This is a genomic window from Ruegeria sp. YKSF131 (genome assembly GCF_059612645.1).
In genome coordinates, this window is the sequence record NZ_JBXWQZ010000006.1 from 55812 (window position 1) to 103976 (window position 48165).

Genomic DNA, 48165 nt, shown 5'->3' on the forward strand with positions numbered 1-48165 from the left:
AGCCAGTTCGCGCGTGGGTGCGATGACCACGGCCAAAGGCGCTGCTGGTCGGTCAAAACGGCCGTGCTTGTCGAGAAGTTCTTCCGCCATCGCCAGCCCGAAGCCCACGGTCTTGCCGGAACCGGTTTGCGCAGAGACAAGCAGATCTTTTCCTGCCAGCGCTTCATCTGACACAGCCTCTTGTACAGGCGTCAAGTTGCTATAGCCTTTTTGGGACAGAGCTGCGGACAGGGTTTTCGGGAGGGCAGAGAAATCATTCATAGGTCACCAATTGCCGGGAAAGATCTGGCGATAGTGGTTTTTGGTTCAGATGTATAGCCCGTAACGCGCGCCCGAATGCGTCAAGGATATGTCGCAAGCTTTTGTGTCTGGATTGACGATCATGCAGATTCCGGCTTGGACCTGTTACCGTCGTTAAGCGATTGACACCCGTGCCGCCACCTATCACAGATTTGGGTCGACACCATTAGTGCCGCGGCCTTGTTGACCGCCGAATGATAGTGGTTGAGCGATGACGCGAGGCGAGAATAGGTACTTAACACGATTTCACGCACCTTTTTTGCCCGGGCGACAGACGGGTAGTAGGCCTGATTATCTTTGCTTTGCGGGAAATAGCCTGTGCTTTGCCACCTGTTTTTTCAGTGGCTTGTGTTTCCACGGGCCAATCTAGGTTCTGGACCCTTTAAATCGGTTGCCATGACTTAGACTGCTTGGTTCAAGTGATCAGCCCCACTTGTGCTGCCAGTGGTTGATGGGCTCAAGTTTCAGTCTCAAGCAAAACCCGATGGCCTGGCGTCGCTCGGGTGGAACTGGCGGTTCGAGAAACCCGTCTTCGCAGGTGACACGATCCGGGCTGATCTGATCGTCGTCTCAAAACGCATTACGACATCGGGAAAACGCGGGATCATTGAATTTCAGTTTGATGTTTTCTATCAAGATGATCTGAGAGTTCAGCAGGGAACCAATGAGTTGATCTTTGATCTGCACCTTCATCAAGATTGATGTGCGGACATGTCGACATCTCGGATGTGTCAAACTTTTTGAGCGGCCAGAAGCAGCGACTTACCGGGCACACCTATCCCGCAATCTCGGCAAATAGCCGATAGCCAGACCTCGTGGTATAAAAAAAGCCGCTTCGCGATTATTTTGGCGACCGCGATCCCGTTGGTTTTGCAGATCTCGATCAGTGGCGCGATGACTGCCGCAGGTATTTCTTCCATGAAGAGCTTGGTTGAGCGCTTCAGTTGGGCCATTACTCTGAGAGGACGGTGATCAGGAACGCGGTACACCATCTCAATGACCGAGAGCCGAACAGAGCGGTCATGTATTCATTGTCCAGGCCCTGTCCCATGTGTGAAGCGACGTTGGATTTCACCAAATATTCTACGGCCGGGAAATCAGGGTCTGCCAGGGTCAATCCGTTCGCAAGATATGTATCCAAGCCACAACAGAAATGGCTAACCAGACACCCGCGCGAAGGGTCATCGCACCAACCGTGCGCATCTCGTAGGCGTTGCCTTGCAACACATGAACGCCGAAGGCCAGGAAAACCAGAACGGTGGCTACCAGAATGCCTGTTGATATCCAGGCCGCTGACCGGTGCCGAAGAAACAGCCCAATACCGGCCACGACATAGGCGAACCCCGCCAGAAAGTTGAACCACAGCACGAAGGGCACCGCATCGCCAACGGCGGTGCGTGCTTCCTCGCCACCAAACAAGGCCCACCCGCCTGAGAATACGGTCAACGCGCCGAAGACTAATGCTACGCTTGCCGCTACTTTCAGGGCGCGGTTGCCAAGGGTCGCATTTCTCATGTCACGCCCCCTTCCGTTCCATCAAGTAGGCCGTCGCGCAGGTGGAACAGCTTGTCGAACCGGTCATAAATCTTTTCATCATGCGTCACAGCAATGATGCAGGCGTCTTGCTCAGCCGCGAGCTTGCGCATCAAGTCCATCACGATCCCGGCCCGCTGGCTGTCAAGCGCCGCAGTTGGTTCATCTGCCAGAATGATGCGCGGGCTGTTGGCAAGGGCGCGTGCGATGGCCACACGCTGCGCCTCACCTCCGGACAGAAGCGCGGGCATCGCATCCCTGCGGTGACCGACCTCCAGATAGTCCAGCAGTTCGATAGCGCGCCTTTGCGCTTCGACCGTCGATTTTCCAGCCAATTTCAGCACCAGGGCAACGTTATCTTTGGCATCGAGAAATGGCAGAAGATTATGGAACTGAAAGATAAACCCGATCTTGTCGAGCCGTAGCTTGCGCAGATCGTTTCGCAGCCATTGCTTGTCGTAAACCACCTCATTGTCCAGCGTAACCTTCCCCGTACTCGGAGCAATGATGCAGCCAATGACATTCAGAAGCGTCGTTTTACCCGATCCAGACGGGCCGAGTAGTGCCACGACTTCACCTGCCTGGACTGACAGATCAACACCCTTCAATGCGTCGACGCGAGCATCACCTTCGCCAAAGTGCTTGGAGACATTGGTAACATCTACAATCACGCGGCGCGGATCATTGAGCATGACGTCACCCTCCGATTGCCGTGGCCGGATCGACCTTGAGTGCGGCACGAACGCCAAGGCCGCTGGCGACGATGCAGACAACGAGGATGATCCCTGCCAAAGCGACGGCGTTGATCGGCTCCAACACAACCCGGCGGGGGAAGTAGTCCTTGACTAGCAGGATAAGGATCAGGCCGAAACTCCAGCCAACCGCACCAAGTGCAATGGATTGCTGCACGATCAGCCCGATGATCGTGCGGTCGGGGGCGCCGATCAGTTTGAGTGTGGCGATCTGCTTTAGCTTTTCCATGGTCATCGTGTAGATAATTAGCGCGATTACAACGGCTGAAACGGACAATAGAATGCCCAGAAACAAACCTATCTGCCGCTTTGCTCGATCCACCACAGACATTAGCAAGATAGACTCCTGATCGGCTTGTGTCAGGGCCCCAAGATGTTTCCATTGGCGCACCGACTGCGCCACTTCTTGCGGGTCTGCAAGCGGTTCAAGCCGCGCGATCACGGCCGCAACGCTGTCCTGACTTTCGAGCAACCCCGCGCCTCGTGCCTGCTGAATGCGTTGCGCCGACGGGGCCAGTTGCGTCTGTAGCACCTGCGCATCGCGTAAAGTGATGAACGCAGCCGGATCACCGGCGGAATTCATCGTATCCTCGACCAACCCGACCACAGTGAAAGCATCGCGGCCCAGTCGGATCACATCACCGACGGACAGTCCGGATTTGGCGTCTGCCACGATTTCGAAATGCGACTGGTTGATCCCACGCCCTACCGTGATTGCTTCGGGTCCACCGGGGTGACCTGGCTCGTATCCGATCACGTACAGGCGTAACGTTTCGCCGCGAAAGGGCGCCTCGACGGTTTGGTATGTGATGCTGCCCGCTTCGGCCACACCATGCAATCGCCCCACGGCATCACGGGTGCCGTCGGGAATTTTTGAGGCTTCTGCAAACGGCCCGCGTGTACCAGATTCAACAATCCAAAGATCTGCTCGCGGTGCTTTGACAATATTCAGCGCGTCTGCGACCAGCCCATTGTAAATACCAATCATTGCCAGCACGACCGCCATCAGAAGGCTGAGGCCGAGGCAAGTCAGAATGAAGCGGAACAGATTGTGACGCACATCGCGGTAGGCGAGGTTCATGGCGCATCCCTCTCGACGACCCGAACCATGCGCCCTTCAGACAGCCCTTTAACGGGTGCCAAGATGACCTGCGAGCCATCGGGAATACCACTAACCAGCTCGACCCGCGCATCCTCGGTCCGGTGCCCGAAAAATGCCGACACCTGATGCGCACGCCCATCCTGCACGACCCAGATACGACCTTTATGCCCATCAAAACCGGTTATTGCGATCTCTGGAACCAACATCGCTTCGACCAGCTCTGTCACTGTGATCCAAACTTCGGCCTGTTCGCCGAGAAAAACCTGTTCCGGGCACCGATTGCATGCAATCCAGACCCGGCGTTCTTCGTTCACCCGGTCGCTTTCTATACCGATCCGCGCGATCTTGCCGGTGAAGACCTTGTGCGGCAAAGACCGCAACCTCACTTCGGCAACTTGTCCGAGTTGCAGGCCCCCGGCCCGCTCCTCATCAATGTAGGCCAATGCCCAGACAGTGTTCGGGTCCACAAGAGTAAAGATAGGTTCACCAGCGACAACAACAGTACCTGCTTCGACATGACGCTCAACAACGACCGCGTCAAACGGTGCCCGCAACACATGATGATCAAGCAGTACACGCTCGTATTGCAGAACTGCCTTGGCGTCATTGTGCATGGATTGGGCAACCTCAACATCACTTTCTGCGACGGCCAGATCAGCGGCTGCAACATCGACATCCCGCTGCGCTTCTTCCGCAGTCTGAGTCGAGACGGCGTTGCGCCCGGCAAGTTCCTGCTGGCGCGCATTTGTCGACTGCCGCTGCGCAAGAATGGCACGCGCGCGGATCACATTTGCCTCAGCCTTGCCCAAGGTGGCCTCTGCGGCGGCAACCCCCGCTTTGGCGCGCGCGACTTTTGCTTGTTGTTCCGTCGGATGAAGCCGGGCAAGGACCTGCTCCGCTTTGATCGTATCTCCACTGTCGACCGAAAGTTCTGTCAGCGTGGCACCAACTTCAAATCCGACATCTGAGACGATCCGGGCCTCGACCGTACCCAGCCCATAAACACGTACAGGGACATTCTTTTCAATTGCGGCCGCGGAAACACTGATCGGGCACTCTGTAAGGACAAACCTGCCAAAGACGGCGAGGACGACAACAAGGCTGACACCCAGGATGATACGGCGGTTCATGGCGAAACCTCTGTACTTGCTATTCGGAATAGCCGCATCTGAGCATCGAGCAATCGGCGTCCTTCGGATTCCAATGCGAAGCCGCGTTTCCCCAAAGTCCAGCGGATCGCCAACCCTTGCACCAGCGAGACCAACAGTAGCGCTCCGTCTTCAGGCGGCAGGTCTGTGTCGAACAGGCCCGCTTTCTGCCCGTTGGTCAGCTCGATGGACAGCAATCCGACCAATTCAGTCATCAGCGTAAGAACAGATTGCCGGAGATCGTCGTTTTCGACCTGTAGCTCGCGCGAGAACAGAATGGACGGGATGGCCGGCATAGTCTCGATCTGGTGCAATTGTGCCAAGATCAGCGCTTTGATCCGATCTGCCGGATCGGCGGATGTCCTAAGCGCGTCACCCCATGCGGTTCGGAGGCGTTCAGAAATCTCTGCTGCCACCGCCAACCATAAATCCTGTTTGGTCGCGAAATGCCGGAAGATTGCGGGCTGCGTCAGCCCGACTGTATCAGCAACCGACTGCGTGGTCAGGCGATCTGGGCCCAACTCGTCCGCGAGACGCAGCATTGCCTGTACGATCTCGGTCTTGCGTTCATCTGCGGGCTTGCGTGCAGGCATTGGACATCATTTTGTTAGTGAGTAATAACTAACTAACTAAGACGAGATACACTTGCCGTCAAGCGCACCTGCATTTGATTTCTGCATCGGGGGCGGAAAGGGTCGCTTGGCACCTTTTAGGAGCGATATGATCGACAGGAAAATAGCGGAAAGCACTCAATAACCGCGGGGCGGATCTGTTGCAAACTTTTAGCCATTGACGCTCAAGAACGCAGAGAGTGAATAGCGGCCGGTGCAATTCAGCCGAAAGCCAGCTCATGATCTCCTTTTAAGGCGCACAATATCCCAAGGATGTGATCCTCTTTGCTGTGTTCTTCTACCTTCGATACGGTGTTTCATACCGGGATCTGGAAGAAATCATGGGTGAGCGCGGTGTTGCGGTAGATCACACGACGCTAAACCGTTGGGTGACAAAATACGCTAGTGCAATTGCCGATGTTGCGCGCAGACGAAAGGGACTGTGCTACCGTTCTTGGAGAATGGACGAGACTTACATTAAGGTGAAAGGCAACTGGGTCTATCTCTATCGAGCCGTCGACAAGCACGGCAAGACGCTTGATTTCATGCTTTCCCCGCGACGAAACAAACCGGCTGCGACAAAGTTCTTCGCCAGGATGCTGGAGATCAACGGGTTGCCGAGAAAGATCGTGATCGACAAGAGCGGTGCCAACACCGCCGGCATCAAGACCCTCAACAAAATGCTCAAAGGCTTTGGTTGCCCGATCCCACTTGAGATGGTGAGACAGAAACGCTTGAACAATTTCGTGGAACAGGACCACCGTTTCATCAAACGGCGAACCCAACCAATGCTGGGTTTCAAATCGCTTGAATCAGCATCAGCTACCTTGAGTGGAATCGAAGTGTCTCACATGATCCGCAAAGGTCAACTCACGCCCGGACCCTGTCTATTTCAACAGTTCGCTAAGCTCGCCACCTGACTCACAAGCGATTACTGAAATAACTCAACAGGCTCGAACTTTGCAACGGAACCGGATCAAAGCCCACGAGAATCCTAGGAAGGTTTCGACAGAAGCTCTGCGCTAAAGCGGCCCATTGCTGCGCTGAAATCTTTGTCCAGATACTCGTTCCCCATAATCACACTCAGTAGGATTTCCTGAACCTGGGATTCCAGCATTTCAATCGAATTGAGCGAGAAGTTTCCAACATTTTCAACTTGTCCGGCCGACAGTTTGTCAGGCGCATAGAAGACGTAGAAATACTGTGACACGATCATCTCATAACCGTGCGCACGCCCGATGTTCTCAAGCCCTTTCACCGAATAGAAGAAGACGTGCTGGCCGCAATCCGGCAGATAATAGAGCCAGTCTTCCGGCTGATCATCAACAGGCCAGGTTGTAAAAATGAAAATTGGGGCACCCCGGGACAGCAAGTCGTCCAGTGTGACCTTCGGATCAGGAAGATGTTCGAACACTTCAAACGCCGTGATAACATCCGCTGAAACGTCATCGATATTCTCAAGCGCGGAGTAGCTGGAAAAGAGCGGCTGAGCAAACGCATCGAAGGTTTGAAAATCCCGCCCGACGCTCCTCATCAGGCTGGCAAACAGCCCCGGGCCTGCTCCGAAATCCATACCCTTTGCGGTCAAAGGGATTTCAAGCACGTCCAGAAAGACCTTCGCGGCCAACCAGTTCTTGATGCAACGGGGCGCTGCGCCAACATCTATGGTCAGGCCCGGAATTGCGTAAGCTTCGTCCAGCCAGAAGGGATAGTCCGTCTGCTGACTGCCGCACTCCTGGCAGGCATAATAACGAACGTCATAACGCCGCAGAATTGTCTTTGAGAAAATGTAATCGGTCGCCCCACCACACAGACGGCACGATGTATCTGCTTTATCATTCATAGGTGCGTGCTTTCATCAGAAGGTTGGTTGCAACATCGTAGCGCCGGAATTCTGCGCCGACTTCATATCCTAGATCGGCAAGCAGGGCATGGAACCTGTACAGATTTTCGTTCCATACTTCCACGAACAGCATTGGCTTGCATCTGGCAATGGTTTGGGAAAGGCCTTCGATGACTTCGCACTCCATACCTTCGACATCGATCTTGATGAAGTCGAAATCCTCTTTCGCAACAACGTCATCGCCTTTTCGAATTTCAAACCCGCCCACCGGGTCCGGATCGAAATGCGCCCCTGCTACGTTGAAAGCCTGCGAGATCTGGATGCGCGCAGAATGCGACGATGCACCAAATCCAATACCCAGGTTTGACAAATCAACGGTCTTCAGTTCGTTCAGCGCAACATTCAGACGCAAAACCGAGATAACGCGTTGCTGCAGTTCAATCGCCGTGACTTTCTGCGCCTTCAGGATTTTCTCGAAATAGACCGCATGGTTCCCGATATTCGCACCGATATCGAGTATTCGGGCATTTGCCGGAACATGTGCGCCAATCAGTTCCAGTTCTTCGATCTCGTAGAATTCCCCGGCACAGTGATGCGCCTGTATGCTGTCATGCGGATCGTCCACGAAGAACCGAAAGGTCTGCCCGGCATGCTCAAACGTTCGCACACTGCCCTGATGTTGCGACAGCGTTACAGGGGGCGGGGTTTCGCCACACTCCGTGATCGCCACTGACAACAGTTCGATATTGGGAAAACTCATATCCGGAAGATCAATCTCCGGCTCGCTCAGCTCCGATCCAACGACAAGTCCGCTGTGCTCAAAGACAATTGGCAGAACGTCATCATCCGGCAATGCCGCGCTTATCGTCTGACGGACAGGCGCTGCCGCACTTAGATCAACCGAAACGGGGTCCGCATCGGCCACTCGCAGAACAAGGCCCGCCTCTGGCCTGCTTACAGGATCCAACGCGCGCAGCTCAATGCTCACCTCCACCTGCCTGGTGGAAGGTGCTTCAAGAGAGAAGGCCATCTGTGACCTATAACCGTGCGAAACAACCCGGCCGGACCGGGTCATGAATCCCGTTTGAAACTCTGGACCGCACTGGCTCAGATACCCGTCATATGCAAAGCGAACCGGCAGTTTCGGGCGGATCGAATAGGCAAGATAATCAAAGGCCGGAAAATGTCCGACATTGTAGGCTTCGGACCACCATCCGGTTTCCCCCGATGACGGCACGCGATGGAATCCGAAGAATGCCGTGTTTTCCATCGTGAAGTGCAAATGGAACTGCGGATGGTCTTTCAAGAACTGAAAACACAGATAATTCGCCGGAACATTCAAGCAGGGCAACACCAGAACCCCGGTGTCGGATAAACACTCAAGCGCCTGTTTGATCGCGCGCGTCGTGTCCAGAAATCGATACGGTCCGCCTATGTAGAGGATATTGATACCTTTCGACCTGAGAACGCGGTTCGGAGAGTCGTGAACGCGTTCCCAGTCAAATGCATAATACTTGGATGAGGCTTGCATGCTCTGTGCAAACGGATTGTCCCCGAAGGCCGCAGATTTCACCGCTCGGCCCGCAGGAAAATGCCTCTGCAAATAATATTCCAGACAGCTCTGAACGCTTTCCGAAAAGGCGCCACTTGCGTTCATCGTCGGGCCAGTCTCGCCACTCATCAAGCCATCCTTGTTCCAGACATGATGTTTGCCATCATGACGTCTTCTCGTCTTACCCGCTAATCTACACGCGGAAAACCGCAGAGCTACGGCTGCCTCAGCGGGTCAAAGCCGAAAAACACGCACTATATCTCTTGCCGATCACTGACCAATCAGCGGTTCTGGTGACACTGTGACGGGCGGCAACACCTATGTCCGCAAGTCTTGCGCGATCCTTGATCGTCAAGGCACCGAGCGTCTGTCGCATCTCGTCCAACGCGCAAACGATAAACTCGCTTTCTTCCTTCAGACCCAGGCCGCGGGCACCAAACGGAGAAGAGACCACAGCCAGCTCAGCGGCTGCATACTCGAACATCTTGATGTTGGAACCTGACCCGAGATTCATTGGGTTGAGGCCGATATCCGCAACACGGAATGCCATCCATTTGGTGGTTTCATCAACCTCTCCCAACCGAATGACGTTTTCCAGGGTCGTTTCTTTCAACGGGCCGTAGTCGCACACCCCACCCAGCACAATGAACTGCATGTCCGGGATCTGCTTTGCAAAATCGAGGATACGGTCGGCAGCCGAGAAATTCGGATGGTGGAAAGAGCCGCCGAAGACCGCTGTCAGCTGATCTTTCAAACCCAAACGCGTGCGTATCCGGGTCAACGCATCTTCCGGCACGTGAGGCACCCCAAGCGCGTCCACACCGTTTTCGATGATCGTTATCTGATCGGCGTCTACACCGTATTCCTTTGCGAACGTGGTCGCATCGTTGGGTGTACAGGCAATCACATGTTGCGACTTCAACAGCGCCGTTTCCTCCACATTCCGAACAGCTTCCAACAGATGTGGAAAGCGTTCAAGGACAGAGGATTTCTGCTGAAGCTCAACATTCTGAGAGTCAAAGACAATCGGGATGTCCGTGTCGCCCCGCGCCTGCAGAAGCGCATAAATCGAATAAGGGTGTGCTGTTACACATGCGTCCGATACAGCCAGCCGCTTGGCAAGAACTTCATTGTACAGGGCGCACTCATCCCAATGCAGAGCATACGCGACATCAGCTGCCATTTGAACTTCGGCATCCAGCTTGATCTCGAGCTCACGGAACCGTCCTTCGACAGCAACCCGTATCTCACGCAGGTTCGGGCCAAAAACAACCGTCTCATTGCGCCCATTCCTGTCCGGAACAATGAGTTCGACGTCGAACTGTTTGGAAAGCTCGCGTGCAAGGTAAAATATACGTCTTTGCCCACCACCGACAGCCGGCCACGTGGAATAGAAATTTGCGATAACAACGCGTTTCATAAAGTTTTGACCCGTCCGGCATCCATATCCATTCTGTCAAGGACAGCATGGACATACTGGATCGTTGAAATCTGCGAGATTTGTTGATGGTGTATACGTCGTGCTTCCTTGCGCACCCAGCTCGCAAACAGCTTTTTGAGGGGCTTGATATTGTTGCGTGTACACAGGCGCTCCAACTGCCAAAGGTTGCGCAATTTTCTTATCCCCATCACACGAGCGGGATTTCCTGATTTGCGGTTTGCATTGTCAAGCTCAAGGATCATTCGAAGGCGAACAGGGGCGCTATTGTCGCGATCCAACGCGTGGCTCTCTGCCTCGGTGGCCTCCCGCCCCTGCAAGGCATAGGCAATCGCATCGGCGAATTCCGCGCCATCAAATGCAAGAAGCTCGGCGACTGACCAATAAAGCTTGCGCTGTAAAAGCCGCTGAACGCGTGTGACAGCTTCACCCAAAGCCCCTACCGGTCGTGGTATGATCTCGGCCTTGTCGGCAACTTGATAGGGATAGTCTTTGCCGGTTTCGACCAAAGCGGCTTTGAAATCTTTTGAGTGGGAAGTCTCTTGCACCACTGCGCTTTGTGTATCCGGCATCGGTGTGGCAACAGGCTGCGCGCCCTTCTTTGACCCCGTGACCTTAAACGCCCGAACAAATGACCCCAAGCGCCGGAACTCATAGCGTGTTGCTATCGGGTCCCGGTCATGTTCTGGAATGGCATGTGGATGAAGGATCGTCGCAATCAAACGGCCACCTTCGGGACGCGGAACAACCGTTTTGATCTTTGACCACCGCTTGCTGTAGGGCAGTGGCTCACGATGGCTGCCAATCATCAAAAGCGCATCTTTGGCGGCGTCAGCATAAATGGACTTGTATTCCAGTTCGATCGTCAGTGATGTACCGACGCTTTCGGGCACAAACACTTCCAGAGATGCGCCGATATCAATCGTTTGCGCGGCCTTTTCGGTAGCGGCACTTTCGATGGACTTGATCACGTACTGAGACAGATGCGCGCCATTCGTCAGATCGATACGCCCATCCGGCGTCAGCGTCCGGTCAATATTGTATTTTTCCATCCCAAGCGGGAAGCGGGCGTAGTTATAGCTCTGTTCAAACCAATGATCACCGTCCGCCGGGACACCTTCCACTTCGGTCCGCTTCAGAAGCCCTGTTGTGGCAAAAACACCAATTTCCTCATACATGCGATCTTCACGCAGAAGATCATACATGTTGCCGATCGACGGAATGTGGACGTCATCGATAATGAGAATTCCGCCAGGCTTGAGGCGTTCATAAAGAATGGCGTATTCAAGATCCGGGAAGGGGTAACCATGCGGCCCGTCAATAAGGATGACGTCAAACATATCGTCATCCGCAAACTGGTGGACAAGCAATGTCTGCTGCGTTGGGCCATAAACAAACTCAGTGCGATCCGCTTTGAATTCCGGGTCCTTCTGCACCAAACCAACCGAACTGTCCGGCATATCCCTGTCATCATACGCAAACACAACGTGCTTGGCAGCCAGGTTTGAGAACATAATGGTTGATTTTCCACAACCGGTCTCAACCGTTTTGATGTCGCCACTTGGCAGGACTTCGGAAATTGCAATCAATACGTCTGAATTAAATGCCCCGCCCCGATGGGCCCGACCAGCCAAACGCTGCAAAATGTCTTTTGTAGAAGTAGCCACGGAATGTCCCATACTCGGTTTTGGAATTTTTGCTTTCGTACAGATGCCCAGATTGCGAAGCAACCTAAATCATCAACTATAAGTTAAGTGCTCGTCTTTCCCTAACATTGCGAAAAAACATTTTATTTCAAGTACTTACTATAACATCCATTCAAGTGTTTCTTGTAGACTGTAATTCGGCTCGGCCTGAGTGAGGCTGCGGTACAATTTGACATCCCCCATCAATTCCTTTACCTCATTGGCGCGCACAAACTGGGGGTTCACGGTCACGTTCAGGCTGTGCCCTGTAATGTCGCTGCACATGTCCACAATGTGCTGCAAAGGGGTTGCCACTCCGGAGCAGATATTAACCTGCCGTCCGCGCAAATCCGGACGCAGCAATGCCCGATAAGCATGCGCCACATCGCGAACGTCGGAAAAGTCCCGGGCAACATCAAGGTTACCCAGTTCGATCTGCGGGGCGCGCTGCCGGAAATGGGCCACGATTTTAGGGACAAGGAATTGGGCATTCTGCCCGCGCCCGGTGTAGTTAAAGGGCCGCGCAATCACGATCGGCAAACGATCCGTAAACAGCTGAGCCATGTATTCCATGGCCAGTTTCGAAACCGCGTAATCGTTCACGGGCGCCGGAGAGGTTGTTTCCGCAATCGGCGCATGTTTCGAGTTGCCATAAATATTGGCGCTGCTTGCCAAAATGACCCCAGACTGGCCCACGCCGGCCCGAGCCAACGCCTCCAGCAAAACCCGGGTTCCAATCACATTTACCTTGTAGAAGTCCTCAGCTGCTCCATGCGCGACAAACGCAATCGCAGCCAGATGGATCACCGCATCGGGTTTTACCGTATCTACAACCTGTTCAATTGCCGCGCTGTCCGAAAGATCCGCCTGCAGATAGGTCGGGTCCGGCGCAGGAGGCACCGTCATGCCGGTGCCCCAGACCTCCCATCCCGCTGCCTCCAGTTCAGCAGCCACATACCGCCCGGTGAACCCGTAACGGCCAGTGATCAAGACGCGACCTCCTGACATCAGAACGAAACGCCCCGTTCGTTGCGCGCCAGATCAGCTGCGACCATCATCTGACAGAGATCTTCAAGAGAGGTCGTGGCCTCCCAGCCCAGAACGTCCTTGGCCTTGCTTGCGTCACCAATCAGTAGTTCGACCTCGGCGGGGCGATAGTATTTTGGATTGATGCGCACCAGAACACGGTTTGACTCGGCATCAATTGCCACTTCATCTTCCCCCTGTCCTTCAAACCGCAGACCAATGCCTGCGCCCTTGAACGCCATCGTGACAAAATCGCGTACAGTTTCGGTTCGCCCGGTTGCCAGAACAAACGTATCCGGTGTGTCTGCCTGCAGCATACGCCACATCCCGTCCACGTAATCCTTCGCAAACCCCCAATCACGCTTGGCGTCTAGGTTCCCAAGTTCCAGGCAATCAAGTTGCCCCAGTTTGATCTTGGCCACACCATCGGTGATTTTCCGCGTCACGAACTCCAACCCTCTGAGCGGGCTTTCGTGATTGAACAGGATCCCGGATGTGCCAAAAATATCGTAGCTTTCGCTATAGTTTATGGTCATCCAATGGGCATAAAGCTTGGCTACCCCATAAGGGCTGCGTGGCCAGAAAGGTGTTTCTTCCCGTTGAGGGATCTCCTGAACCTTGCCGAACATCTCTGATGTGGACGCCTGATAGAAACGAATTTTAGGATTCACAATTCGGATTGCTTCAAGCCAATGCAGCGCCCCAATGCCAGTGATCTGGGATGTCGTAGCGGGCTGATCGAACGAAATCCCTACAAAACTCTGTGCTGCAAGGTTGTAAACCTCATGGGGCTCCGTCTTCTGAATCAGACGGATCATTGCGCCCATATCGGTCAGGTCAAGTTCTTCCAGTGACAGGTTGGGATGTGAACGGATGCCCAGATCATCGATACGCCAGAAATTGGTGGAAACCACCCGGCGGAACGTGCCGACAACTTTATATCCCTTTTCAAGAAGAAGCTCTGCCAGATAGGCTCCATCTTGCCCGGTAATACCTGTAACAATTGCGGTTTTGGTCATTCTAAGCCCTCTTTTTTTATACCGGGCTTTAACTGATCAAACCTAATGCGTCTACCGCTTGTCGGCGTAAGTTTGCCGATAAACCAATGTGTTCTTGCAAGCCCACACAGCCTTTTGGGACCGCAAGATAGCGTATCGATAAGGCTGGTGTCTCTAACGGGTCCGGGGTTCGCCTTGACACTAATGGCCCTTTCAGGCATCGCTCCTTCATTGACCGGGTAGAACAACCCCAATCAGACTGAACCTTGATGGCCGTAGAACAACAGAAGCTCGATAGAATTTCGATTGTTACGATGATCGGCATGATCTCCACAGCAGCGGGTATCATCATTGCGTTTTTTGCGGTTCAGGGAATGTACAGATACATTCAGATCTGCTTTCTGCCCAAGGCAAACAATCGGAATGTCACCGCATATCAACAAACGCCTTATCGAAAGCTGCCGCGCCATAGAGTGATCCCTTACCAAACCAGGAAATCTTCGGATATTGGCCTGCGCTTTCGTCAAGGGGCGCTGATGGTAAGATCGGCGACTGTTTCAACACCAATGCACCAAAGATGAAGCCGCGGAGTAACGCCAGTCAGATGTCTGAAATTGTCTTTGATCTCACCGAGGTTTTCAGCGCCTCCACCGGCAAGCTGCGGTTTTACGGGATTATGCGTGTTGTGCATGAACTCGGCCTACAGCTTGTGCAGCGCAAGGCCCCGGTGCGTTATGGTATTTTCTCCTATGCCCATGATGGGTATTTGGAAGTGTTTCCCGAACTTCGCGAGGATGGGACCGTCGATCTGAACGTTCCCTTGGGCATTCAGGAAATACGCATTCGCCCGGCCTACAGACGCAAAACGTTTCTGACCAAGCTGGCAACGCGTGCGGTGAATCCGCTTCTCCAACGGCGCAACAAGAAGATGTGGGCGAAGTCTGGATTGACACTGCCGCGTTTGGACATGTCCGGCAAAACCCTGGTCTCTGCCGCCAGACCCAAGTTGGTGACGGATGCAATTGATTCACTGGAGCGGCACGGTGTGCGCCCGCGTTTGGTACCGCTGCTATATGACATGATCCCGCTTCACTCTCAGTTCGGACATAAATCAGCTTATTTCCCGGGCAAATTCCTGGATGACAACCGGATCGTGATTTCAAACTCCACCGAGATCATGACCATATCAGAATTCACCAAATCCGAATTGCTCTCCTTCTCTGAACAGGGTGTTCTGCCTCCTGTTCCGCCGGTGGTCACATCGATCCCGCTTGTTCATGAATGTGCAGAAGGGGATCGCGAAGCGACCCTGACACTGCCGCCCGCACCCTACATCCTGACGGTCGGCGCCACGATGGGTCGGAAAAACCTCGAAGCCTCGTTTGGAGCGCTTCAGATTCTGCAAGCTCAGGGCGCAACTGTGCCGACCCTGGTCATTGCCGGAGCCCTGCGCAAAACCACTCAGAAACACCTGGCGTCAGATGATATGGCGGCCATCCGCGACAAGATCGTCCTTATCGACAGCCCGGCACAAGAGGATCTGGTGGCGCTGTATCGCAATGCGCTTGCAGTCGTGATGGCCACCCGGATGGAAGGCTGGGGATTGCCCGCAGGCGAGGCGCTCTGGTTTGGAACACCTGCAATCTGCTCCACGGCTCCTGTACTGCGCGAAGTGTGCGGTGATTTGGGGCTCTACTTCGACCCCGACAGCCCCGAAGAGCTGGCCGCGCATATACGCCGCCTTCAGGAAGATACTGCCTTTGCCTCCGACCTGCGCAACCGTATCACCGCGGCACATCCGACCCTGCGTACATGGAGCAGCGTCGCGGATGATCTGCAACGCGTGCTGGAACGGCTCTGACCCAGCTTGCGCATTGAAGGCTGCTGGCTGAACCAGGACAGGCTCAGCCGGTTTTTTCCTGTTGCTCGATCTGGACAACGGTGGTGACGGCAGTGTGCAGATCGCGGGCCACATCGGCCCAGTCGCGCAGATTGGCCGCGGCGATTTTAGCCTCAAGCGCAGCACGATGATCGGCATCCAGCAGACGCTTGGCCGCTTCTACGATGCTGGAAACCTGGGTCGCATCGCAATATTCCACCAGGTCCTCTCCAACTTCGGGCAGCGAAGAATTGTTCGCGACCACAGCCGTCTTGCCATAAGCCAGCGCCTCCCCCACCGGCAATCCCCAGCCTTCATACAGGCTGGCCATGATGGAGAACTGGCAATGGCTGTAAAGCATGTCGAGCTCTTCGTCAGAGGGACCATCAATAACCCGGACATAACCGTAGATATTCCCGGTGGCTGCTAACAGGTCTTCAAAGTCCTGCCGCAACCAGCCACGACGCCCGGCAAAGACAAGCTTGGGCAGATCCACATATCCTTGATCCAGCAAGGCTTTCCAGGCCAAGGCAATGCGCCAGACATTCTTGCGCGCCTCTATGGTTCCAACACACAGGACAAAGGGGCTGGCAACAACATGGCGCAAGCTGTCGTCCAACGTGATCAATTCCCGTAATCCCGGATAGGCTGCGGTGGCAATATTTGCCGACAGAGGCCCAACCACCTGCTCCTGCGGGCCCATATCTGCCCCCGATGGCAAGGCGGCCTGTGCCAGTGGCACTACGGTGGCAGGGGCATCGACATCATGGGCGGAAAAGAAATCCTTCAGATCTCTGAGGGTTGCCTGTGAAATTGCCAGATAATGGTCCGTGTATTCCTGAGATCGCATGAGCCACTGATAGAAATTGGCCGGACCCATTCCGTCACACGTGTGCGGGGCGACAATGGGGATCAGGTCATAGACCATGGAATGAACCACAAGCTCTGCCTTGCGGGCTTGCAGAAAAATGTCGATCTGTTCCGAGAACCATGCGCTGTCAAGCAGCACCAAGTGATCACCAGCGTGCGCGCGCGATGAGAACTCCACCGGGCTGAGGGTCTGCTGTTTTACCTGCTTGCGGCCCTTTCGCGCGTCGCGCCACATCCTGGCGGACATATTGTATTTATGGAAACGCCGATCATGCCCCAAACGGGCGGCCACATCCAGCCAAGTCCGCTGAAGATAATACTTCACCGGTTTGGTGCGGTATTTTTTCAAAGGGGGCAGGTTGTCACGCCGGGCCACGGACGGGCGAAAGATCCGGCGCATGCTTTCAGGCGAGGCGAATGCTTCAACTCCGATCTCTGAGAATGGCAAACACAGATAGCGTCCCAATTTCCTGTCTCTCCAAGACAGGTACAACCGGTCGGCATCCACAAGCCTGGACATCTCAACGATCATCGTCACGACGACCCGCTGAATTCCGGAATACCGGTCGATCTTGGTCACATAGCCGATCAAACTTGATATATCGAAAAAGAACGTGCGCCTGTCTTGCCCAGCCTGCATGTCGGACATATCTAAATCTCCCAGTGGCAAACTGACAGCCCCTCTCTGAACGGGTCGCGCTGTTTTCGACCCGATGAGGGGCGAGACGCAGCCCCGATCTTATCCGCGTGCGTAGACATCCTCATAACGGATGATGTCATCCTCGCCCAGATAGCTTCCGGTTTGCACTTCGATCAGCACCATGGGCACTTTTCCGGGGTTTTCCATGCGGTGCACGGCACCAAGCGGGATGTATACAGACTGATTTTCAGTAACCAGTTTAACGTCATCATCGACCGTGACCTTCGCAGTCCCCTCGACCACGATCCAGTGTTCGGAGCGGTGGTGATGGCTTTGCAGAGACAGTGCCGCGCCGGGGTGGACATGGATGCGTTTGACCTGAAAGCGCCCGCCGACGACCAGACTTTCAAACCAGCCCCACGGGCGGAAATCTTTTGGAAAGATGGTGGCCTGGTTTGCGCCTTTGGCCTTGAGCGCTTCGACGGCTTTCTTTACGTCCTGCGCGCGGGATTTATCCGCTACCAGAACCGCATCAGGCATTGCCACAGTGATGACGTCCTTCAGGCCGATGCCCACCACTTGCAGATTGTCCGCCTCTGAACGCAAAAGCGTGTCACTGCACTCAATTGCCGTAACGCTGCCTGTCGCCACAACCCCGTTTTCATCCGGACCCGCCTCACGCCAGACCGAGTCCCAATCCCCCAAGTCAGACCAACCGGCGGAAAACGGCACGACGCTCAGGTTGTCAGCTTTTTCCATCACGGCATAGTCGATCGAGATATCCTCGGCCTGCCTCCAGGCCTCAGGGTCCAGCCGCAGGAAACCCAGATCGGCCTTGGCCGCTTCGCAAGCTGCCTTGACCGGGGTCATCAGCGCTGGCGCGTGAGCTTCAAAGGCGGTGATGATATCGCTAGCCCGGAACAGGAAGATACCGCCATTCCACAGATGTTTGCCATCGGCCACCATCGCCGTGGCAGAATCTACATCGGGTTTCTCGACAAAGCTGTCGAGCTTGACGGGTGTGCTGCCTTCAGGGGCCGCCGCCAGCTTGAGATACCCATAGCCGGTCTCAGGCCGGTCCGGTGTAATTCCAAAGGTCACCAATTGCCCGGCCTGGGCCGCTGACACGCCCGCAACCACAGCGGCGCGGAACGCGTCTGCATCTGGCACAACATGATCGGACGGTGCGACCAGCAGCAAGGCCTCAGGGTCGGACGCAGCCACATGCAAGGCTGCAGCCAGAACCGCGGGTGCGGTATTGCGCCCTTCGGGCTCAATCAGAATCGCACCTGGATCAATGCCCGCTGCCTGCAGCTGTTCGGTCACGATAAACCGGAAATCAGACCCGGTCACCACCACGGGCGCGGCATACCCCTCGCCGGACAGACGTCTGGCCGAGGCCTGAAACAGGGTCTCTTCCCCGGCAATGGCGGCAAACTGCTTTGGATAGGATTTCCGAGACAGCGGCCAAAGACGAGTGCCGGAACCGCCGCAGAGAAGAACAGGAGTGATGGACACGATCAAACAACCTTTGCCAGTAAATAGAGGTTTCTACTCTCAACTTAACAGCAGTTTTTCAAGATGGTTCTTTTATCTTGGGATGGATCCGTTGCAAAGTTTCTTACTGACCGAAGAGTTGACACCGAACCCGCGGCTCATGCCGCCAATTCCGCAAACTGGCGAAACGGACAGATTCCGGGCGTGAGCTGACCTTTGCGGATCATGTGCGCCATTTCGATCCCGTCCAGTGTAGCCGCCGCTGAAGCGAAGGCCTTGAACCCTAACATCAGCCGAGTGCGTCTCTTGATGAAGCGATGGTCTTGTTCCACGATGTTATTCAGATACTTCCGCCTGACCACCTCGATTGGGATCGGACAACCAAAGCCTTTCAGCATCCTGTTTATGGCTTTGATGCCAGCCGAGTTAGCTCCGCTTTTGTCGATGACAATCTTCCTCGGAAGCCCGTTGACCTCCAGCATCCTGGCGAAGAACTTTGTCGCAGCCGGTTTGTTTCGTCGCGGGGAAAGCATGAAAGGCTGTGTCGCAAATTTTGAAAAAGGTTATAGCCGGCCCCCGCCAGGGCACACTTATCCTGCCAGTCGGGCAAATTGCTGAAAGCCGGAAGTCGTATCGCTAGAGAATTGTTTCTTCCGGATCATGTTGGCTACCTCTATCCCATCCAGTGTGGCTGAAGCCGATCTGAAAGATTTAAACCCACACATGTGCCGCACGCGTCGTTTGATGAATCTGTGATCCTGCTCGACTATGTTGTTGAGATATTTGGATCTGATCGTTTGTACTTTGGCTGGACAACCGAACCGCTTCAGGATTCTGTTCACTTCTCCAATGCCAGCTGCATTTGCTCCACTCTTGTCTATGACGATTTTGTTTGGGATCCCGTTTGACGACAGTGCTTTTGCAAAGAACTTGGTTGCTGCTGGACGATTTCGTCACTCAGACAGCATGAAATCAAGGGTGTTTCCCGCTTTGTCGACTGCTCGATAAAGATACATCCACTTGCCGCGCACACGGAGATAGGTTTCGTCCATGCGCCAGGAACTCAGCGTTGGTCGCTTCTTCGATTGCGCACGAGCTGCGATGATTGGCGAGTATTTCACAACCCACCTATTCAATGTGGCATGGTCAACTCGCACAACGCGCTCAGCCATGATCTCTTCCAAATCGCGATAAGAAACCGTGTATCGCAGGTAGAAGTAAACGGCGTACAAAACCGCATCTTCGGGAAAACGACAGCCTTTCAAGGAAATTTTGTTGAAACCTGTTGGAGAACAATGCACGGACAACAAACGTCGAAATCTACGTGCTCTTCAAACCGGACCAAAAGTTTGCGGCACAACCGTTTCAAAACGAAAGCACAGACGAGCTGATTGTATGCGCCCGGAACAATTTTTTCTCAGAAACTTCTGTCTCCGAGTTATCCAACTTGAACTAGAACACCGCCAAGGCTTAAACCTAGAATTTTCCGGGGAAAAGTCCGCATAAAAACCTTCGAACAAGGTTGACAGAGCGGCGGCGTGAAAATCCCTGCATATCGGTTAGGTAATTCACCCACATCCCCTCCAGCAAGGCGAGCGTTCCGCTGGTTGCGTCATCTACTAGGTTCGGGTCACGTCCGTTTTTAGGGGCTATCTCTTTGAACGCGGACCGCAAGGTTTCGACAAGTTTGTCATCCTGAGTGCTGCTGTAACGGGCGATACCTGGATGAGAGCTTGCGATACCCCGAAACGCATGCCAGACTTTCGTACTGCGCGGATTGAGCAGTGCTTCTGACAGGTCGGCCTCAATAACTGCCATAACACGGTCTTCGGGCGTTGCGCTCGCGCCCAGATCCGTCCTTCTTTCCATCTCGGCATAATACTCGGTGCTGAAATGCCGGGCGGCTGCGGTCAGCAAATTGTCCTTACCCCCGAAATGCAAATGGATCATTCCGCGCGACAGGCCGGAGCGCTCGCAGATTCGGCTGACCGAGGTATCGGTAACTCCAATATCGGCAATTGTGTCCAGAGTCGCGTCGATCAGTAGCTGTTTGTTGGCTTCCGGATCCCGCTTTGAACCGCGTTTTTGTTCCTTGGTGCTTTGCACTTTGTTCAATGTTACCAACCGTTTGTGAATGCCTCATAGAGGTAGATCAAAGGAATATTGACACGAAAGGCCTTTCTGGCGCAACATTTAATGGACGATCGTCCATTAGTAACTCGTGAATTTCGGGAAGGGAGGTTGGGTGATCTTTCGCAGCGAAGCGTCCCGGGGATATACCCTCAGCGCGCCAGCCACGGCTTACGTGGGGTTTCTGGTCGCGGCGCCATTGTTGATCCTGATTGCCTATTCATTCTGGACCCAAACCTATGTGACGCTCGACAAGACACCGACGCTGAAGAATTACAGCGATGCGTTTGCGGATCCGCTGGTCCGGCACCTGATGCTTCGGTCGATCTGGATTGCCGGAGCGGTGACCGTAGTCACCGTCGCACTGGCCTATCCCGTCGCGTATTTTATCGCGATGAAGGCCCAGAAAAAGACCATCTGGCTTCTGCTCATCACCATTCCATTTTGGTCCAGCTATTTGCTGCGTGTATTTGCCTGGAAACTCATTTTGGGTTTCAACGGCGTTATGAACTCTGCGCTTCTGGCGCTGGGTCTCATCAGCGAGCCTCTCGACTTCCTGCTTTACAACGAATTCGCAGTTGTGCTGACGCTCGCTCATGCCTGGGCGCCATTTGCGATCCTACCGATCTATGTCTCATTGCAGAAAATCGATCCCAGTCTACTTGAGGCTGCAACAGATCTTGGGAACAGTCCCATTCAACGTTTTATGCGGGTGACGCTGCCGCTGACGATCCCAGGTATCATTGCCGCTTGCCTGATCATCTTCATCCCTACAGTTGGTGATTATGTGACCCCGGCTCTGGTTGGTGGTTCAGATGGGAAGATGATCGCCAATCTTATTCAGGTGCAGTTCGGGGCCGCCAACAACTGGCCCCTTGGGGCTACGCTATCGCTGATCGCAATGCTGTCGGTGGGTTTTGTGGCTATCGTGTTTGTCATGTCCGCAACGCGGCTGGGGAGGCGGATCAGATGAGACGTCCTACAACCCTGACAGCCTATGCGTTCCTTTATCTGCTGTTTCTGTACCTGCCGGTTCTGTTCCTTCCCTTGTTCTCGTTCAACAGCGGCACAATCGTTGCGTTCCCGATCAAGGGCTGGACACTGGACTGGTATCGGAAGCTAGGCGAGCAGGACACGTTGATCCAGGCGCTTTGGAATTCGCTTGCCGTCGGCACTGTTGTTGCCCTTCTATCGACCGCCATGGGATTGTTCGCCGCCCGTGCCTTTGTTCGGTACCGTTTTCGGGGTCAACGCGCGGCAGAAGGTCTGGTGATGCTGCCTTTGGTGATCCCGGGCATAATCGTCGCCTCTTCAATGCTGGTCCTGTTTCTGTTTCTCGGTCTCAAGCCGTCTTTGCTGACCGTCATTCTGGGCCATACGTTTCTCGCGTTGCCGTTCTCTGTCTCGATCCTGAAGTCTGCCTTTGATGACTTCGACGCATCACTGGAGGAAGCATCTTACGATCTGGGCGTCGGTGTGTTCGAAACATTCCGTCGCGTGACGCTGCCGGTCGTTGCCCCCGGTATCGTAGCCAGTGTTTTGGTCACATTCACCGTCAGTTTCGATGAATTCGTCCTCGCCTTTTTCCTGTCCGGTAACCAGCCAACCCTGCCGGTTTACATCTGGAGCCAAATCCGTTTCCCCGCCAAGCTTCCAAATGTTTTGGCACTGGGGTCGATCCTGTTGCTAACCTCGGTTCTGCTTCTGGTTCTGGCTGAATACTTCCGCCGCCGTTCATCCGCATCTGAGGTCCGATGACAAACAGAAACATCATAGAGCTCAGGGATGTCGAAAAGCGCTACGGCACATTTGTGGCCGCGAGCGGCATAAACCTTGACCTCAGAGAGGGCGAGTTCTTTTCGCTCCTCGGTCCTTCGGGATGTGGCAAGACCACGGTTTTACGCATGATCGCGGGCTTTCAGGAACCCACCAGAGGGAAGGTGCTGATTGACGGGCAGGATATGGAAGGAGTGCCCGCCAACAAACGCCCGACGAATATGGTTTTCCAAAGCTACGCAATCTTTCCGCACCTCAATGTCGGGAATAACGTAGCCTACGGGTTGCGGGGCAAAGCGCCTAAGGCCGAGATCGATCAGCGCGTCGCCGAAGCCTTGGAAATGGTCGAACTGGGTGGTCTTCAGGATCGCGGCGCAAGCGAGTTATCGGGCGGGCAACGTCAAAGGGTGGCGCTTGCCCGCGCGCTGATCATGCGGCCAAAGGTGTTGCTTTTGGATGAACCCTTGTCAGCGCTTGACAAGAAGCTGCGTGAACAGATGCAGTTTGAAATGCGCAATCTGCAACAGTCGCTTGGCATTACCTTTGTGATGGTCACGCATGATCAGTACGAAGCGATGACCATGTCCGACCGTATCGGCGTAATGTTCAATGGACAACTCAAACAGGTGGACACGCCAACAACGCTTTATGCCCGTCCCTGTGATCAGCAAGTGGCCCGCTTCATCGGTGAGATGAACATATTGCCGGCCCGGTTGCTGGACGAAAGCGGTGACACGTTGTCAATCGATGCGGCTGCCTTCGGGCGGATGGAAATCGAAAGAAATCCCAATGTGGCGACCAGCGCCAGAAACATGAATATCGGTATTCGGCCGGAACAGCTGGAGATTGCTGCGGACCGGCCTGAAGACTACCCATCAACGGTTCAAGGCACTGTCAGCAACGTCGCCTTCTACGGTGAAAATATTCACTACCACATTCAGGTGGCAGGAGCCGAGAAACCAATCTCGGTCTCGGTTCCAAACTATTTTCACACGGTCGATTTTAAACGTGGCGACACCGTTTGGCTGGGGCTTCAGGCGGCCAGTGTGATCGATCTTGGTACGAATTCGGAATAAAACAGAGGGAGGATAGAATGAAACTTCAGGGAATTGCGGCCTTCGCATGTGCGACGGCGTTAACGACAGGCGTTGCCAGTGCAGGTGGCGCTGATCTGACGGTTTTTGACTGGTCGGGATATGAAGATCCTGGGTTCTTTGCCAGTTACATGGAAAAATACGGGGACGAAGCACCAAGCTATTCCTATTTCGGAAGCCAGGAAGAAGCCTTTACCAAGCTGAGTTCCGGTTTTACCGCTGATCTGGCACATCCTTGTTCCGACGCTGTCAGAAAATGGGTCGCAGCTGATCTGATTCAGCCTTTGGACGAAAGCAAGCTGACCAATTGGGCGGATGTGCTGCCCGAGATCAAAGAGGTCGACGCCATCGTTCTGGACGGCCAGCTTTACATGCTGCCGTTTGAATGGGGGAACACGGGCCTTATCTATCGCACCGACAAGATCTCGGGGGATGACATCTCGCTGCAACTGATGGCGGACCCGGCCTTTGCGGGCAAAATCGCCATCCCGGATGCCGCATCGTCTGCTTATGCCCTGGCCGCGCTGGCCACCGGAAACGCGGATGACTACACCAACCTGAGCGATGAGCAATTCAAGGAAGCATCGGATTTCCTGCGCTCGATCCATCCAAACATGCGCTTTTACTGGTCCGATGCGGGTCAGTTTGACCAGGCCATGACCAGTGGCGAGATCGAAATGGGTTGGGCCTGGAACCAGTCCGAACTGAACCTGATCTGGAACGAAGTGCCCGCGGCCATGATGCGCAACGTGGACAAGGGCATCGCGACCTGGGCGTGTGGCTATGTGCATCTGAAATCGTCCACGACACCGGTCGATCAGGTCTATGACCTTTTGAACGCGCTTACGGACCCTGCCAGTGGTCAGTACATCATCGACAACTGGGGCTACCCGCATTCCAACGCAAAAGCTTTCGAAATCGCCGATCAGGCCAATATCGAAGCCTATGGTTTTTCCGATCCCAAAAGCTTCTTCGAAGGCAGCTTGTTTTTTGATGCTGTGAACCCCGAGCTTGAGGCGAAGATGCTGGCCGAATTCGAGCGGATCAAAGCCGGCTTCTAACACAACCCATCATCCGGGGCCTAAGGGCTCCGGAACCCAACTACAGGAAAACGCGTGATTATGTCGAACGCGAACCCATATGCTCTGCTTTTTGAACCGATCCAGATCGGGCCGGTGACAGCCAGAAACCGCTTTTATCAGGTGCCGCATTGCACCGGGATGGGGCATCTCAGGCCGCGGGCGGACGCTGCCGTGCGGGGAATGAAAGCAGAAGGTGGCTGGGCCGTGGTGTCCAATCAGGAGACCGAGATTCATCCGACCTCGGATTTGTCCCCGTTCCCAGAAGGGCGACTGTGGGATGCGCGCGATGTGCCTGCGCTGCGTCTGATGACGGATGCGGTGCATGCACATGGTGCGCTGGCGGCCATCCAACTGGTTCATAACGGCAACCATGCGCAGAATCTGCTGACCCGCGCTCCGGTTCTTGCACCGTCCGAAATGTCTGTGGATACGACGCAACCAAAGCATGCGCAGGCCATGGACAAGGCTGATATTAGGGAACTTCGCCGCTGGCACCGCGACGCGGCCCTGCGCGCGAAAGAGGCCGGGTTTGACATCGTTTATGTCTATGCCGGGCACAACATGACATTGGCACAGCATTTCATGCTGCCCCATATGAACCAGCGGAGCGATGAATATGGGGGGTCGCTTGAAAATCGTGTGCGGCTGACCCGTGAACTGCTGGAAGACACCCACGATGCCATAAGCGACAGCTGTGCCGTGGCGTTCCGCTTTGCCATTGACGAGATGATGGGCGCCGACGGTATGCAGGCGGCAGAAGAAGGCCGCGCCATTGTCGAGCTATTGGCCGATCTTCCCGACCTGTGGGACGTGAATGTGGCGGATTGGTCCAATGACAGCGCAACGACCCGTTTTCAGCCCGAAGATGGTTATCAGAACGCGTTTCTGTCTCACGTCAAACAGATCACCCGAAAACCTGTTGTTGGCGTTGGCCGACTGACGTCCCCGGACATGATGCTGTCGATGGTCAAAAAGGGAATTGTCGATCTCATCGGTGCTGCGCGGCCATCCATTGCGGACCCATTCATACCAAAAAAGATTGAGGAAGGCAGGATCGACGAAATCCGCGAATGCATCGGCTGCAATATCTGCGTGTCGTCGGACAATCTGGGTGTTCCGATCCGCTGCACACAAAACCCAACGACGGGCGAGGAATGGCGCCGCGGCTGGCACCCCGAGATCATTGAGCCGAAAAAAAGCGAGGCAGAAGTGCTGGTCATCGGTGGCGGACCTGCGGGGCTGGAATGCACCATGCAATTGGCACGGCGCGGGTATCAGGTGACACTGGCCGAGGCCTCGACCGAATTTGGTGGACGGGTTGGCAGGGAAAGCAGACTTCCCGGCCTCGCCGCCTGGTCGCGCGTGGTTGACTATCGCCTGAACGATCTGAAGCAGCGGGCCAACGTACAGTTGTTCACGGACAGCAAGCTCGAAGCCGGACAAGTCTCCGAGCTTGGCATCGAACATGTCTTTGTCGCAACCGGCAGCTATTGGCGCGCAGATGGCGTGGGTCGCAACACGCAGCGCCGCCTGCCCACGGTCATGCCGGGTGCTAAGGTGCTGACGCCTGATGAGATCATGAATGGGGTTCTGCCCCCGGACGGTCCGGTGATGATCTATGATGATGACCACATCTATCTGGCGGGAGTGATTGCCGAGAAATTGGCGACTGCCGGATATCAGGTGGTCTTTGTCACGCCCGAGAGTTTGGTCTCAGCTTACGCCGTAAATACTTTGGAGCAGCCTCGTATTCAGGCCCGTCTGATTGAGCTTGGTATCGACATTCGCTGCAATCAGGTGCTGACGGCGGTTGAAGGTGACATGGCACGTATCGGGTGTACCTTTACCGGTCGCGAAACGGATGTTCCGTATGCCTCGACAATTCTGGTCACCGAACGCCAGCGTGAGACGACACTTTATGACAGCTTGCACGGGCTCGGGTTGAAAACCCTCGAACTTATTGGCGATGCCGCGTCTCCGGGACTGATCGTCGACGCTATCTTTGCGGGCCACCGCGCAGCCCGCAATTTTGAACGCCCCAAGGCAGAAGCAGACCGGGATTGGTTTCGCCGCGAGATAATCGATTTGGAGGAAACGAGATGAACAGCCGACCGCTTGAGTTGGATGCGTTAATAGCCTCGCACAAGTACGGCCACGCCTTACCGCGCGGTTTCTATACCTCGCAAGACATCTACAACTATGACATTGCTCAAGTCTGGAGCCGCAACTGGCTCTGGGTAGGGCATGCCAGCCAAATCCCAAACGCCGGTGACTACTTCCTGTTCGACTACGGACCGGAGAGCATCATCATTGTTCGCGACCGCGATGGTGATGTTCGCGCCCACCTGAATGTCTGCCGCCATCGGGGATCTCGCGTCTGCACTGAACAGTCCGGCAACTCCCGTGTTCTTGTTTGCCCCTATCACGCCTGGACATATGAGCTTTCGGGAAAACTTCGCGCAAGCCACAACATGGGTGAACATTTTAACCCGTCCAAATTCGGGCTCTTTCCCGTTCAGGTGAGTGTCTTCAAAGGCCTGATCTTTGTCTGTGCCGATGCAAATACTCCATCGCTTGATCCTGTCCTCAGCCAACTTTCGCCACTTGTCGAGCCCTATGACTTTGAAGATCTGAGAGTAGCGCATACAGCGTCATTTCCCGTTCCCGCGAATTGGAAACTGGCGGTGGAGAACTATCTCGAATGCTACCACTGCGGGCCAGCGCACAAAGAGTATTCTCGTTCCCATAGCCTGAAATCGCCGCAAGACATGGTTGGCTTGATCGAACCGCTAAAGGCAAGGGCTGTGGAAATCGGGCTGTCACCTGATGAATTGGCGCTTGTCGGCGACGCTGCACTGACTCCGTTCACCAGCGGGTATTATCGGCGCTATCCGCTTTATCCGGGCTTCAAAACCGGCAGCAAATCGGGCGAAGCGCTTGCGCCCTTGCTTGGAACGTTGAAGGATTTCGACGGTGGCGCAACTGACTTTGATATTGGTCCATTGAATTGGTTCCTGATTTATTCGGATCACATGGTCGGCTACCGCTTCATTCCACGAGGCTTACAGGAAACCGACATTCAGGTGGTCTGGTTGGTTCGCGCTGATGCCGAAGAAGGCCAAGACTACAACAAAGAAAACCTGACCTGGCTTTGGCATGTCACATCTTTGGATGACGAACGCATCATTCGCCACAACCAGTCCGGAATAAATTCTCAATACTTCCAACCGGGCCCCTTGGGCGAAATGGAAACGTCGATCCAGGACTTTTACGATTTCTATTTCACCATGATCAGCCCGGAACCAGAACAAAGGATAGTAGGTAATGGCTGAGACGAAATCACGCCGTCGCGGTGGAGGCGGACGCGCCGCGCGCATAAAGGTTCAACAGGCAACCACGGGCAATGAGGCCGTACGTGGGGGCCTAAGTGGCGGGCGCTATAAAGCGCTGACCCAAAAAGATATGGAGAACATCCACCAAGCGGCCTTGAACGTTCTGGAAAACACTGGCGTTACCGACCATTTTCCGGAATTGCTTGATCTGGTGCTTCCCAAAGGCGCGGTAATGAATGACCTCAATCGTCTGTGCTTCCCCCGCGCCCTGATGGAAGACATCCTGGCTGGTGCTGCCAAGGAGTTTTATGTCTATGCCCGCGGAGAGCGTGAAGGCAAAGACGACATGCATTGTTCGGCAGAGAGCGTTTATTTCGCCAACTCTGGAACCGCCGTGACAACATTCGATGCCAAAACCAAAACCTATCGTCCGTCGGTTCTGCGTGATGTTTATGATTTCACCCGCCTGGTAGACCGTTTGGAAAACATTCACATGCTGGGCGACACGGTTCTGGCGACGGATGTGACCGATGATTTCACCCATGACATGAACACCGTTTACGCCATGCTTGCAGGCAGCCAAAAACCCGCCTGCCTGACATTCCGCGACCGCAGCCACATTCCACATGCCATCCGCATGTTTGACTTAGCTCAGGGCGGCGAGGGGGCTTTCCTGAAAAAGCCAAGCGTCATATTCGGCGGCTGCCCCATTGTTTCCCCTCTGCGGATCGGCAAGGAAAACATGGAAATCTTGATCGATACGGCCAAGCTGGGCCTGACTGTTGATCTGGCCGTGCCGCCTCAAGCCGGGGCCACGGCTCCGGCGACGCTTGCGGGAACACTGGTTCAAACCGTCGCCGAAACACTTGCCTGCGTCGCCATCGTCAACCTGATCACGCCGGGTTGCCCTATCTGCTTTGCGGCCTGGCCCTTCATTACGGACCTGCGCAGCGGGTCTTTCACCGGCGGCAGTGGTGAACAGGCGCTGATCGGTGCCGCAGCAATTCAGATGGGCAACTTTTACGGCCTTCCCACTTCGGTGGGTGCAGGTATGACCGATGCAAAAATACCTGATGCACAATACGGGTTGGAAAAGGCGCTGACCTTTACCCTTGCAGCGCATGCCGGCGCCAATCGCCTGTGCGAGTTTGGTGGTATGATCGGTAGTCTTATGGGATGCAGCTTTGAAAGCATGGTCATCGATGACGAAGCCGGCGGCATGATCCTGCGATCGTTGCGCGGGATAGAGGTTACCGATGAAACCATGGCGGTGGATGTGATTCACCAATGTGCCATAGATCCGGGTCATTTCCTCGGCAATCCGCACACGCTGAGCTATATGAACAGCGAATTCGTCTACCCTCAGCTTATGGACCGCGAGCGTACGGACACTTGGGAGAACGAGGGGAAAACGGATCTTCTGGACCGCGCCCGCGACAAGGCGAATTCCATCCTCGACAGCCATTTCCCCAACTATTTTGGCGCCTTGGACGCTCGGGTACGCGAAGAATTTCCCATTGTGTTAAGCGCGGAAAGCATGGCGCGCCATGGATAATTCCAACGTAAAGCAATGGGACAACGACCACTTCCTGCACCCGTGGGAAGGGATGGAGGCTTTGGGTGAAAACGACCGCACCTTTATCGAAGGTGCCAGCGGCATTCATCTGATAAACGAAAAAGGTGCACGCCTGATCGACGGACCGGGGGGCATGTGGTGCACCCAGATTGGGTATGGACGCGCGGAAATGGCCGAAGCAATGGCCGAGCAAGCCCGGAACCTTGCCTATTTCTCGCCCTTCAACAACACAAACTCGACTGCGGCACAGTTTGCCCGCGAAATCGCCAAACGTGCGCCGGGTGACCTGAATAATGTCTTCTTTACAACCGGCGGTTCCACTGCGGTTGATACTGCCATCCGGTTTGTCCATTTCCGCAACAACCTAATGGGTTGGCCAGAGAAAAAGAAAATCATTTCAAGGCAAAAAGCCTATCACGGAAGCACATATCTGGCGGCCAGCGTCAGTGGGAAGGAACGTGACAGGCTCTGGCTCGACAAGGCCGACGACCTGGCGCATTTCCTGCCGGACGTGAACCCGCTTTACCGCGCGCCCGGTCAAAGCGATGAAAGCTTTCTGAACGAGAAAGTTGCCGATCTCGAAAACGCCATTGTGGCACTTGGCCCGGAAAATGTTGCCGCTTTTATCGCCGAACCGGTTTTGGCCTCGGGCGGCGTCATCGTACCACCAATTGGGTATCACGCACGCTGCCTGAACATCTGCAGGAAGTATGATGTCTTGTATATTTCCGACGAGGTCGTGACGGCTTTCGGTCGTTTGGGTCATTGGTTCGCCTCCGAGGCTGTCTTTGGCATTCAGCCTGACATAATCACCTGTGCCAAAGGAATGACATCCGGGTATGCGCCGATGGGGGCCGCGATTATTTCTGACAGGTTGATTGCGGATGTTGCGGGAAAAGATGCCACCTTTTCGAATGGCTATACCTATTCGGGCCATCCGGTCAGCGCGGCTGCCGGGTTGAAAAACATCGAGATTATCGAGCGGGAAAGGATACTCGAACACGTTCGAAAAGTCGGCCCGGTTTTTCAGGATCAGTTACAGCAGTTGCGCCAGATTGACATCGTGGCCGATGCGCGTGGGATGGGATTGATGGGGTGTGTTCAGTGCTCAGTCGATGGCGATCCCCAGAGCGAGCTGGGGCGCGACTATGAGATTGGCAGCCGTATCGATATGGAATGCCAGAAACGCGGTCTGCTTGTTCGACCCGTGATCAACATGTGTGTTCTTTCGCCGCCCCTCATCATTACACAAGGCGAAATCGAGCATATGTTTACTATCCTGCGGCAAGGGCTAGAAGCGACATCCGAATGGCTCGGCAGAATCAGTGGCCGGTGACTGGTGTGGGCTGTTTCTGTAATAATCTGGAGATCGGGTAATATAGCGGCATTTCGATCTTAGGGATTGCCAAGTTCATTTTTCGCTTAGGATTTGGCGTATTCGCTCTGTCTGAACGACTATGGCATCTACGCATTGGGTCCAGAGATGGAGTGTTTCTGACCTTTGGTTCTGTCGTGCATGTCATTTCAGGACCGGCCATTTTCGTCCAGAGAGATCCCAAACAAGGCCAGTGGAAGAATGGTGAATTCGCAGTACGTCAAGACAGTGGATGCAGGTTCAACCTCGGGACAGCGTAATCAAGAGAATTCCCAGTGCGATCAGGCTGGCCCAGCCGATACGGTGCAGAAAGCGGGATTCCTTGAGGATGATCGCTGCGAGGGTCACCGAAACCGGGATTGATGCTTGCCGGACCGCGCTGACTGTGGCGGCCTCAGCCCCAAGCTGAAAAGCGGTCAGGATGAACAGGTAGGACAGATAGGACACGATCCCGGCAAATGCGATCCGCACCGGTGCCTGTGCCCAGCCCCGCACGACCCCCAGGAACGGGGCTGACAAGTGGCGATCTTCCCAGGCCCTGATGCCAGCAAGCAGCGGTGTCACAAGAATATAGGTGAAAAACAGGAAAGGTGCCGGATTGGTCAGCTTCATCGCTTGGGCATCGCTTAACGAATAGGCAGCCGACCCCAGCATCGCCATACTTGCCAGCGCGAATGCTCTGTGATCGTGCAGTAGGCCGCCGGGCGACTTCTGGATCATCAGGCTGCCTAAAAGGACCAGCGCGATTCCCACCAATGTGAACCACGAATAATGCTGATCAAGGGCTAGCCAGCTGAAAGCGACAATGGCAATCGGCGACGAACGGATGATCGGATAATAGACCGAAAGGTTCCCACGTCTCAGGGCCGACAACGTGCCGTAGTAATAGAAGGTAAGCCCAAGGGCCGAAATCGCGACAAAGGGCCAGACCTCATAAGGCAAGCTCAGATCATGTCCCATGGCCAGCGTTTGAACCGCCGCCAGGATCACCCAGGTCAGGGACACCCCGACATAGCACGACACCGGATGCGCAACCCCTTTCAGCGCAAGGTCGCGCAATGGGTGGGTTGCCGCCGAAACGAGAACCAATGCGATCCAGTAGGATTCCATGCCTCAGGTCTGATGCAATGGGTTGCGTTGCAGGAAAGTGTTGAAATGCACCGTCAGCTGATCCTCGGCAATCTGTACCACACCGTAGGCCGGAGGTTCGTCGCAGAACTCGCCATCGACGCTGGCCGCATTCAACGGGACCTGGTGGTTGAGGCTGGGCAGGCTGGTAAATGGAAAGCCGAGCCAATTCACGTAGGTCATGCGGTGTACATGACCGTAAAATACATGCCGAATATTGCGTCCGTGTTTGAGGGCATCAGCAAAGGCGTCCGCCTCAACCAGCCTGATATCGTCCACAAGGGGAATGCCAAGGTCAAAGGGTGGGTGGTGCAAAAACACATAGGTGGGCTTGTCCTCGGCTTCGGTCAGTTGCTGCCTGAGCCAGTCCAGCCGGGCAGGGCAAAGCTGCCCTTCATGCACATCGCGCCCGTCTTTGGTTGAATCGAGAAATAAGAAAACACCCTCATCTATTTCGAATCGATGCTGGACAAACCCGTTGGCATCCTTTGGATGATCCGGGAAGACCGATTGGAAAACAGCTCGGTCGTCGTGATTTCCAATCAGCAGAAATGAGCGAAGAGGAAATGCGGCCAGTCTCGCCTTGAGCGCCCGATAGGCCTCTTCCTCGGCAAATTCAGCCAAGTCGCCAGAGATGACACAGAACGCCGCATCGGAATGCCACCGAAGGATATCGTCCAAACAGGCGTCCAACCGCTGGGACGGAAAGCCGCCATTTAGCGGACCGGAGTCGCGGACGAGGTGTATATCAGTGATGTGAATGAACTTCATCCGCCATTTCCCCCGAGTAATGCAAGAAACAAGGTATCGACGAAGCTTGCCGATCGCACGGATTTAGTAAGAATTTCACTGGCATCACTCGCTCATACACGACAAGGTTGGCAGCCGAACACGACAGAGTTTGCGAAACTTGCCTCGACCGGTGTGAAACCGTATTCCAGATGATCCGGCCGTATTGCTATCGCGGTATTCAAATCTGAAACGGGCGTAGTGCCTGGCCGAAACGATCATGTGAAACCAGGGCAGACCTGCACAGTTAAGAAAAGGGTGAACCCAAGTAGCACAAACCGAGAAAGGGAAGTGCGCCTTGGTTTGTCTTCTCTACACTTCCGTTTTACACAGCGCAGCCAGTGTCATCACACCGGCTGGCCTGACTGGGGTGCCGACTTGCGTCCTCAGCAGCAGCCTTACGGGCAAGCAGGCTGCCAATCTCTGCACCCACTTGCAGCTCTGAGACCTGGCCAAAGTGATGTGCTGCAATCCGTCCTGACTGATCCAACAGAACAAGGCTGGGCGTGCCGCGCATTCCGTATGCCGCCATGGTTTCCGGCAAAGGCCCAGTGCCCTGTTTGTCGACCGCCACAGGAAATTTGATACGGTATTCGTGAAGAAAGGCTTTCAGTGATACCGGGGTCATCGCGTCATGATGTTCGAAAACGGTGTGCAAACCGATTACGGCGACGTGTTCGCTGGAAAAATGCTCCCGCACAGCTTGTGCCAGAGGAATGCCATGGAGGACGCAGCCTGGGCACAGCATCTGGAAAGCCTCAATCAGGACAACCTTACCCTGGAAATCCGAAAGCTTTAAATTCTTGTCAGTGTTGAACCATTCACTGACCTGTAGTTCAGGTGCTTGCATATTGGTCTCTCTTGTTCAGGGGCCGGACGCCTGCGTGAAGCGACCGGCTGATACCGTTACTGAAGCTTGCCCGGCAGGCTCAGGTCGCCCGACGCAATGTCGAAAACATCCGTGACGCACAACAGCGGAGCGTGAATGTTGGCGTTTACCCGCAGGGCAGAGGTCACGCCATCATAAGCGATGCCCTCAAGCTGAACGTCGCTGGAAAACCCAGCATTAACCTGAATTTCCGGGCCATCGAACAGCGGTGTGAACCCAGGGCTGTCCAGAAAGATTGGGAACCCGGGCCAGGTTGCAGGAAGCTTTGGCGTCGACCCTTCGGGAATATCGCGCACTGCAAGGGCGCCCGGGCCGCAAGTTTCGGTCGGGGTGAGTACAACCCAGTGGCTGTGCCACTCGATGCCATCATTGGCTGGATTGCCATCGCCGTTTTCATCAAAAAGAGGCGTGTCGTCAAAATCCGGGTGGCTGGTTGCAGCCATTGCCAGTATGCCGGTGCCGCCTTCGAAACCCACTGCGGACGGATCCAGAGATGTAGGCCACACATAGGACCAGACGTCTGACCCGCCCACTGCCCCGGTTGCCGCTGGAACCGAAGCCCCGGCAGTGCCGTTGGTGGTCATGTGAAACGTAACAGTATTGCCGTTGCGATGCGCATGCGCTGCAAGGATGTCGAAGTCAGCCGCCATGCTGGCATCAGCGGGAGAGATAACAGCCCCCTCCTGATGAAGGGCGTGAGTGCCGTCTGCGATGGCAGGTGAAGCTCCTATCACAATGGCAGCAAGTGATTTCCAAGTAAGTGCCATTTCTCATCTCCGGCCAAGTAATAGCGACTCGCTACAATAAGAAGAAACACATTGCAACTTTAATTTCGACTCGCTACTTGTTGTAGCATGAGAAACGATCACAATATTCGTATCCTTATCAACCGCCTTGCCAGGATAGATTCCGCTGCGGGCTGGGCGGGCGACCTGAATCCGACGCAAAGAGCCGCGCTGGAGTACCTGTCCGAGGCAAATCAGTTTTCCCGTTCACCGTCACATGTCGCAGAATACCTTGGGACAACACGCGGAACGATGTCCCAGACCCTGAAGGCGCTTGTGCGCAAGGGATACGCCGCCGAACACCGGCAAAAATCTGACCAGCGGTCGATCTCGTATGAGTTGACCGAGGCTGGCCGCGCCGTTTTGGCAGAGGCCAATCCGATTGCAGACGCCATTGGCAATCTGCCCGCCAGCGTTCAGGTGTCCCTCAAGGAGGGCCTTCTTCAGAGCTTGAGGTTGGCATTGGCAGCGAACGGTGGCCACTCGTTCGGGAAATGCATGACCTGCGCCTATCATGAGACAGGTATGGGAAATGACTATTGCACCTTGCTGAACCTTAGCCTCGAGCGCGGCGAAGAAGAAAAGATATGCATCGAACACAAAGAAGCCTGAATGTTCCTTCCTGAACTATCCTCAGAAATCGGTGGCATTTTCCTGGGTCGTGTCACTAACCGCTGGGAAGCAAGGCCGCCCTCTGCCATTCAAAAGGACCGGGTGCCCGGACGTCAGGTCATTTCTCTTACTGGTTTTTCTGACGATGCACAGGCGGGCCTGACCGTGCATGGCGGTGCAGAGAAAGCCATTCACCATTATGCGCAGGATCACTATGCGGATTGGCAGAGAGAAGGGCAGCTGCCCCCCGGCGCAGTGCCCGCTGCTTTTGGTGAAAACATCTCAACAACCGGTTTGACCGAGGAAAATCTGTGCATTGGCGACATCCTGAGGCTGGGCACGGCAATCGTTCAAATCAGCCAGGGCCGTCAGCCCTGCTGGAAACTGGGACTGCACACTGGAAATGAAAGGATGCCCTACCTGTTTCAGAAAACGGGTCGCACAGGGTGATACTACAGTGTTCTGGAAACCGGTGAGGTCGAAGCAGGAGATCGAATAACGTTGATTGAAAGGCGCAATCCGGACTGGAGCGTGTTGTACGTGACCCGCGCCCGTCTAACACGACGAGTTTCCCGTGAAGATGCCGAAGCCCTCGCAAATCTGACAGACCTCGCCCCAGGCTGGCGGCAAGCCTTCGCGCGCATGGCCATGGGCGATGTAAAAGAAGATACGCGTGCAAGATTGGGGAGCATGCCGAATACGTCGTCCGAGGGGTCCACTGGGTGACGTCGGTATGATGGGCGGGCGACTTGGGCAGGTACCCCGCTCGCTGCCGATAAGCTAAGCAAAGACGCACAAACCCAGGCCTCGATCAAACTGTCCGAAGGGTTTTGTCGGGATGTTTTGGTTTACCGGAACCTCAACAACTTCGCGTGGTATATTGGCGATACCTATGTTCAGCACGCCACCGCGTGTGGCGAGGGGCCGGTTGAGTTGATCGAGGCTGTTGCCGGTGAACTGGCCGCCGATCGTGATGTGCAGGTCGATCTGTACCGCGTGCTTGCCGAGGGTCTCTATGCTGCAATCCCGGCAATGTGCACAGGCGAGGATTTCTAAACAGGATGGCTGGAGGTTTGACTGCCGCCGCCAGTACAACGATGATCGCGAATATGCTGGGAACGCGGGCATACGCCAGCGCGGTTGATGGGAAGGGGGTTTCGAAACTCAGAAAAGGAGCCTATGGCATGAGAAGCAGCGAAGCCCCCGTGTCAATCGGCCGTGTGGCACTGATTGTGAACAATCTGGACACTGTTGGGACCTTTTACCAACAAGTGCTTGGCCTTGAGGAATTGGCGCGGGATGGCGAAACACTGAAACTGGGCGCAGGAAACAACGTTCTGCTCGAGTTGCGCCAAGACCGTGCTGCGCGGCGCTATCCGCATGCGGCGGGTCTTTTCCATACAGCTTTTCTGATGCCGGACCGCGATTACCTGGGACGCTGGCTGATCTATGCTGCACAAAACCGCATCCCTTTGACCGGGGCGGCGGATCACGACGTCAGCGAGGCGCTGTATCTAAACGATCCAGAAGGCAATGGGATCGAAATCTACGCCGACCGGCCTGTTGAAACATGGCAGATGGATGGAGAGTATATCCGCATGGGCTCGCATCATCTGGACCTGGAGGCAATTGCAGGTGCGGCCCGTCAAGACTGGTCCGGGGCTCCGGAAAATATGGTGGTCGGACATGTCCACCTACAGGTCGGGGACATCAATGCGGTCGACGAATTCATGACACGACATCTAGCGCAGGATCGCATGCTGCACGAAGGTTCAGCAGGGTTCTACAGTTCGGGTGGGTACCACCATCACTTTGCAGGCAATATCTGGAACAGCAATGGTGCAAAAGCTCGTCCAACTGACAGCAGCGGCTTGGATGAGATCGTGCTGTTGACGGATGGGACTGTATTGCAACCGCAAGAGCTGACGGACCCTTGGGGAACGCGGTTCACTGTCGAAAGGAAGTGAACCTGCATGATTGGCCAAGAACAAGGGCGTATCTTGCAGGTCGGACAGCGGTAAACTCCGGCGGCGCGGCCGGAAGGTGGAAGCCGGGCGCGGCTTCCACCAAGGGGGAATACCACGCCGGGTCATTTCCGCAAGTCAGTTGCTATCATTCATGATCCGGTCGAAAACATGCGGATCTGTGACGCCCTCTGACCCGATCAACATCACTCGGGATTGTGGCGTAATTTGATATTGTTGCCGCAGGTCGGTGCGCAATGACGCGCAGATCAAGCCAATCAGACCGGCCACGGCGCTTTCTCCGGCTTCGATGGGCTCATCTCCGAAAGCGCCGTTTGCCAATAGGCGGACGGCCGGTGCCACAAGCTGGTCCGGGATTTTCATGAAACCGCTGGCGGCCTCTTCCAAAACGTTCCATGCCAATTCGGACGGCGCGCCGCAGGACAGACCAGCCATTATGGTTTCTTCGCCTACTTCGACGGCTGTAGGCCGATTTGCCTGGGCGCTTGCAAAAAGGCAGGGGGCCAATTCAGGTTCGACCACGATGACGCGCGGCGCATTCTGCCCCCAATCCTGGAGGAATACCGCGGTGACGGCAGCCGCTAAGCCTCCAACGCCGCCTTGAAGGAAGACATGAGTGGGTGGCAAAGCCAAATCCTGCACGATCTCGCGCGCCATGACCCCGTAACCAGCCATGACATCAAGAGGTGCCCGAGTGTAACCGGGCCAGGAAGTATCTGAAACAATCAACCAACCGTGTGCCGCTGCATCGGTCCGGGTCTGTGCCACGGAAGCGTCGTAATCTCCATCAACCCTGATCACTTCGGCCCCTAGCTGGCGCATTGCGTCGGCGCGGAATGCGCTTACTTCTTTGTGAATGTAAATTCGGCATGGCGCGCCGAAGCGCTGGGCACCCCAAGCCACTGAACGACCGTGATTGCCATCTGTCGCCGAAATGACGGTTATGTCTGCAATTCCGGCAGTATGGGTGCCGTTTCGGATCTCATCGGCAGTGACTTCACGGCCTGTCTTTTTGGTTAATTCGCGCTGTAATACTCGCAGAACCGCATAAGCGCCGCCAAGTGCTTTGAAACTGCACAAGCCAAATCTTAACCCTTCATGCTTGTAATAGACTGCGCCCAAATCGAGTGCTTCGGCTAGACCTTGAAGAGACGGCATAGGCGCTCTTTCGTACCCACTCCAGCTTTGAATTTCCCTCTGTGCGAGGTCAAATCCCTCGCGGGGTAAGGTGGCTGTGGCGGCATGGCCAAAGCCTGGCTTGGCTGTATGGCTTTCAATTCCGACTGTCTCAAAGTTTGCGAGCATTTTGTGGTCCTTCCATTGTTGGTGCAAATATAATTCAATGTCAGTGATGTTTTCGCTCTGAGTTGCTGGTAATTTTGAAGCAAACTTGCATGAGGTCGCCGTGAAACAAAAATATTCATCAGGAAGTCTGGATAGCTTCGATCTCGCGATTCTTAGGGTGTTGCAGCAGGACAATACGGTGCCGCACCGTCAAATCGGTGAAAGCGTGAATCTGTCCGCGCCCAGCGTGCAGCGGAGGATCAAACGCATGGAGGCGGAAGGGGTCATTGCCGCGCAATCAGCGCATATTGATCCGGCAGCCGTGGGATTGCCGCTGACCATTTTCGTCGAAGTCGAACTAAAAACCGAGACTGGCGGAAAAATCGATGAAATCAAGAAAAGCTTCTATGCTGCCCCTGAGGTTCAGCAATGCTACTATGTTACTGGTGAAGTGGATTTTGTTCTGATCGTTATCGTTCGAGATATGTCCGAATATGAAAAGCTTACCCAACGGTTGTTCTTTTCGAACAAGAACATCCGAAAGTTCAGAACATTCGTTGCAATGGACCGAACAAAGTCATCCATGCAGTTGAACATCTGACTTGTGCCTCTCCAGAGCATGTAGTCTGGCGGGGTATTTGACTTTTGCGCGGCGCGAACTGGAAACAAAGTGCTTGTGCACTCCAAATCTGCCAGAAACCTGGTGATCTGGGCGGTAAATCCTGCCGAGACACCTCTCGGTTTACCTGGAAAATAACCACGTTGACACCTCTCGGTTTACCTGGAAAATAACCACGTTTCCCGAGGTATTGAGGTTGGGACACATTTGCCCCAACCTCATCAAGGTAACAGGAGTTTATGTTACGATTTGATACGGTCCATTTTGGGATCGTAAAGCGGTTGAAGTGTCACGTCGCAGGAGACACGTTGGGTCGCAACCTCCAACTCATACGTGCCGGACGTAACAAAATCTGCATCGACGCCGCCCTGATTTCGGACATAGCCGTAACCGATGGATTTGCCGGTTGTATAGCCATAGCCTCCCGACGTTAGCCAACCCACCCGTTCTCCATCCCGGTATATTGTTTCGCGGCCCAACAGCACCACATCGGGGTCGACGGTGAAGCAGGCCAGCATCTTTTTGACGCCCTCGGCCTTTTGCTTCTCGCTTGCCGCGCGACCCTTGAAGTTTATGTTCTTGCGCAGTTTCACAGCCCATCCTAGACCGCTTTCAAACGGCGTGTGATCAGGTCCGATGTCAGATCCCCAGGCGCGGTAACCCTTTTCTAACCGAAGAGATTCAATTGCGCGGTAGCCCGCATTAACCAGCCCTTGCGGTTGCCCTGCTTCCATCAGCGCGGAATAGACTGTTTGCGCGTATTCGACAGGCAAGTGCAGTTCCCAGCCAAGCTCGCCCACATATGTCACCCGCAGTGCCTTGACCGGGCAACCCGCGATGCCGATTGTCCGGATCGTGCCAAACTTGAACCCGTCATTCGAGACATCGTCGCGGGTAACTGCCGCCAGAATATCTCGTGCTTTTGGCCCCATCAGCGACAACACTGCGTTCGAGGAGGTGATATCGAACAGCTGGCAGTTCAGCCCGTCCGGAATATTTCGGCTGATCCAGTCAAAATCGTGGGTGGCATAGCCCGTACCAGTGACAATGTAGAATTCATCATGCGCTACACGGCCCACGGTCAGGTCGCATTCAATTCCGCCCTTGTCATTGAGCATCTGGGTATAGACCAGCGCACCCACCGGTTTGTCCACATCATTGGCACAAATCCAGTTCATCGCCGCCAAGGCGTCCGGGCCTTTCAGCGCGAATTTGGCGAACGATGTTTGATCGAACAGCACGGCCGCCTCCCGGGCCGCTTTGTGTTCGCGACCAACGGCGGCAAACCAGTTCTGGCGGCCAAAGCTGTATTCGTCCCTTGGCGCCTCGCCCAGCGATGCGTCGGCAAACCAGTTCGGGCGCTCCCAACCCAGTTTTTCGCCAAAGCACGCACCCTGATCCTTAAGCGAATCGTAAAGCGGTGACTTGCGGCAGGGGCGGCCGGATTCGTGTTCTTCGTGTGGCCATGCCATGGTGTAGTGTTTGCCATATGCTTCGACTGTGCGGGTGCGGACCCAATCGGTGTCGAAATGCGGGCGGCCAAAACGGCGAATGTCGGCGGACCACAGGTCAAAAGGCGGCTCGCCCTTGGCGGCCCATTCTGCCAGCACCATTCCGGCGCCACCGCCCGAGGCGATGCCAAAGGCGTTGAAACCAGCGCCAACAAAGAAATTCTTCAGCTCTGGTGCTTCACCCACGATGAAGTTTCCATCCGGAGTAAAGCTTTCGGGGCCGTTCGTCAGTGTCTTGATCCCCGCAGTTTCCAACGCTGGCACCCGGCCCAGCGACAGCTCCATGATCTGTTCGAAATGGTCGAAATTACTGTCGAGCAAGGTGTAGTGGAAACCTTTCGGTATGCCATTCACCGCCCACGGGATCGGGTTCGGCTCATAGCCGCCCATGACGAGCCCACCGACCTCTTCCTTGTAATAGGTCAGCCGATCAGGGTCCCGCAGGGTAGGCAGATCGCCGGGCACACCAAATGGTTCTGTGACCATGTACTGGTGTTCCATTGGTACCAGCGGCACATTCACGCCGAACTTGGCGGCAAAGTCGCGCGTCCATTGACCTGCACACACGATCACTTTTTCGCATTCGATACGGCCATGTTCAGTGATTACGGCGAGGATCTTGCCGTTCTCGATTTCAAGATCGGTGACCTTTGTATCTTCGAATATCTTCGCGCCTGCCATGCGCGCGCCCTTGGCCAGCGCCTGGGTAATGTCCGAGGGGTTTGCTTGCCCATCGGTGGGCAGGAACGCCGCGCCTATGACGTCACCGATATCCATCAGCGGCCAAAGATCCTGCGCTTCCTTCGGGGTCAGCAGCTGCATGTCCAGACCAAAGGAATGGGCTGTGGTGGCCTGCCGTTTGACCTCGGTCCAGCGTTCCTCGTTGCAGGCGAGACGCAAACCACCATTCATTTTCCAGCCCGTTCCCAGACCGGTTTCTTCTTCAATCTTGTTGTACAGATCGACTGAATATCCCAACAGCTGAGTTATATTGGCGTTCGAACGCAGCTGCCCCACCAGGCCCGCCGCATGGAATGTGGTGCCCGAAGTCAGCTTTTTGCGTTCCAGCAGCACCGTGTCGGTCCAACCAAGCTTGGCAAGGTGATAGGCGGTCGAGCAGCCGATGATGCCGCCGCCGATGATGACGGCTTTGGCTGTATTTGGAAGGTCGGTCATATCTGTCCTCAGGTGTTTTTGTAATCGGTCAGGGCCGTGCGAAACCGTGCGAGATTTTCGCTCGTGTAGGCTGCGTAATCGAAGTCGATTTCCGAGGTGATCTCGGACACCATGCTCCACATGGTTTCACGAAGCAGCGAGGCGCATTTCATCGCCGAATAGCGATGACGTAATTGGTTGGTGACGGGTGCCTGGAAATAGGTTTCCAGAACCCAGTCTTCTTGTTCATTGGAAAGGGAGTTGTTCGAGGCCAGCCCCCCCAGATCAAATAGTGGCGAGTTGAATCCCGCGTAGTCGAAATCGATCAGCCACAGGCGGGTGCCATCGTCCAGAAAGTTGCCGCAAAGCAGGTCGTTATGGCCAAACACGATGTCGTACGGCCCGGCTTCGGCTTCCAGGTCATTTCCAATTTGCACAAGTTCCGGGATCAGGCCCTTATGCGAACTTCCACGCTCGGTGAGAGTGGCAGCATAGTCGCGGATGACGTGAAAGACCCAGAACACCAGCGACGGTCCGCGCAGGTGCTTGGGCACTTCAAGGTGGCAGGCTTTCACGAGCTCCAGCACCCGCGGCAGCATACTGGGGTCGCGTATGTCCTCTTCGGTCAAAGTGCGGCTTTCGACGAATTCCAGCACTGTCAATTCGTTGGACGAAAACACTACAGCGGGTGACAGACCCGCTGCATGTGCGGCCTTACTGGCAGCCAGTTCGTTGAAGCGCATCACCTGGTGCAAAGGGATGTCGTCACCGACACGCACCACATAGCATCCACTGCTGTCAGTGACCTTGTAGTTCACATTTGTAATCCCACCCGTCAACGGGGTGGCTTTGATCTCGCCCTGCCAGATCGGTAGCTTTCGAATGCGGGTCATCAGGTCGGATTTGGACATATCAACTCTCCATTCCAAAGCGGATGCGTGCCTGACGAGCGCTAGCGTTGATCAGCCTATCAGCGATGATGGCAATGAATGCGATGGACAGCCCTGCGACCAGACCCCGGCCAGTGTCAGCCTTTGTCAGGGCAATGTAGACCTCCTGCCCCAGATCGCGGGTGCCAACGAGGGCCGTGATAACCAGCATGGACAGCGCCAGCATGATGGTCTGGTTAATGCCCAGAAGGATTTCGGGCAGGGCCATGGGCAAGCGAATATGGCGCAGGAGTTGCGTGCGTGTGCAGCCAGAAACCAATCCGGCCTCGATCAATTCCTCACTGACCGATCGCACGCCGTGGGCCGCATAACGCACGGCCGGGGCCAGTGCGTAAAGGACTATGGCAATCAGGGCAGTGAAATCGCCGACCCGGAACAGCATCACTACCGGGATCAGATAGACAAAGCTGGGCAAAGTCTGCAACGTATCAATCAACAGGTTGATCACTGTCCCGGCGCGTTTGTTCAGTGCGGCCACAACACCCAGCGGAACTCCGATCAGAGTAGCAAGAAACACAGAGGCTCCGCAGAGATAAACTGTCACCATTGCCTTGGCCCACAGTCCTGATACGAGGATCAGCGACGCCAGTCCCCCGCACAGCAGTGCCAGCCGCCAGCCCCCCGCGTGCCAACCCAGCAAGGTCAGCATGGCAATCGCCCAAGGCCATGGGATTCCCAGCAAAACCGTTTTTATCGGGATCATGAACCACGTCAGGAAGAAGATCTTGATCGCCTCGAACGTGTCAAAATAATTGATGTTCAGGTATTTGACCGTGTCATCCCAGAACCCGCCAGTGGTGATCGTCTGGCTTTCAGGATATTCCAGCAGCAGGGGTGAGAACTGCCCTAGAACCCAGGTCAAAATCAGCAGGATCATTACCAGAACTGTCCGGCGATGGCGGGTGATCCACGAGCCGGGGAGCTCGTGATGTACCTGCCCCATACGCTCGGCGAAAGCCTGACTTAGGCGATCGACCGCAATGGCCAGAACCACAATGGCAATACCGGCCTCGAACCCAGCGCCGATATCGAGGCGGCGCAGCGCGGCAAGGACGTCAAACCCCAATCCTCCGGCCCCGATCATCGAGGCAATGATGACCATGTTCAGCGTCAGCATGATCACCTGATTGACACCCACCATCAGACTGTGGCTGGCGGAAGGAACCAAAACGCGCCACATCAACTGCTTTTGCGTCGTGCCTGCCATGCGCCCGAAGTCCAAAATCTCGGGGTCGACGGCTCTCAAGGCAAGCGTGGTGATTCGCACCATAGGCGGTGTCGCATAGATGATCGTGGCGACCAGCGCCGAAATCGGTCCAAAGCCGAACATGAACAGAATTGGTACCAGATAGGCGAAGATCGGGATTGTCTGCATCAAGTCCAGAATGGGCGAGATGATGCGGTCGAAAGTCAGGTGGCGATAGGCCAATATCCCCAACAACAGCCCACCGCCCGCGCCAATGGGCACCGCAATCAGGACCGAGGCAAGCGTAACCATCGCGCTGTCCCACTGGCCAAAGACGGCCAGATAGGTAAAGCAGCCGCCGACCAATGCCGCGAGCCCCCAGTCCCGGCAATACTGTCCCAAAGCTACTACGGCGGTGATCACTACAATCCAGCTGATCGCAGGTAGAATGACTTGCGCATCATTGCCTTGCCCGGTGACAAAACCTTCGGCCAGCAGGGACAAGACAAGGTCATAGGGCTGTTCGATCAACCAAGCGGCAGCGCGGGTAACGTCGGTGAACGAAACTGGGCCGATTGCTGCTTCCTCGATCAACCAGGACATCGCAGATGAAATATAAGTTTTGAACGGGACGACCCAAGCCGACGGGAATTTGGTGATCCAGCGCGCATCCAGCGCTTTTCCCAGATTACTGCCGAAATACCCCAGCAGGATTGTCAGTCCGACAAGCAGTAGAATGACAAGCTGGCTGCGGGACAGGCGGCTCATACCGCGTCCCCTTCACCGAATAGCACATGGGCCACAGCCTTGCGATCAATGGCGCCAATAACCAGACCATTGCTGTCTGTCACGGGAATTGGTGCATCTGCGGTGATGATCCGTTCCGCCACGGCCGAGACGCGGGTTGATTGCACAATGGGCTCACCCTTACCCGCAGCGCCGACGGTCATTACACCACCAACCGTCAAAACCTTGGAGCGCGGAATATGCCGCGTGAATTCAGCCACATAATCTGTCGCTGGATTCATCACCAGTTCCTCTGGGGTGGCAATCTGGATGACTTCACCGTCCTTCATAATGGCGATGCGGTCTGCCAAGCGAACGGCTTCTTCAAAGTCGTGCGTGATAAAGACAATAGTCTTATGCAACCGTTCCTGTAGTCGCAGAAATTCGTCCTGCATTTCGCGACGGATCAGCGGATCGAGGGCCGAAAAAGGTTCGTCCAGAAACCACAGATCGGGCTCTGTCACCAATGATCGGGCAATGCCCACACGCTGTTGCTGACCACCCGAGAGCTCTCGTGGATAGTAGTCTTCACGCCCCTTCAGTCCGACCAGTTCCACCACGTCTCTCGCCTTTGCTTCGGCCTCGTGTTTGGGCGTAGCCTGAATGGTCAGGGGGAACATCACATTCTGCAACACGGTCAGGTGCGGCAGCAGGGCAAAATGCTGAAACACCATGCCCATCTTGTGCCGGCGAATTTCAATCATTTCTTTTTCGCTGGCGCGCAGCAGGTCGGCGTCGTCGAACAGAACCTCTCCACTCGTGGGTTCGATCAACCTGGACAGACAACGAACCAGGGTTGATTTGCCTGAACCGGACAGGCCCATGATGATGAAAATTTCACCTTCAACGATTTCAATATTGGCATTGCGTACCGCTCCGATAACACCCGCATTTCGAATGTCATCTGCAGATGGGTTCGGATTTTGCGCGAGAAGGGTCTCGGCGTTTGAACCATAAAGCTTCCAAACGTTTCGGCAGGACAGTTTTGTTGTGGGGGTCATCTGTGGTGTCCGGTACTAAGACGGAAGAAGACCGAAGCGGTAGAGGAGAGCGGGGTAACCGCTTCGGCCAAGCAGATTATTTAGAGATCCAGCCAGACCAACGGTCTTTGTTCGTCTCCATCCAATCCGCGACAACTGCATCAATATCCACACCGTCCAGATCGGCTTTGCCGACCATGGCGCTCATCTCGTCGTTATTGATGTTATAGGCTTCGATGATGTCATACGCGCCCGGCCACTTCTCTTGCAGGCCAGCCCAAGCAGCCTTCCAGATCGGACCACGCGGTTTTCCGCAGTCATAGGCCAAATCCGGGTTCACACCAACTGACGGGTCGCTGTAGCACTCGGGCGAATATGGCGGAAACTCCACGAATTCGCCGTCATATTTGGCCGGGGCCCAGTGTGGAACATAGACCCAAAGCATGATCGGATCTTCACGCTGATATGCAGATTCCAGTTCTGCAAAAAGCGCTGCATCCGTGCCTGCGTGGACAACTTCAAACTCTAGCTCTAATGCTTCGACGCGCTCGTCGTCGAAACCGCCCCAGGTCACAGGTCCACCGACATAGCGCCCATTTGGCGAGGTTTCAGCGGTGGCAAATTCCCCTGCGCAGTCTTTCAAAGCTTCCCAGTTTGGCAGGCCTGGGCAGCGGTCTTTCATGTAAGCTGGGTACCACCATTCTTCGATCGCCATCAGACCGGTTTCACCAACGTTCACCACGTTGCCAGAGGCGGTGGCTTCGTCCAGCGCTTCACGCCCGGTGGTTTCCCAGATTTCCATTGCCAGATGTAGATCACCTGTCTTCAGGCCCGCAAACTGAGCGATATAGTCCGCCTGAACATATTCAACGTTGTACCCTGCCTCTTGAAGGATTGCTCCCATTATCTTGGTGTTGATCAGCTGTCCTGACCAATCATGCAGCGTCAGTTTGATAGGGTCCGTCGATTCGACGGCCCAAGAAGCCGAAGCAGTTACGCCAGCGACTAATGCTATTGCGTGTAGTGTATTGAATTTCCTGATCATGTTGTGCTCCCTGAATGTGGCTTTTTGAGTGTTTTTCGTTTATTACACTTCCATGCTGCGCCAATCTGACAACTACGTCAATAAAAACCACATTTCTCCACGATAATTCGTTATAATTCGCACACAAAGCCCCGAATGGCACCGTATTGGGCGCAATATTGTTTTATTGGGATGACTGCCGTATCCCCCTTTCAGGAGGTCGCATGTTAAAGCCACGAAAAACCACAAATCAGCGCGAAGAAGAAATCCTTCGAGAGCTGCAACATGCGGGCGGGTCGTGCAGGGTCAGACTCTTGGCTCAAAAACTGAATGTTTCCAATGAAACGATCCGGCGTAACGTCAAGGCACTGGAAGAGCGCAAGATCGTGCGGAAGGTTCATGGCGGCGTACATCTTAGCGAAGACGCAATAGAACCACCTTTTGAAAACCGCTTGGGAACGCAAGCGCGCGCGAAAGAAGCAATAGCCCGGGCAGTCGCAAATACAATTAGCGACGGGGACTCCTTATTTCTGGATATCGGTTCGACAACCGCCTACGTCGCGCTTGCGTTGCGGAAACATAAAGACCTGTTTGTGGTTACCAATTCGGTTTTCGTCGCTTACACGTTGTCAAAGCACAACAACAACCGGGTGTTTCTGGCCGGTGGAGAATTGCGCGCCCATGATGGGGGTGCTTTCGGTGCAGAGGCATTGGATCTTGTGAAGCGTTTCAACGTACAGTTGGCAGTGTTTTCGGTTGGAGCCGTGAATGGAGATTTGGGCTTTATGCTGCATGATCTCGAAGAAGCCAATATCGCACGTGCTGCGGCTGAAAATGCGCAAGTGCGCATCGTCGTTGCCGACAGCGGAAAATTCAACAAGCGGGCTCCGATATCTCTTCACAACATGGCCGGAATTGATGTGTTTTTTACCGACCGCCGTCCTCCTGCCAATATCCAGGACATGCTCGATAAAAATGATATCGAAGTAGTTATCGCAGGGTCGGACTAGGCGCTCTGTCTCATCAGGGCAGATCAGGTCACGTGATATTTCGGGCAAGCCGGTGTGAAGGAACCCTCCGATGCTCCACCTGTTTCATTGCAAAAGAAAGATTGACTACTGAGAGCACATCGTCCCAGCGTCGTGACGTCAAGATCATACGGGCGTTTATGGACTTTGCGGAGCGGGTTCTTGGGGAGAAGGAAACCGCCGGAGATATGTGACCGGCGGGTTCTTGAGTTTTT

General features: G+C 54.9%; 44 protein-coding genes and 2 pseudogenes (1 of these 46 cut by a window edge). 18 read left to right on the forward strand and 28 right to left on the reverse strand.

Annotated features, from left to right (window positions below):
* A protein-coding gene (locus tag AC2FLZ_RS03980) for a DEAD/DEAH box helicase (protein ID WP_496881838.1) crosses the window boundary here: on the reverse strand, positions 1 to 261 show its 5' portion. Its footprint begins 1797 nt before the window's first position; the window shows 261 of its 2058 coding nt (coding positions 1-261); it begins with the start codon at positions 259 to 261; its stop codon lies off the left edge, out of view.
* 483 nt (positions 262 to 744) lie between these two features.
* Here AC2FLZ_RS03980 and AC2FLZ_RS03985 point away from each other — a divergent pair, with 483 nt between their 5' ends.
* On the forward strand, positions 745 to 1002 hold the full coding sequence (locus AC2FLZ_RS03985; RefSeq protein WP_496881839.1) for a hypothetical protein: 258 nt from the start codon (positions 745 to 747) through the stop codon (positions 1000 to 1002).
* A 29-nt stretch (positions 1003 to 1031) separates the two neighbouring features.
* On the opposite strand, the gene AC2FLZ_RS03990 is transcribed toward AC2FLZ_RS03985, so the two are convergent.
* The 6 genes from AC2FLZ_RS03990 to AC2FLZ_RS04015 all read right to left on the reverse strand — a co-directional run bounded on the left by AC2FLZ_RS03990 (position 1032) and on the right by AC2FLZ_RS04015 (position 5428).
* Positions 1032 to 1253 carry a hypothetical protein gene (locus AC2FLZ_RS03990; RefSeq protein WP_480520747.1) on the reverse strand — a complete coding sequence of 74 codons (222 nt, stop codon included), beginning with the start codon at positions 1251 to 1253 and terminating at the stop codon, positions 1032 to 1034.
* 160 nt (positions 1254 to 1413) lie between these two features.
* Complete coding sequence (locus AC2FLZ_RS03995) at positions 1414 to 1815, reverse strand: hypothetical protein (protein ID WP_480520745.1); 402 nt, start codon at positions 1813 to 1815, stop codon at positions 1414 to 1416.
* A complete protein-coding gene (locus AC2FLZ_RS04000) occupies positions 1812 to 2525 on the reverse strand; it encodes an ABC transporter ATP-binding protein (protein ID WP_480520743.1) in 714 nt (237 codons plus the stop codon). The genes AC2FLZ_RS03995 and AC2FLZ_RS04000 overlap by 4 nt, the downstream gene beginning before the upstream one ends.
* Positions 2526 to 2529: 4 nt before the next feature.
* Entirely contained in the window at positions 2530 to 3666 is a 1137-nt protein-coding gene (locus tag AC2FLZ_RS04005) for an ABC transporter permease (RefSeq protein ID WP_496881840.1), read from the reverse strand.
* Positions 3663 to 4817: an efflux RND transporter periplasmic adaptor subunit gene (locus AC2FLZ_RS04010; RefSeq protein WP_496822243.1), complete on the reverse strand. Its 1155-nt coding sequence runs from the start codon at positions 4815 to 4817 to the stop codon at positions 3663 to 3665. The genes AC2FLZ_RS04005 and AC2FLZ_RS04010 overlap by 4 nt, the downstream gene beginning before the upstream one ends.
* Positions 4814 to 5428, reverse strand: a complete 615-nt coding sequence (locus AC2FLZ_RS04015; RefSeq protein WP_496808241.1) for a TetR/AcrR family transcriptional regulator — start codon at positions 5426 to 5428, stop codon at positions 4814 to 4816. Before AC2FLZ_RS04015 ends, AC2FLZ_RS04010 begins: the two co-directional genes overlap by 4 nt.
* 293 nt (positions 5429 to 5721) lie before the next feature.
* Here AC2FLZ_RS04015 and AC2FLZ_RS04020 point away from each other — a divergent pair, with 293 nt between their 5' ends.
* Positions 5722 to 6366 (forward strand): IS6 family transposase, encoded by a 645-nt coding sequence (locus tag AC2FLZ_RS04020; RefSeq protein ID WP_496881841.1) that lies wholly within the window; start codon positions 5722 to 5724, stop codon positions 6364 to 6366.
* 74 nt (positions 6367 to 6440) lie between these two features.
* On the opposite strand, the gene AC2FLZ_RS04025 is transcribed toward AC2FLZ_RS04020, so the two are convergent.
* The 6 genes from AC2FLZ_RS04025 to gmd form a co-directional block, all read right to left on the reverse strand.
* Positions 6441 to 7289, reverse strand: coding sequence for a class I SAM-dependent methyltransferase (locus AC2FLZ_RS04025; RefSeq protein ID WP_496881842.1), 849 nt, complete (start codon positions 7287 to 7289; stop codon positions 6441 to 6443).
* Positions 7282 to 8970 (reverse strand): FkbM family methyltransferase, encoded by a 1689-nt coding sequence (locus tag AC2FLZ_RS04030; protein ID WP_496881843.1) that lies wholly within the window; start codon positions 8968 to 8970, stop codon positions 7282 to 7284. Before AC2FLZ_RS04030 ends, AC2FLZ_RS04025 begins: the two co-directional genes overlap by 8 nt.
* A 97-nt stretch (positions 8971 to 9067) precedes the next feature.
* Positions 9068 to 10261 carry a glycosyltransferase family 4 protein gene (locus AC2FLZ_RS04035; protein ID WP_496881844.1) on the reverse strand — a complete coding sequence of 398 codons (1194 nt, stop codon included), beginning with the start codon at positions 10259 to 10261 and terminating at the stop codon, positions 9068 to 9070.
* The gene (locus tag AC2FLZ_RS04040; RefSeq protein ID WP_496881845.1) at positions 10258 to 11946 is read right to left on the reverse strand and encodes a class I SAM-dependent methyltransferase; all 1689 of its coding nucleotides are present in this window, start codon (positions 11944 to 11946) and stop codon (positions 10258 to 10260) included. Before AC2FLZ_RS04040 ends, AC2FLZ_RS04035 begins: the two co-directional genes overlap by 4 nt.
* 138 nt (positions 11947 to 12084) lie before the next feature.
* On the reverse strand, positions 12085 to 12954 hold the full coding sequence (locus tag AC2FLZ_RS04045; RefSeq protein WP_496881846.1) for a GDP-mannose 4,6-dehydratase: 870 nt from the start codon (positions 12952 to 12954) through the stop codon (positions 12085 to 12087).
* Positions 12955 to 12971: 17 nt separating this feature from the next.
* Complete coding sequence (gene gmd / locus AC2FLZ_RS04050) at positions 12972 to 14009, reverse strand: GDP-mannose 4,6-dehydratase (RefSeq protein ID WP_496881847.1); 1038 nt, start codon at positions 14007 to 14009, stop codon at positions 12972 to 12974.
* Positions 14010 to 14257: 248 nt separating this feature from the next.
* Here gmd and AC2FLZ_RS04055 point away from each other — a divergent pair, with 248 nt between their 5' ends.
* Both AC2FLZ_RS04055 and AC2FLZ_RS04060 read left to right on the forward strand, forming a co-directional pair.
* Positions 14258 to 14569 carry a hypothetical protein gene (locus AC2FLZ_RS04055; RefSeq protein ID WP_496881848.1) on the forward strand — a complete coding sequence of 104 codons (312 nt, stop codon included), beginning with the start codon at positions 14258 to 14260 and terminating at the stop codon, positions 14567 to 14569.
* Between the two features lie 23 nt (positions 14570 to 14592).
* A complete protein-coding gene (locus AC2FLZ_RS04060) occupies positions 14593 to 15849 on the forward strand; it encodes a glycosyltransferase (RefSeq protein WP_496881849.1) in 1257 nt (418 codons plus the stop codon).
* Between the two features lie 43 nt (positions 15850 to 15892).
* Here AC2FLZ_RS04060 and AC2FLZ_RS04065 read toward each other — a convergent pair whose 3' ends face one another.
* The 5 genes and pseudogenes from AC2FLZ_RS04065 to AC2FLZ_RS04085 all read right to left on the reverse strand — a co-directional run bounded on the left by AC2FLZ_RS04065 (position 15893) and on the right by AC2FLZ_RS04085 (position 20980).
* Positions 15893 to 17386 carry a glycosyltransferase family 4 protein gene (locus tag AC2FLZ_RS04065; protein WP_496881850.1) on the reverse strand — a complete coding sequence of 498 codons (1494 nt, stop codon included), beginning with the start codon at positions 17384 to 17386 and terminating at the stop codon, positions 15893 to 15895.
* Between the two features lie 90 nt (positions 17387 to 17476).
* Positions 17477 to 18895: a mannose-1-phosphate guanylyltransferase/mannose-6-phosphate isomerase gene (locus AC2FLZ_RS04070; protein WP_496881851.1), complete on the reverse strand. Its 1419-nt coding sequence runs from the start codon at positions 18893 to 18895 to the stop codon at positions 17477 to 17479.
* A 137-nt stretch (positions 18896 to 19032) separates the two neighbouring features.
* Positions 19033 to 19419, reverse strand: a pseudogene (locus tag AC2FLZ_RS04075) (DDE-type integrase/transposase/recombinase); the annotation flags it as partial.
* Positions 19420 to 19464: 45 nt separating this feature from the next.
* A pseudogene (locus AC2FLZ_RS04080) lies at positions 19465 to 20145 on the reverse strand (IS6 family transposase).
* A 205-nt stretch (positions 20146 to 20350) separates the two neighbouring features.
* Positions 20351 to 20980, reverse strand: a complete 630-nt coding sequence (locus tag AC2FLZ_RS04085) for a TetR family transcriptional regulator C-terminal domain-containing protein (RefSeq protein WP_496881852.1) — start codon at positions 20978 to 20980, stop codon at positions 20351 to 20353.
* 139 nt (positions 20981 to 21119) lie between these two features.
* Between AC2FLZ_RS04085 and AC2FLZ_RS04090 the strand changes: the two genes are divergently transcribed.
* Genes AC2FLZ_RS04090 through AC2FLZ_RS04125 form a run of 8 tightly spaced genes read left to right on the forward strand, consistent with a single transcriptional unit; the run spans position 21120 to position 31200 of the window.
* Positions 21120 to 21977: an ABC transporter permease gene (locus tag AC2FLZ_RS04090; protein WP_496716292.1), complete on the forward strand. Its 858-nt coding sequence runs from the start codon at positions 21120 to 21122 to the stop codon at positions 21975 to 21977.
* The gene (locus AC2FLZ_RS04095) at positions 21974 to 22762 is read left to right on the forward strand and encodes an ABC transporter permease (RefSeq protein WP_209599079.1); all 789 of its coding nucleotides are present in this window, start codon (positions 21974 to 21976) and stop codon (positions 22760 to 22762) included. The genes AC2FLZ_RS04090 and AC2FLZ_RS04095 overlap by 4 nt, the downstream gene beginning before the upstream one ends.
* Positions 22759 to 23856: an ABC transporter ATP-binding protein gene (locus tag AC2FLZ_RS04100; RefSeq protein ID WP_496808243.1), complete on the forward strand. Its 1098-nt coding sequence runs from the start codon at positions 22759 to 22761 to the stop codon at positions 23854 to 23856. The genes AC2FLZ_RS04095 and AC2FLZ_RS04100 overlap by 4 nt, the downstream gene beginning before the upstream one ends.
* Positions 23857 to 23873: 17 nt before the next feature.
* Entirely contained in the window at positions 23874 to 24935 is a 1062-nt protein-coding gene (locus tag AC2FLZ_RS04105; RefSeq protein WP_496881853.1) for an ABC transporter substrate-binding protein, read from the forward strand.
* Between the two features lie 60 nt (positions 24936 to 24995).
* Entirely contained in the window at positions 24996 to 27059 is a 2064-nt protein-coding gene (locus AC2FLZ_RS04110) for an FAD-dependent oxidoreductase (RefSeq protein ID WP_496881854.1), read from the forward strand.
* The gene (locus AC2FLZ_RS04115) at positions 27056 to 28288 is read left to right on the forward strand and encodes an aromatic ring-hydroxylating oxygenase subunit alpha (protein WP_496881855.1); all 1233 of its coding nucleotides are present in this window, start codon (positions 27056 to 27058) and stop codon (positions 28286 to 28288) included. Before AC2FLZ_RS04110 ends, AC2FLZ_RS04115 begins: the two co-directional genes overlap by 4 nt.
* Entirely contained in the window at positions 28281 to 29843 is a 1563-nt protein-coding gene (locus AC2FLZ_RS04120) for a trimethylamine methyltransferase family protein (RefSeq protein WP_496881856.1), read from the forward strand. The genes AC2FLZ_RS04115 and AC2FLZ_RS04120 overlap by 8 nt, the downstream gene beginning before the upstream one ends.
* Positions 29836 to 31200: an aminotransferase gene (locus AC2FLZ_RS04125; protein ID WP_480555787.1), complete on the forward strand. Its 1365-nt coding sequence runs from the start codon at positions 29836 to 29838 to the stop codon at positions 31198 to 31200. The genes AC2FLZ_RS04120 and AC2FLZ_RS04125 overlap by 8 nt, the downstream gene beginning before the upstream one ends.
* Before the next feature lie 279 nt (positions 31201 to 31479).
* On the opposite strand, the gene AC2FLZ_RS04130 is transcribed toward AC2FLZ_RS04125, so the two are convergent.
* From AC2FLZ_RS04130 to AC2FLZ_RS04145, 4 genes are all read right to left on the reverse strand, one after another.
* Complete coding sequence (locus tag AC2FLZ_RS04130) at positions 31480 to 32349, reverse strand: EamA family transporter (RefSeq protein ID WP_496881857.1); 870 nt, start codon at positions 32347 to 32349, stop codon at positions 31480 to 31482.
* A gap of 3 nt (positions 32350 to 32352) precedes the next feature.
* Positions 32353 to 33138 carry a phosphodiesterase gene (locus AC2FLZ_RS04135; RefSeq protein WP_496715982.1) on the reverse strand — a complete coding sequence of 262 codons (786 nt, stop codon included), beginning with the start codon at positions 33136 to 33138 and terminating at the stop codon, positions 32353 to 32355.
* 343 nt (positions 33139 to 33481) lie between these two features.
* Positions 33482 to 34006, reverse strand: a complete 525-nt coding sequence (locus AC2FLZ_RS04140; protein WP_480520712.1) for a redoxin domain-containing protein — start codon at positions 34004 to 34006, stop codon at positions 33482 to 33484.
* A gap of 56 nt (positions 34007 to 34062) precedes the next feature.
* Positions 34063 to 34812, reverse strand: a complete 750-nt coding sequence (locus AC2FLZ_RS04145; protein ID WP_496881858.1) for a hypothetical protein — start codon at positions 34810 to 34812, stop codon at positions 34063 to 34065.
* Between the two features lie 87 nt (positions 34813 to 34899).
* Here AC2FLZ_RS04145 and AC2FLZ_RS04150 point away from each other — a divergent pair, with 87 nt between their 5' ends.
* The 4 genes from AC2FLZ_RS04150 to AC2FLZ_RS04165 all read left to right on the forward strand — a co-directional run bounded on the left by AC2FLZ_RS04150 (position 34900) and on the right by AC2FLZ_RS04165 (position 37409).
* On the forward strand, positions 34900 to 35442 hold the full coding sequence (locus tag AC2FLZ_RS04150; RefSeq protein ID WP_480520708.1) for a MarR family winged helix-turn-helix transcriptional regulator: 543 nt from the start codon (positions 34900 to 34902) through the stop codon (positions 35440 to 35442).
* A complete protein-coding gene (locus AC2FLZ_RS04155) occupies positions 35443 to 35892 on the forward strand; it encodes an MOSC domain-containing protein (protein WP_496821759.1) in 450 nt (149 codons plus the stop codon).
* Positions 35893 to 36285: 393 nt separating this feature from the next.
* Entirely contained in the window at positions 36286 to 36498 is a 213-nt protein-coding gene (locus AC2FLZ_RS04160) for a hypothetical protein (protein ID WP_480477745.1), read from the forward strand.
* A gap of 128 nt (positions 36499 to 36626) precedes the next feature.
* A complete protein-coding gene (locus AC2FLZ_RS04165; RefSeq protein ID WP_496881859.1) occupies positions 36627 to 37409 on the forward strand; it encodes a VOC family protein in 783 nt (260 codons plus the stop codon).
* 135 nt (positions 37410 to 37544) lie between these two features.
* Here the strand turns inward: AC2FLZ_RS04165 and AC2FLZ_RS04170 are convergent, their stop codons facing one another.
* Entirely contained in the window at positions 37545 to 38906 is a 1362-nt protein-coding gene (locus AC2FLZ_RS04170) for a diaminopropionate ammonia-lyase (RefSeq protein WP_496881860.1), read from the reverse strand.
* Between the two features lie 4 nt (positions 38907 to 38910).
* On the opposite strand from AC2FLZ_RS04170, the gene AC2FLZ_RS04175 reads away from it, so the two are divergent.
* On the forward strand, positions 38911 to 39312 hold the full coding sequence (locus AC2FLZ_RS04175) for an Lrp/AsnC family transcriptional regulator (protein ID WP_480911386.1): 402 nt from the start codon (positions 38911 to 38913) through the stop codon (positions 39310 to 39312).
* 260 nt (positions 39313 to 39572) lie between these two features.
* Here the strand turns inward: AC2FLZ_RS04175 and AC2FLZ_RS04180 are convergent, their stop codons facing one another.
* The 5 genes from AC2FLZ_RS04180 to AC2FLZ_RS04200 form a co-directional block, all read right to left on the reverse strand.
* On the reverse strand, positions 39573 to 42017 hold the full coding sequence (locus AC2FLZ_RS04180; protein WP_496881861.1) for a GcvT family protein: 2445 nt from the start codon (positions 42015 to 42017) through the stop codon (positions 39573 to 39575).
* A gap of 8 nt (positions 42018 to 42025) precedes the next feature.
* Complete coding sequence (locus tag AC2FLZ_RS04185) at positions 42026 to 42907, reverse strand: phosphotransferase (RefSeq protein ID WP_480495192.1); 882 nt, start codon at positions 42905 to 42907, stop codon at positions 42026 to 42028.
* A gap of 1 nt (position 42908) precedes the next feature.
* Complete coding sequence (locus AC2FLZ_RS04190; protein ID WP_496881862.1) at positions 42909 to 44900, reverse strand: ABC transporter permease; 1992 nt, start codon at positions 44898 to 44900, stop codon at positions 42909 to 42911.
* On the reverse strand, positions 44897 to 45919 hold the full coding sequence (locus AC2FLZ_RS04195) for a quaternary amine ABC transporter ATP-binding protein (protein ID WP_480555808.1): 1023 nt from the start codon (positions 45917 to 45919) through the stop codon (positions 44897 to 44899). The genes AC2FLZ_RS04190 and AC2FLZ_RS04195 overlap by 4 nt, the downstream gene beginning before the upstream one ends.
* A 76-nt stretch (positions 45920 to 45995) precedes the next feature.
* Positions 45996 to 46943 (reverse strand): ABC transporter substrate-binding protein, encoded by a 948-nt coding sequence (locus AC2FLZ_RS04200; RefSeq protein WP_480477729.1) that lies wholly within the window; start codon positions 46941 to 46943, stop codon positions 45996 to 45998.
* Positions 46944 to 47146: 203 nt separating this feature from the next.
* Between AC2FLZ_RS04200 and AC2FLZ_RS04205 the strand changes: the two genes are divergently transcribed.
* Positions 47147 to 47932: a DeoR/GlpR family DNA-binding transcription regulator gene (locus tag AC2FLZ_RS04205; protein ID WP_496881863.1), complete on the forward strand. Its 786-nt coding sequence runs from the start codon at positions 47147 to 47149 to the stop codon at positions 47930 to 47932.
* Positions 47933 to 48165: the final 233 nt, after the last annotated feature.

Excerpts from the sequence above, each read along its gene's own strand:
- AC2FLZ_RS04145 (WP_496881858.1), bottom strand. The coding sequence starts at position 34,812 with ATGGCACTTACTTGGAAATCACTTGCTGCCATTGTGATAGGAGCTTCA.
- AC2FLZ_RS04060 (WP_496881849.1), top strand. The coding sequence starts at position 14,593 with ATGTCTGAAATTGTCTTTGATCTCACCGAGGTTTTCAGCGCCTCCACC.
- AC2FLZ_RS04100 (WP_496808243.1), top strand. The coding sequence starts at position 22,759 with ATGACAAACAGAAACATCATAGAGCTCAGGGATGTCGAAAAGCGCTAC.
- AC2FLZ_RS03990 (WP_480520747.1), bottom strand. The coding sequence starts at position 1,253 with ATGGCCCAACTGAAGCGCTCAACCAAGCTCTTCATGGAAGAAATACCT.
- AC2FLZ_RS04005 (WP_496881840.1), bottom strand. The coding sequence starts at position 3,666 with ATGAACCTCGCCTACCGCGATGTGCGTCACAATCTGTTCCGCTTCATT.
- AC2FLZ_RS04110 (WP_496881854.1), top strand. The coding sequence starts at position 24,996 with ATGTCGAACGCGAACCCATATGCTCTGCTTTTTGAACCGATCCAGATC.
- AC2FLZ_RS04030 (WP_496881843.1), bottom strand. The coding sequence starts at position 8,970 with ATGAGTGGCGAGACTGGCCCGACGATGAACGCAAGTGGCGCCTTTTCG.
- AC2FLZ_RS04140 (WP_480520712.1), bottom strand. The coding sequence starts at position 34,006 with ATGCAAGCACCTGAACTACAGGTCAGTGAATGGTTCAACACTGACAAG.
- AC2FLZ_RS04095 (WP_209599079.1), top strand. The coding sequence starts at position 21,974 with ATGAGACGTCCTACAACCCTGACAGCCTATGCGTTCCTTTATCTGCTG.
- gmd (WP_496881847.1), bottom strand. The coding sequence starts at position 14,009 with ATGACCAAAACCGCAATTGTTACAGGTATTACCGGGCAAGATGGAGCC.
- AC2FLZ_RS04000 (WP_480520743.1), bottom strand. The coding sequence starts at position 2,525 with ATGCTCAATGATCCGCGCCGCGTGATTGTAGATGTTACCAATGTCTCC.
- AC2FLZ_RS04190 (WP_496881862.1), bottom strand. The coding sequence starts at position 44,900 with ATGAGCCGCCTGTCCCGCAGCCAGCTTGTCATTCTACTGCTTGTCGGA.
- AC2FLZ_RS04065 (WP_496881850.1), bottom strand. The coding sequence starts at position 17,386 with ATGTCCGACATGCAGGCTGGGCAAGACAGGCGCACGTTCTTTTTCGAT.
- AC2FLZ_RS04165 (WP_496881859.1), top strand. The coding sequence starts at position 36,627 with ATGAGAAGCAGCGAAGCCCCCGTGTCAATCGGCCGTGTGGCACTGATT.
- AC2FLZ_RS04015 (WP_496808241.1), bottom strand. The coding sequence starts at position 5,428 with ATGCCTGCACGCAAGCCCGCAGATGAACGCAAGACCGAGATCGTACAG.
- AC2FLZ_RS04120 (WP_496881856.1), top strand. The coding sequence starts at position 28,281 with ATGGCTGAGACGAAATCACGCCGTCGCGGTGGAGGCGGACGCGCCGCG.
- AC2FLZ_RS04205 (WP_496881863.1), top strand. The coding sequence starts at position 47,147 with ATGTTAAAGCCACGAAAAACCACAAATCAGCGCGAAGAAGAAATCCTT.
- AC2FLZ_RS04025 (WP_496881842.1), bottom strand. The coding sequence starts at position 7,289 with ATGAATGATAAAGCAGATACATCGTGCCGTCTGTGTGGTGGGGCGACC.
- AC2FLZ_RS04035 (WP_496881844.1), bottom strand. The coding sequence starts at position 10,261 with ATGAAACGCGTTGTTATCGCAAATTTCTATTCCACGTGGCCGGCTGTC.
- AC2FLZ_RS04195 (WP_480555808.1), bottom strand. The coding sequence starts at position 45,919 with ATGACCCCCACAACAAAACTGTCCTGCCGAAACGTTTGGAAGCTTTAT.
- AC2FLZ_RS04150 (WP_480520708.1), top strand. The coding sequence starts at position 34,900 with ATGAGAAACGATCACAATATTCGTATCCTTATCAACCGCCTTGCCAGG.
- AC2FLZ_RS04155 (WP_496821759.1), top strand. The coding sequence starts at position 35,443 with ATGTTCCTTCCTGAACTATCCTCAGAAATCGGTGGCATTTTCCTGGGT.
- AC2FLZ_RS04185 (WP_480495192.1), bottom strand. The coding sequence starts at position 42,907 with ATGTCCAAATCCGACCTGATGACCCGCATTCGAAAGCTACCGATCTGG.
- AC2FLZ_RS03995 (WP_480520745.1), bottom strand. The coding sequence starts at position 1,815 with ATGAGAAATGCGACCCTTGGCAACCGCGCCCTGAAAGTAGCGGCAAGC.
- AC2FLZ_RS04180 (WP_496881861.1), bottom strand. The coding sequence starts at position 42,017 with ATGACCGACCTTCCAAATACAGCCAAAGCCGTCATCATCGGCGGCGGC.
- AC2FLZ_RS04125 (WP_480555787.1), top strand. The coding sequence starts at position 29,836 with ATGGATAATTCCAACGTAAAGCAATGGGACAACGACCACTTCCTGCAC.
- AC2FLZ_RS04010 (WP_496822243.1), bottom strand. The coding sequence starts at position 4,817 with ATGAACCGCCGTATCATCCTGGGTGTCAGCCTTGTTGTCGTCCTCGCC.
- AC2FLZ_RS04130 (WP_496881857.1), bottom strand. The coding sequence starts at position 32,349 with ATGGAATCCTACTGGATCGCATTGGTTCTCGTTTCGGCGGCAACCCAC.
- AC2FLZ_RS04200 (WP_480477729.1), bottom strand. The coding sequence starts at position 46,943 with ATGATCAGGAAATTCAATACACTACACGCAATAGCATTAGTCGCTGGC.
- AC2FLZ_RS04135 (WP_496715982.1), bottom strand. The coding sequence starts at position 33,138 with ATGAAGTTCATTCACATCACTGATATACACCTCGTCCGCGACTCCGGT.
- AC2FLZ_RS04115 (WP_496881855.1), top strand. The coding sequence starts at position 27,056 with ATGAACAGCCGACCGCTTGAGTTGGATGCGTTAATAGCCTCGCACAAG.
- AC2FLZ_RS04105 (WP_496881853.1), top strand. The coding sequence starts at position 23,874 with ATGAAACTTCAGGGAATTGCGGCCTTCGCATGTGCGACGGCGTTAACG.
- AC2FLZ_RS04055 (WP_496881848.1), top strand. The coding sequence starts at position 14,258 with ATGGCCGTAGAACAACAGAAGCTCGATAGAATTTCGATTGTTACGATG.